The organism is Actinomadura sp. NAK00032 (assembly GCF_013364275.1).
Lineage (GTDB): Bacteria > Actinomycetota > Actinomycetes > Streptosporangiales > Streptosporangiaceae > Spirillospora.
The window spans coordinates 8,833,801-8,887,814 of the sequence record NZ_CP054932.1 but is presented as its reverse complement, the minus strand read 5'-3'; the positions used below and the strand labels follow the sequence as shown (position 1 = coordinate 8,887,814).

General features: G+C 70.6%; 60 protein-coding genes (2 of these 60 only partly in view). 21 read left to right on the top strand and 39 right to left on the bottom strand.

The features are described from left to right. Positions 1–966, bottom strand: the 5' portion of a protein-coding gene (locus HUT06_RS40925; protein ID WP_176200603.1) for a hypothetical protein. The gene continues 66 nt to the left of window position 1, outside the view; the window shows 966 of its 1,032 coding nt (coding positions 1–966); its start codon is at positions 964–966; its stop codon lies off the left edge, out of view. 188 nt (positions 967–1,154) lie between these two features. On the opposite strand from HUT06_RS40925, the gene HUT06_RS40920 reads away from it, so the two are divergent. From HUT06_RS40920 to HUT06_RS40905, 4 genes are all read left to right on the top strand, one after another. Further along, entirely contained in the window at positions 1,155–2,111 is a 957-nt protein-coding gene (locus tag HUT06_RS40920) for a hypothetical protein (protein WP_176200602.1), read from the top strand. 420 nt (positions 2,112–2,531) lie between these two features. Next, complete coding sequence (locus HUT06_RS40915; protein WP_176200601.1) at positions 2,532–3,188, top strand: hypothetical protein; 657 nt, start codon at positions 2,532–2,534, stop codon at positions 3,186–3,188. A 542-nt stretch (positions 3,189–3,730) separates the two neighbouring features. Then, a complete protein-coding gene (locus HUT06_RS40910) occupies positions 3,731–4,420 on the top strand; it encodes a class I SAM-dependent methyltransferase (RefSeq protein WP_176200600.1) in 690 nt (229 codons plus the stop codon). A gap of 59 nt (positions 4,421–4,479) precedes the next feature. After that, complete coding sequence (locus tag HUT06_RS40905) at positions 4,480–5,004, top strand: DinB family protein (RefSeq protein ID WP_176200599.1); 525 nt, start codon at positions 4,480–4,482, stop codon at positions 5,002–5,004. 57 nt (positions 5,005–5,061) lie between these two features. On the opposite strand, the gene HUT06_RS40900 is transcribed toward HUT06_RS40905, so the two are convergent. Both HUT06_RS40900 and HUT06_RS40895 read right to left on the bottom strand, forming a co-directional pair. Next, positions 5,062–5,586, bottom strand: coding sequence for a GNAT family N-acetyltransferase (locus HUT06_RS40900; RefSeq protein WP_176200598.1), 525 nt, complete (start codon positions 5,584–5,586; stop codon positions 5,062–5,064). A 25-nt stretch (positions 5,587–5,611) separates the two neighbouring features. Then, entirely contained in the window at positions 5,612–6,106 is a 495-nt protein-coding gene (locus HUT06_RS40895; RefSeq protein WP_176200597.1) for a nuclear transport factor 2 family protein, read from the bottom strand. A gap of 103 nt (positions 6,107–6,209) precedes the next feature. Here HUT06_RS40895 and HUT06_RS40890 point away from each other — a divergent pair, with 103 nt between their 5' ends. After that, the gene (locus tag HUT06_RS40890) at positions 6,210–7,193 is read left to right on the top strand and encodes an alpha/beta fold hydrolase (protein WP_176200596.1); all 984 of its coding nucleotides are present in this window, start codon (positions 6,210–6,212) and stop codon (positions 7,191–7,193) included. Positions 7,194–7,227: 34 nt separating this feature from the next. Here the strand turns inward: HUT06_RS40890 and HUT06_RS40885 are convergent, their stop codons facing one another. Further along, positions 7,228–7,758, bottom strand: a complete 531-nt coding sequence (locus HUT06_RS40885) for a hypothetical protein (RefSeq protein WP_176200595.1) — start codon at positions 7,756–7,758, stop codon at positions 7,228–7,230. A gap of 194 nt (positions 7,759–7,952) precedes the next feature. Here HUT06_RS40885 and HUT06_RS40880 point away from each other — a divergent pair, with 194 nt between their 5' ends. Continuing rightward, a complete protein-coding gene (locus HUT06_RS40880) occupies positions 7,953–8,153 on the top strand; it encodes a hypothetical protein (RefSeq protein WP_176200594.1) in 201 nt (66 codons plus the stop codon). Between the two features lie 12 nt (positions 8,154–8,165). Here HUT06_RS40880 and HUT06_RS40875 read toward each other — a convergent pair whose 3' ends face one another. The 5 genes from HUT06_RS40875 to HUT06_RS40855 all read right to left on the bottom strand — a co-directional run bounded on the left by HUT06_RS40875 (position 8,166) and on the right by HUT06_RS40855 (position 12,842). Then, positions 8,166–8,696: a TetR/AcrR family transcriptional regulator gene (locus HUT06_RS40875; protein ID WP_176200593.1), complete on the bottom strand. Its 531-nt coding sequence runs from the start codon at positions 8,694–8,696 to the stop codon at positions 8,166–8,168. A gap of 41 nt (positions 8,697–8,737) precedes the next feature. Further along, entirely contained in the window at positions 8,738–9,904 is a 1,167-nt protein-coding gene (locus HUT06_RS40870) for an acyl-CoA dehydrogenase family protein (RefSeq protein ID WP_176200592.1), read from the bottom strand. A gap of 86 nt (positions 9,905–9,990) precedes the next feature. Beyond that, entirely contained in the window at positions 9,991–10,917 is a 927-nt protein-coding gene (locus tag HUT06_RS40865) for a metal-dependent hydrolase (RefSeq protein WP_176200591.1), read from the bottom strand. Positions 10,918–11,013: 96 nt separating this feature from the next. After that, positions 11,014–11,979 carry an alpha/beta fold hydrolase gene (locus HUT06_RS40860; protein WP_176200590.1) on the bottom strand — a complete coding sequence of 322 codons (966 nt, stop codon included), beginning with the start codon at positions 11,977–11,979 and terminating at the stop codon, positions 11,014–11,016. Further along, the gene (locus tag HUT06_RS40855) at positions 11,976–12,842 is read right to left on the bottom strand and encodes a M24 family metallopeptidase (protein WP_176200589.1); all 867 of its coding nucleotides are present in this window, start codon (positions 12,840–12,842) and stop codon (positions 11,976–11,978) included. The genes HUT06_RS40860 and HUT06_RS40855 overlap by 4 nt, the downstream gene beginning before the upstream one ends. A 160-nt stretch (positions 12,843–13,002) precedes the next feature. Here HUT06_RS40855 and HUT06_RS40850 point away from each other — a divergent pair, with 160 nt between their 5' ends. Further along, positions 13,003–13,605 carry a TetR/AcrR family transcriptional regulator gene (locus HUT06_RS40850; RefSeq protein WP_176200588.1) on the top strand — a complete coding sequence of 201 codons (603 nt, stop codon included), beginning with the start codon at positions 13,003–13,005 and terminating at the stop codon, positions 13,603–13,605. A gap of 69 nt (positions 13,606–13,674) precedes the next feature. Here HUT06_RS40850 and HUT06_RS40845 read toward each other — a convergent pair whose 3' ends face one another. Then, the gene (locus tag HUT06_RS40845) at positions 13,675–14,898 is read right to left on the bottom strand and encodes a vanadium-dependent haloperoxidase (RefSeq protein WP_176200587.1); all 1,224 of its coding nucleotides are present in this window, start codon (positions 14,896–14,898) and stop codon (positions 13,675–13,677) included. Positions 14,899–15,127: 229 nt separating this feature from the next. On the opposite strand from HUT06_RS40845, the gene HUT06_RS40840 reads away from it, so the two are divergent. From HUT06_RS40840 to HUT06_RS40825, 4 genes are all read left to right on the top strand, one after another. Next, entirely contained in the window at positions 15,128–15,412 is a 285-nt protein-coding gene (locus HUT06_RS40840) for a hypothetical protein (RefSeq protein WP_176200586.1), read from the top strand. A gap of 150 nt (positions 15,413–15,562) precedes the next feature. Further along, entirely contained in the window at positions 15,563–17,164 is a 1,602-nt protein-coding gene (locus HUT06_RS44195; protein ID WP_217711642.1) for a hypothetical protein, read from the top strand. A gap of 213 nt (positions 17,165–17,377) precedes the next feature. Beyond that, positions 17,378–17,824 carry a YbaB/EbfC family nucleoid-associated protein gene (locus HUT06_RS40830; RefSeq protein WP_176200585.1) on the top strand — a complete coding sequence of 149 codons (447 nt, stop codon included), beginning with the start codon at positions 17,378–17,380 and terminating at the stop codon, positions 17,822–17,824. 48 nt (positions 17,825–17,872) lie between these two features. Further along, entirely contained in the window at positions 17,873–18,880 is a 1,008-nt protein-coding gene (locus HUT06_RS40825) for a hypothetical protein (protein WP_176200584.1), read from the top strand. Positions 18,881–18,899: 19 nt separating this feature from the next. Here the strand turns inward: HUT06_RS40825 and HUT06_RS40820 are convergent, their stop codons facing one another. Continuing rightward, positions 18,900–19,796, bottom strand: a complete 897-nt coding sequence (locus HUT06_RS40820; protein ID WP_176200583.1) for a hypothetical protein — start codon at positions 19,794–19,796, stop codon at positions 18,900–18,902. Positions 19,797–19,852: 56 nt separating this feature from the next. Continuing rightward, positions 19,853–20,152 carry a hypothetical protein gene (locus HUT06_RS40815; RefSeq protein WP_176200582.1) on the bottom strand — a complete coding sequence of 100 codons (300 nt, stop codon included), beginning with the start codon at positions 20,150–20,152 and terminating at the stop codon, positions 19,853–19,855. 226 nt (positions 20,153–20,378) lie between these two features. Between HUT06_RS40815 and HUT06_RS40810 the strand changes: the two genes are divergently transcribed. Then, on the top strand, positions 20,379–20,780 hold the full coding sequence (locus HUT06_RS40810; RefSeq protein ID WP_176200581.1) for a cupin domain-containing protein: 402 nt from the start codon (positions 20,379–20,381) through the stop codon (positions 20,778–20,780). 52 nt (positions 20,781–20,832) lie between these two features. Here the strand turns inward: HUT06_RS40810 and HUT06_RS40805 are convergent, their stop codons facing one another. After that, positions 20,833–22,311, bottom strand: coding sequence for a M1 family metallopeptidase (locus HUT06_RS40805; protein ID WP_176200580.1), 1,479 nt, complete (start codon positions 22,309–22,311; stop codon positions 20,833–20,835). 155 nt (positions 22,312–22,466) lie between these two features. Here HUT06_RS40805 and HUT06_RS40800 point away from each other — a divergent pair, with 155 nt between their 5' ends. Then, a complete protein-coding gene (locus tag HUT06_RS40800; RefSeq protein WP_176200579.1) occupies positions 22,467–23,021 on the top strand; it encodes a dihydrofolate reductase family protein in 555 nt (184 codons plus the stop codon). Here HUT06_RS40800 and HUT06_RS45750 read toward each other — a convergent pair. The 6 genes from HUT06_RS45750 to HUT06_RS40770 all read right to left on the bottom strand — a co-directional run bounded on the left by HUT06_RS45750 (position 22,986) and on the right by HUT06_RS40770 (position 26,479). Beyond that, on the bottom strand, positions 22,986–23,597 hold the full coding sequence (locus HUT06_RS45750; protein WP_217711641.1) for a transposase: 612 nt from the start codon (positions 23,595–23,597) through the stop codon (positions 22,986–22,988). The genes HUT06_RS40800 and HUT06_RS45750 overlap by 36 nt on opposite strands. Positions 23,598–23,717: 120 nt before the next feature. After that, positions 23,718–24,014, bottom strand: coding sequence for an NmrA family NAD(P)-binding protein (locus HUT06_RS40790; protein WP_176200578.1), 297 nt, complete (start codon positions 24,012–24,014; stop codon positions 23,718–23,720). Positions 24,015–24,069: 55 nt separating this feature from the next. Further along, positions 24,070–25,110 carry an IS3 family transposase gene (locus HUT06_RS40785; protein WP_176194152.1) on the bottom strand — a complete coding sequence of 347 codons (1,041 nt, stop codon included), beginning with the start codon at positions 25,108–25,110 and terminating at the stop codon, positions 24,070–24,072. After that, complete coding sequence (locus HUT06_RS44190) at positions 25,107–25,526, bottom strand: transposase (RefSeq protein ID WP_217711149.1); 420 nt, start codon at positions 25,524–25,526, stop codon at positions 25,107–25,109. The genes HUT06_RS40785 and HUT06_RS44190 overlap by 4 nt, the downstream gene beginning before the upstream one ends. A 42-nt stretch (positions 25,527–25,568) precedes the next feature. After that, on the bottom strand, positions 25,569–26,117 hold the full coding sequence (locus HUT06_RS40775) for an NmrA family NAD(P)-binding protein (RefSeq protein WP_176200577.1): 549 nt from the start codon (positions 26,115–26,117) through the stop codon (positions 25,569–25,571). After that, positions 26,114–26,479 (bottom strand): SgcJ/EcaC family oxidoreductase, encoded by a 366-nt coding sequence (locus HUT06_RS40770; RefSeq protein ID WP_176200576.1) that lies wholly within the window; start codon positions 26,477–26,479, stop codon positions 26,114–26,116. The genes HUT06_RS40775 and HUT06_RS40770 overlap by 4 nt, the downstream gene beginning before the upstream one ends. 89 nt (positions 26,480–26,568) lie before the next feature. Between HUT06_RS40770 and HUT06_RS40765 the strand changes: the two genes are divergently transcribed. Next, entirely contained in the window at positions 26,569–27,207 is a 639-nt protein-coding gene (locus HUT06_RS40765) for a TetR/AcrR family transcriptional regulator (RefSeq protein ID WP_176200575.1), read from the top strand. Positions 27,208–27,268: 61 nt separating this feature from the next. Here the strand turns inward: HUT06_RS40765 and HUT06_RS40760 are convergent, their stop codons facing one another. The 4 genes from HUT06_RS40760 to HUT06_RS40745 form a co-directional block, all read right to left on the bottom strand. Continuing rightward, positions 27,269–27,391 carry a DUF397 domain-containing protein gene (locus tag HUT06_RS40760; protein WP_254715655.1) on the bottom strand — a complete coding sequence of 41 codons (123 nt, stop codon included), beginning with the start codon at positions 27,389–27,391 and terminating at the stop codon, positions 27,269–27,271. A gap of 86 nt (positions 27,392–27,477) precedes the next feature. Further along, positions 27,478–27,669 (bottom strand): DUF397 domain-containing protein, encoded by a 192-nt coding sequence (locus HUT06_RS40755; protein WP_176201936.1) that lies wholly within the window; start codon positions 27,667–27,669, stop codon positions 27,478–27,480. Between the two features lie 9 nt (positions 27,670–27,678). Continuing rightward, positions 27,679–27,864, bottom strand: a complete 186-nt coding sequence (locus tag HUT06_RS40750) for a DUF397 domain-containing protein (protein ID WP_176200574.1) — start codon at positions 27,862–27,864, stop codon at positions 27,679–27,681. After that, positions 27,861–28,670, bottom strand: a complete 810-nt coding sequence (locus tag HUT06_RS40745; RefSeq protein WP_176200573.1) for a helix-turn-helix transcriptional regulator — start codon at positions 28,668–28,670, stop codon at positions 27,861–27,863. Before HUT06_RS40745 ends, HUT06_RS40750 begins: the two co-directional genes overlap by 4 nt. 101 nt (positions 28,671–28,771) lie before the next feature. Here HUT06_RS40745 and HUT06_RS40740 point away from each other — a divergent pair, with 101 nt between their 5' ends. Next, on the top strand, positions 28,772–29,224 hold the full coding sequence (locus HUT06_RS40740) for an ATP-binding protein (RefSeq protein WP_176200572.1): 453 nt from the start codon (positions 28,772–28,774) through the stop codon (positions 29,222–29,224). A 335-nt stretch (positions 29,225–29,559) separates the two neighbouring features. On the opposite strand, the gene fahA is transcribed toward HUT06_RS40740, so the two are convergent. The 4 genes from fahA to HUT06_RS40720 all read right to left on the bottom strand — a co-directional run bounded on the left by fahA (position 29,560) and on the right by HUT06_RS40720 (position 33,415). Next, positions 29,560–30,726 (bottom strand): fumarylacetoacetase, encoded by a 1,167-nt coding sequence (gene fahA, locus HUT06_RS40735; RefSeq protein ID WP_176200571.1) that lies wholly within the window; start codon positions 30,724–30,726, stop codon positions 29,560–29,562. After that, positions 30,723–31,580, bottom strand: coding sequence for a hypothetical protein (locus tag HUT06_RS40730; protein ID WP_254715654.1), 858 nt, complete (start codon positions 31,578–31,580; stop codon positions 30,723–30,725). Before HUT06_RS40730 ends, fahA begins: the two co-directional genes overlap by 4 nt. Beyond that, a complete protein-coding gene (locus HUT06_RS40725; protein WP_176200570.1) occupies positions 31,556–32,776 on the bottom strand; it encodes a homogentisate 1,2-dioxygenase in 1,221 nt (406 codons plus the stop codon). Before HUT06_RS40725 ends, HUT06_RS40730 begins: the two co-directional genes overlap by 25 nt. A 111-nt stretch (positions 32,777–32,887) precedes the next feature. Beyond that, positions 32,888–33,415 (bottom strand): MarR family winged helix-turn-helix transcriptional regulator, encoded by a 528-nt coding sequence (locus HUT06_RS40720; protein ID WP_176200569.1) that lies wholly within the window; start codon positions 33,413–33,415, stop codon positions 32,888–32,890. A gap of 146 nt (positions 33,416–33,561) precedes the next feature. Between HUT06_RS40720 and HUT06_RS40715 the strand changes: the two genes are divergently transcribed. Next, a complete protein-coding gene (locus HUT06_RS40715) occupies positions 33,562–35,295 on the top strand; it encodes a pyruvate dehydrogenase (RefSeq protein WP_176200568.1) in 1,734 nt (577 codons plus the stop codon). Between the two features lie 72 nt (positions 35,296–35,367). Here the strand turns inward: HUT06_RS40715 and HUT06_RS40710 are convergent, their stop codons facing one another. Further along, positions 35,368–36,048: a TetR/AcrR family transcriptional regulator gene (locus tag HUT06_RS40710; RefSeq protein ID WP_176200567.1), complete on the bottom strand. Its 681-nt coding sequence runs from the start codon at positions 36,046–36,048 to the stop codon at positions 35,368–35,370. A 149-nt stretch (positions 36,049–36,197) separates the two neighbouring features. On the opposite strand from HUT06_RS40710, the gene HUT06_RS40705 reads away from it, so the two are divergent. Further along, a complete protein-coding gene (locus tag HUT06_RS40705) occupies positions 36,198–37,466 on the top strand; it encodes a hypothetical protein (protein ID WP_176200566.1) in 1,269 nt (422 codons plus the stop codon). Here the strand turns inward: HUT06_RS40705 and HUT06_RS40700 are convergent. Continuing rightward, positions 37,463–38,131, bottom strand: coding sequence for a TetR/AcrR family transcriptional regulator (locus HUT06_RS40700; protein WP_176200565.1), 669 nt, complete (start codon positions 38,129–38,131; stop codon positions 37,463–37,465). The genes HUT06_RS40705 and HUT06_RS40700 overlap by 4 nt on opposite strands. A 152-nt stretch (positions 38,132–38,283) precedes the next feature. Between HUT06_RS40700 and HUT06_RS40695 the strand changes: the two genes are divergently transcribed. Further along, the gene (locus HUT06_RS40695) at positions 38,284–39,909 is read left to right on the top strand and encodes an MDR family MFS transporter (RefSeq protein ID WP_176200564.1); all 1,626 of its coding nucleotides are present in this window, start codon (positions 38,284–38,286) and stop codon (positions 39,907–39,909) included. Positions 39,910–40,043: 134 nt separating this feature from the next. After that, complete coding sequence (locus HUT06_RS40690; protein WP_176200563.1) at positions 40,044–41,642, top strand: AMP-binding protein; 1,599 nt, start codon at positions 40,044–40,046, stop codon at positions 41,640–41,642. Between the two features lie 53 nt (positions 41,643–41,695). Here HUT06_RS40690 and HUT06_RS40685 read toward each other — a convergent pair whose 3' ends face one another. Further along, positions 41,696–42,112 carry an ATP-binding protein gene (locus tag HUT06_RS40685; RefSeq protein WP_254715653.1) on the bottom strand — a complete coding sequence of 139 codons (417 nt, stop codon included), beginning with the start codon at positions 42,110–42,112 and terminating at the stop codon, positions 41,696–41,698. Between the two features lie 254 nt (positions 42,113–42,366). Here HUT06_RS40685 and HUT06_RS40680 point away from each other — a divergent pair, with 254 nt between their 5' ends. Then, positions 42,367–43,710, top strand: a complete 1,344-nt coding sequence (locus HUT06_RS40680) for a hypothetical protein (RefSeq protein ID WP_176200562.1) — start codon at positions 42,367–42,369, stop codon at positions 43,708–43,710. A 53-nt stretch (positions 43,711–43,763) separates the two neighbouring features. Then, a complete protein-coding gene (locus HUT06_RS40675) occupies positions 43,764–44,645 on the top strand; it encodes a hypothetical protein (RefSeq protein WP_176200561.1) in 882 nt (293 codons plus the stop codon). 25 nt (positions 44,646–44,670) lie between these two features. Here the strand turns inward: HUT06_RS40675 and HUT06_RS40670 are convergent, their stop codons facing one another. The 9 genes from HUT06_RS40670 to HUT06_RS44185 all read right to left on the bottom strand — a co-directional run. Further along, entirely contained in the window at positions 44,671–45,276 is a 606-nt protein-coding gene (locus tag HUT06_RS40670; RefSeq protein WP_176200560.1) for a DUF4232 domain-containing protein, read from the bottom strand. Further along, positions 45,273–46,595 carry a helix-turn-helix domain-containing protein gene (locus HUT06_RS40665; protein ID WP_176200559.1) on the bottom strand — a complete coding sequence of 441 codons (1,323 nt, stop codon included), beginning with the start codon at positions 46,593–46,595 and terminating at the stop codon, positions 45,273–45,275. Before HUT06_RS40665 ends, HUT06_RS40670 begins: the two co-directional genes overlap by 4 nt. 279 nt (positions 46,596–46,874) lie before the next feature. After that, the gene (locus HUT06_RS40660) at positions 46,875–48,035 is read right to left on the bottom strand and encodes a serine hydrolase (RefSeq protein ID WP_176200558.1); all 1,161 of its coding nucleotides are present in this window, start codon (positions 48,033–48,035) and stop codon (positions 46,875–46,877) included. 190 nt (positions 48,036–48,225) lie between these two features. Then, positions 48,226–48,858 carry a dihydrofolate reductase family protein gene (locus HUT06_RS40655; protein ID WP_176200557.1) on the bottom strand — a complete coding sequence of 211 codons (633 nt, stop codon included), beginning with the start codon at positions 48,856–48,858 and terminating at the stop codon, positions 48,226–48,228. A gap of 97 nt (positions 48,859–48,955) precedes the next feature. Further along, entirely contained in the window at positions 48,956–51,574 is a 2,619-nt protein-coding gene (gene rph, locus HUT06_RS40650) for a rifamycin-inactivating phosphotransferase (protein ID WP_176200556.1), read from the bottom strand. A gap of 350 nt (positions 51,575–51,924) precedes the next feature. Further along, positions 51,925–52,335, bottom strand: coding sequence for a DUF6069 family protein (locus HUT06_RS40645; RefSeq protein ID WP_176200555.1), 411 nt, complete (start codon positions 52,333–52,335; stop codon positions 51,925–51,927). Further along, positions 52,332–52,871 carry a TetR/AcrR family transcriptional regulator gene (locus tag HUT06_RS40640; protein WP_254715652.1) on the bottom strand — a complete coding sequence of 180 codons (540 nt, stop codon included), beginning with the start codon at positions 52,869–52,871 and terminating at the stop codon, positions 52,332–52,334. The genes HUT06_RS40645 and HUT06_RS40640 overlap by 4 nt, the downstream gene beginning before the upstream one ends. 238 nt (positions 52,872–53,109) lie before the next feature. Next, positions 53,110–53,568 (bottom strand): SMI1/KNR4 family protein, encoded by a 459-nt coding sequence (locus HUT06_RS40635; RefSeq protein ID WP_176200553.1) that lies wholly within the window; start codon positions 53,566–53,568, stop codon positions 53,110–53,112. A gap of 154 nt (positions 53,569–53,722) precedes the next feature. Continuing rightward, positions 53,723–54,014: the 3' portion of a transposase gene (locus HUT06_RS44185; RefSeq protein WP_217711640.1), read on the bottom strand. The gene runs 17 nt beyond the window's last position; only the last 292 of its 309 coding nucleotides appear in the window; its start codon lies beyond the right edge, outside the window; it ends in the stop codon at positions 53,723–53,725.

Sequence of the window (54,014 nt, the reverse complement as noted above, 5' to 3'; positions counted from 1 at the left end):
GCGGACGGCCCGGGCGGGTTCGAGCACCGAGACCCGCCACACCGCGGCGATGCCGTGCCCGATCGGCCGCAGCACGTGCGTCCCGACCCAGCGGGCCGGGGCGACGACCAGGACCAGCACCGGGAACACGACGAGCGTGCGCCAGAGCCAGCGCAGCACGCGGGCCGCGAGCCGCCACGCGCTCGCCGCCCCCGCGACGATCGGTGCCAGGACATACCGCCACAGAGCCCGCGCCGGGATGACGAACAGCACGCGTCCCAGCCAGCCGAGGCAGCGCCCGAGCGCCCGCCACGACCAGACCACCCCGGCCGCGAGGGCGCCGAGGACGAGGAGCGTCCCGCGTCCGAGCCAGGTGAGGCCGCCCCAGACGGCCCGGCCCAGCCAGGCGAGCACGAGCAGCGGCGGGCGCAGGACGTACCGCCACAGCAGCACCAGCGGCAGGACGATGAGCACGCTGACCAGCCATACGAGCGGACGCACCAGGACGAGTTCCAGCAACCGGCCGAGCCCGCGTCCGAGCATCGCGAAGAACCGGCCGACCGGGGCGAGCAGCACGCGGTGGAACCACCGGGCGAGCCGTCCCGTGCCGCGTCCGAACCAGCGCAGGAAGCCCAGGACCACGACGACGGCGAGCCACCGCAGCGGCCGGACGATGAGGAAGTCCAGCACGGCGGCGATGCCGCGCCCGATCGCGGCGGCCAGCCGGCCGAGCGGGGCGAGCAGCCACCGGTACAGCGCCCGCCCGATGCCGCGCAGGCCGCGGCCGAGCAGCACGAACAGGTCGTGGACGAGCCGCAGCGGCAGCACGACGATCAGCGCGACGACGCGCGCGGGCACGACGATCCACGCGGGGCCCTGCTGACGGGGGCTCTGCTGATGGGGACCCTGCGGACGGTGGCCCGGCTGTGGGGAACCCGGCCGCTTGTTCAGGTCGATCGTGCCGCCCGCAGGTTCGTCTCCGGTCACCGCTGCCTTCCCTGTCGCCTTCGCCCTGCTTTGACCCGTCCGATGGGCCCGCGGTTCCCGGCTTGAACCCCTTCCGTGCGGTTCACCGTACTCCCCGTCGATCCGGGCGAGCGGCGCGGCGGCTTGCCCCGGGTCGCGGGACGGGGCCCGGACCGGAGCCGGGCCCCGACGACCTGGAGGACAACGCCATGAGATTCCCACGCTGGGTGATCCCCCTAGCGGCCGCACTGACCGCGACGGGACTCGTCGTGAGCGCCTGCGGGCAGCAGCGGGCCGGCGGCGGGCAGAACACCGCCGCCGGCTCGCAGGCGCAGGTCGCGCCGCCCGCCCCCGCCGCCCCGCCCGCGCCCGCCGCGTCGCCGACGGCGCTGGAGGTCGCGGCCGTCGCGAAGCTCGGCAAGGTCGTCACCGACGGGAACGGCATGACGCTGTACCGCTTCGACAACGACACCGCGCGTCCGCCCGCGTCCACCTGCGCGGACGCGTGCGCCCGCGCCTGGCCGCCGGCCGTGGCCGGGCAGGGCGACATCAAGGCGGCCGGCGTCGAGCAGTCGCTCGTCGGCAAGGTGAAGCGGCCGGACGGCACATGGCAGGTCACCCTCGGCGGATGGCCGCTCTACCGGTTCGCCAAGGACCTGGGCCCGGGCGACGTGAAGGGCCAGGGCGTAGGCGGCACCTGGTACGCCGCGTCCCCGACCGGTAAGAAGGCCACTCCCGTCAAGACGGACAACCGCTGGAAGGGCTGGACGGTCGTCAAGGCCAAGAACGACCCGAAGCTCGGCCTGATCCTGACCGACGGCGACGGCCGGACGCTGTACCGCTACGACAGGGACACGAACAAGCCGCCGACCACCAACTGCTTTGGCGCCTGCAAGAAGGCGTGGCCCCCGGCCACCTTCAAGGGTTGGAAGAAGCTCAAGCTCGAAGGCGTCAGCAAGAAGGTCGTCGGTTTCATCGAGCGCAAGGACGACGGCAAGTGCCAGCTCACCATCAACGGCTGGCCCATGTACTACTACGAGAAGGACGAGCAGCCCGGCGACACGAAGGGCCAGGGCGTCGGCGGAGTCTGGTGGGCGACCACCCCCACCGGCAAGAAGGCCGCCGGCGGCGCGGCCGGCGGCGGCGCGGTCGGCGGCGGCTACTGACGCGCCCCCACAAACGAAGGCGCGGAGGGTCTCGCGGGTCGGTCGGGGTCCGCGATCCCTCCGCGCCTTCTCCCCAATTCCGAATGGCTTCCATCTCCCACCGCGAACATCCTCGCTTCCGGGCGCGAGGAGGGAGATAATAGAAATATAACCCGGCAGACAGCTTGCCGTAGATATCAGTCTGTCAGGTGGCAGATCGCCAGGCTTCTCATTGTTCTGGTGCGACTACCAGCGGCCTCCCCGAGTCATTTGCTGTAATGCACGCAGCCTGCCTGCTGGCTCTGCGAAGCGTGGCCAAATGACATATGTCAGTGTGCTCCCTGCCGTCCTCCAGGTGGCTGCAAAAAGGCCCGGCGAAGTGCGATTCTTGACCCGAGGCCAACCAGAGTCGCACCAGGGCCAGAGGGGGCGAGGGCACGTATGACGATCACTCCAGCACCGCCGGCCGAGTCGGTTTCCGCCGCACGGCTGCTCTTCCGATTCCTGCTCGCGATAGACATCCAGGGGTACAGTGCCAGGCCGCCGCGCCTCCAGTTGCAGGCACAGCAGGTCCTGCAGGAGTCGATCGAGGCCGCGGCCGCGGCGGCCGGCCTTGACAGGGGGCAGTGGCTGCAGCAGGTCAGCGGCGACGGAGAACTGGCGGTACTGCCGGGGGACGCGGACATCGTCACGGTCATCGGCGTGTTCGCCCCCGCCCTCGAACGCGCGCTCGCGGAAGCCAACCGCCGGGCGGCCCGGCATCCCCGGGTGCGTGTCCGGCTCTCCTTCCACCACGGAGCACTGATCATGGGACGGCCGGCCTCGCTCGGGCCGGCCGGGGACGCGCCGGTGGTCGTCAGCCGGCTCCTCGACGCCCGCCCGCTCCGCCGGCACCTGGACTGCCGGCCGGAACGGAACGTCGCCCTGATCGTCTCGGACCAGGTCTTCCGCGAAGTGGTCTGCAGCGGCTTCTGCGCGCTGTCGCCGCGGCATTTCCAGCCGACGCGGACGACGGTCAAGGGGGTGGTCTACACCGGGTACATCTACGACCCCGACCGGGCGGAGACCGCGGCGAGCGACGGGGAGAGGCCCCGCTGACCCGATGGGAGCCGCGGCCGCGTAACCGATCAGGTCGTAAATGCGGCGGCAGCACTTTCAGGTGGCCGCTCCACCAGGTGCGTTCAGGCGCCGCCTTGGCCAATTGTGCGAGTTCGTCGATGCGATCGCTCTCGATGGCGTAGAGAGAGGATCGCCTTGGGGGAAGTGGTCGAGAGATCGACCCGCGCCGGACTCGATGCGAATGCCTTCTGCAAGGGAACAGTCGAGGTTCTCGGCGACCTGCTCCGGGTGAGAGCGGCTTCATCCCTGGCCCTGCGAAGATCGGCACGCAGGCGCCGCCGTCGTACCGTGGGACGGTCTGCCACAGGCACCGGCCGCGGCCCGCCCCGGTGCGTGTGGCGCTTCCGAACGTGGTTTGCCTCTTGGTGAAGAGACACTCGCTCGGTGGTGAAGGGCGTGTGGCCTGAGAGGCGTTGCTCCTGCTCGAACAGAAGACGGCGCCATCGGCGCCCGTGAGGCTGACCCGCCATGGTGGGACATATTGACAGGGGCAGTCGATCTTTCTGGCACGATCGGGGGGCATGTACGAGCAATTCGCCCGCGAGTATGCGGCCCATGCCGAGAACAGTGCCTACAACGCCCTCTACGACCGTCCGGCCGTGCTGGGTCTTGCCGGTGACGTCGACGGGCTGGCGGTCTTCGACGCCGCCTGCGGCCCCGGCCTGTACGCCGCCGAGTTGCTGGAGCGCGGGGCCCAGGTCGCCGGCTGCGACGCGAGCCCCACCTTCGTCGACATGGCCCGCGCGCGCACCGGGGGCCGCGCCGACATGCGCGTCCACGACCTGTCCCAGCCGCTGACGTGGGTCGAGGACGACGCGTACGATCTCGTCGTCCTCGCCCTGGCCGTGCACTACATCGACGACCGCGTGGCGCTGCTGTCGGAACTGCGCCGGATCCTGAAGCCCAGCGGCGCCCTCGTCCTCTCCACAGAGCACCCGACCACGGCATGGACGCGCCTAGGCGGCTCCTACTTCACGGAAGAACTCGTAGAGGAATCCCTGAGCGGCGACCGGGACTGGCCCATCCGAGCCTGGCGCCGCCCCCTGACGTCGATCTGCGCCGAGTTCCGCGAGGCCGGCTTCCTCATCGAAGAGCTGCTGGAGCCGCGTCCCGTCCCCGAAATGGCCGACCGCTACCCGGACGACTACGCCCACCTGGAGGCATTCCCAGCCTTCATCGCCTTCCGCCTTGTCCCCGCACCGTCGCGGTGACGCGGCAGGGCCGATAATCGCGTGGCGGCGCGGGCGGCGGCAGAGTTAGCGTCCGCCGTATGGCCGACTCATCCCCGGTGCCCGAACCGCCGGACACGCTGACCGACACCCGCGAACTCCTGCTCGGCTACCTCGACTTCTACCGGGCCGCGCTGGTGCGGAAGCTCGACGGCATGCCCGAGGACGACCTGCGCGCGAGCAGGCTCCCGTCCGGCTGGACGCCGCTCGGGCTCCTCAAGCACCTGGTCTACGTCGAGCGGCGCTGGTTCCGCTGGGGCTTCGCGGCCGAGCGGGTGGACGACGTCGACGGCGACCGCGACCCCGGCAGCGGTCGCTGGCACGTCGGCCCGGAGGAGTCGGTGGACGGGCTCAAGCGGCTCTTCCTGGACGAATGCGCACGGTCCCGCGAGATCGTGGCGGGCGCCGACCTGCAGGACCCGGCGCGTACGGGCGGCGGGTTCGGGCCGTCCGAGCACCGGCCGGCACTGGTCTGGATCTTGTTCCACGTGCTGCAGGAGTACGCCCGGCATGTCGGGCACCTCGACATCGTCCGGGAGTTGGCCGACGGCGTGACCGGCGAGTAGCCGCGCGGCCGTCAGGCGAGTAGCCGCGCGGCCGTCGGGCGAGTGGGCGCGGCGTCGTCAGGCGAGCTTCTTCACTAGGAGCTCGAATTCCAGGTCGTCGCGCTTGGGGAGGCCGAAGCGCTCGTCGCCGTAGGGGAAGGGGCTCGTCTCGCCGGTCCGGGCGTAGCCGCGGCGGACGTACCAGGCGATCAGCTCCTCGCGGGCGCTGATCACCGTCATGTGCAGCTCGGTCGCGTCCCACTCCTCGCGCGCGACGCGCTCGGCCTCGGCGAGGACCTGCTTGCCGAGGCCGCCGCCCTGGCGGGACGGGTCGACGGCGAACATGCCGAAGTAGGCGTGGCCGCCCCGGTTCTCCAGTTGGCAGCACGCCGTGAGGGCGCCGCCGGTCTCGGCGACGAGCATGCGCGAGCCGGGTGCGGTCACGACGTCGGAGACGGCCTCGGCGTCGGTGCGCTGGCCGCCGAGGAGGTCGGCCTCGGTCGTCCATCCGGCGCGGCTGGCGTCGCCGCGGTAGGCGCTCTCGACCAGCGCGACGAGGGCCGGGACGTCGGCCGGAGTGGCCGTGCGAAATGTCGTGTCCATCGGGCGGAACTCTAGCCGGGGCGCCCTACTGGTCGACGCGGCAGTCCGGGCCGATCGGGCGGGTGATCGACCAGTAGCGGTGGAAGTGGCACTTCGACATCTTCCAGCGGCCGTCCTCGATGACGTACTCGTCGTCGTACTCGCCGGTCGCCACGGTCTCGGTGTTGTCGAACAGGTTGACCTGGCGGAACTTCAGCGTCCAGCGGCCGGACGCGCTCGTTTCGCCGTGCACGGTGATGTCCGGGTGCAGCGCGTGGTGCATGTCGAGGATCGCGTTGCGGCCGTCGATCTTCTGGAGCGCGATCCGCTCGAAGACCTGGGCGATGCCGTCCGCGTCGTCGAAGGCGCCGAGCCGGCCGTAGTCGATCGAGGCGCCGGACGCGATGAAGCACGCGCGGAACTCCGCGGGGTCCTTGGCGTCGCAGGCGCGCAGGTAGCGGTGCTTGAGGGCCTTGATGGCTTCGACGGCCTCCAGCCGCGCGACGCGCGCGGCGAGGTCGGGGCTCGGTGGCTGCGGCATGGTGGCTCGACCTTCGCCGACGGCCGGCGGTCCGTCCAGTCCCCTGTCCCGGTGAACGGGAGGGAAGCGGACCGCGGTGCGACGGGCGCCGAGGATCGTCGGCATGACCCTTGGCGAGGAGGACGTCCGGCACCGCATGCTCGACGTCGGCGACATCGCGCTTCACGTGGCCGAGTCGGGTGAGGAGCAGGGGCTCCCCGTGGTGATGTGCCACGGCTTCCCCGGCCTCTGGTACAGCTGGCGCCACCAGTTGCCGGTGCTGGCGGCGGCCGGGTATCGGGCCATCGCGGTGGACATGCGCGGTTACGGACGCAGCGGCCGTCCCGCCTCGCCGGAGCAGTACGACCGGAGCCGCACCGTCGCGGACATGGTCGGGCTCTTGGACGGCCTAGGCATCGATGAGGCCGTCTTCGTCGGACATGACTTCGGAGCCGCTCTTGTCTGGGACCTACCTCAATGGGCACCTGGACGAGTCAAGGCGCTGATGCAGCTGAGCGTGCCGCGCATGCCGGTTTCGAGCCGTCCGCACACCGAGCTTTACGCGCGGATGGCCGAACAGCACTTCGTCCACGTGCACTACTTCCAGGAGGAGGGGCCCGCCGACCGGGAACTGGGGGCCGAGCCAGAGCGCTTCCTGGCGAACGTGTTCTGGGCGCTCAGCGGCGGTTACCGGTACCTCGACATCTGGCAGCACCCCAGCGAAGGCAACGGATACCTGGACGTACTGCCCGAAGCCTCGCCCCTGCCGTGGCCGTGGCTGTCGCAGGACGAGTTCGCCTACTACGTCGACGAGTTCCGCCGGACGGGGTTCACCGGCGGCCTCAACTGGTATCGGGCCTACGACCATGTGTGGAGAGAGAAGCAGGATCGTCCGGACGAGCCCGTCACCGTCCCGACGATGTTCCTTGTGGGCGAGCGTGACCCCGTCCTGCAGATGATGGGGTCGAACGCTGTGAAGCAGATGGAGAGCCTGGTGCCGGGCTTGCGCGACGTCCACACCGTTGAAGGAGCGGGCCACTTCGTGCAGATGGAGGCCCCGGCGAAGGTCAACGAAGCGATGCTCGCCTTCCTGGCGCGCCTCAGCTGACCACCAGCGCCACCACCACCGGGTCGGTGGTGTGTCAGCAGGTGCCCTCGTCCACGGACGTGCTGATCGAATGGCTCCAGGGGTCGGACCCGCCCAGCCTCAGTTTGTTGTCGACCGTGACGGTGAGGCAGACGGGGTTCTTGCCCTTGCGGTTCGTCAGTTCGTACTTGCCGCTGCCGGCGCGCCGGACCCTCACGTTGCCGTTTCCCTCCTCCTGCACGGCATCGAAGACGTCGCTCCCCGCCCGGTAGCTGGAACCGAGCCCCGTCCTCGACCCCCGGTCCAGTTCCGAGGCCGCCGCGTACGCGACCGACCTCACCTGCGCGGTGGAGTAGTAACGCGAGTTGTCCGCCCCCTTGAGGATGAACCCCATGACCAGCAGCATCACGGCGCCGATCAGCAGCGAGGCCCGATGGACGGCGAACGCGGTGTCGGAGGGCTCGTTGGCCTCCGGGTTCCGGTACTGCCAGGCGCCGGTCTTCCAGTAGAGCTTCCGCTGGTCCACGCACGCGAGCAGCAGGCAGCAGGCCGCCAAGACGAACATGAGGGCGATCAGAGCTGTCATGGGGCCCTTCCCTGGCGCAGGCGGTTCACCATCGGACTCGCCGGAACACGATTCGGTTCATCCGAAAGCCGGCGTCATGCCCGTCGTCGTGCCCGCCGCCGCACCCCCGAGCCCCGGCTCCGGAGGGTTAGCGCAGGTCGGCGGGGTAGCAACAGCACAACGACCGGTCTATCCGGAAGCGGGGGAAGCCCGATATGAACCAGCAGGCCAGCGGCCCGGACGCCGAAGCCGACATGAGGCGGCGCATCGACAAGATCGGGACCGGGGCGAGCGACGCCCCCGGACACCTCGACGCGGACGAGGGCCCGAGCACCCACGACGCCGAACAGGACATCGAGGGCCGCATCGAGCGCCGGGGGACGGGCGCGAGCGACAAGCCGGGAAGCCCCGAGTAGCCGGGCGCCCGGTCACGCCAGCAGGATCTCCAGCGTGCGTTCGTACAGGTCGGAGCCGTCCTCACCGGGCATCAGGTAGCCGCCGACCCAGGAGCGCAGCATCAGCCGCGCGCGCAGCCGCGCCTCCCCGGCGCCGAAACCGAGATCGTCCAGGCAGGCGGCGATGTGCCCGAGCAGGGCCCGGTCGGCGTGCCGCACCGCCTCCTCGGCCGCGGGCTCGTGCTGCGCCCACAGCCGCATCGCGCGGTCGATCGGCGCGACCTCCCGGCCGAGCGCCTGGATGCGGCGCAGCCGCTCGCGCGGGTCCCCGGTGCTGCCGAGCGACAGGCCGAGCACCTCGTCCGTCCGCTCGTGCGCCCACCGGTCGAGCAGCGCCCGCATCAGCTCGGGACGGTCGGTGAAGTGCCAGTAGAAGCTGCCCTTGGTGACGCCGAGCCGGGCCGCGAGCGCGTTGATCGTCACGCCGCGCTCGCCGGCGCGGGCCAGCTCCTGGTAGGCGGCCTCGATCCAGTCCCGCCTCGCCATCCGCGCCCGCGTCGTCATGGCCGCCTCGTCCGGGTCGTCATGCCCGCGCCCGCCGCCGGTCAGACGAGGACGACCGGACCGGGGTCGAGGCCCAGCCCGATCCTGCCGTAGAGCGCGTAGGCCGCGTCCGGGTCGAACACCACATGCCCGGAGATCGTATTCACATCGCGCTGCGCCCGCTGGAACGGGGAGGTCGTGAACTGCGCGCTCGCCCCCGCGGCGGAGCACAACTCGTTCACGACCCGCCGCGCGGTCACCGCCACGTGCGCCGCGACCAGCCGGGCCCGCGCCCGCTCCGCCATGTCGAGGGGACGGCCCTCGGCGATGGCGGCGGTCACGTCGCCCAGCGCGCCGTCCAGCAGGAGCCGGGCGGCCGCCAGGTCGGCGGTCGCCGCGGCGAACCGGATCTGCCCGCTCGTCAGGTCGCGCTGCCGCTGGCCGCTGTAGGCCATCACGCGGGTCGACATCCGCTCGGTGAACCGCGCCAGGACCCCCTCGGCCGCGCCGAGCACGGGCGCGGCGCCGGTCAGCGCGAACACCGGCACCAGCGGCGTCCGGTACAGCGGCCCCGGATGGACGCGCGATCCGGGCGACCGTCCCTCGGCCAGCTCCAGCATCGGCACCGACCGGTGCGCGGGCACGAACACGTCCGCCACCTCGATGTCGTTGCTGCCCGTGCCGCGCATCCCACTGGTGTGCCAGACGTCGTGGACGGTCACGTCCCCGCGCGGGATCAGGAACAGCCGGGGCTCGATCGCGTCGTCCACGGTGACCAGCGCCATGACCATCACGTGGTCGGCGTGCATGACGCCGCTGCCCCACCCCCAGCGGCCGGTGACGGTGTGGCCGCCGTCCACGGGCTCCGCGGTGCCGGACGGCGACAGGGCGCACGGGATCAGCGCGTACGGCCGCTCCGCCCACACCTCGGCCTGCGCCTGCTCGGGGAACAGCCCGACCATCCAGTTGTGGAGCGTGTAGATCACCGAGAGCCACCCGGTGGACGCGCACGCGGCCCCCGCCTCCCGGCACGCCGCCGCCATCGCCTCGAACCCCAGCTCGGCCCCGCCGAACCGCTTCGGGACCAGCATCTCGAACAGCCCGGTCGCGGCGAAGTCCGCGATGGTCTCGTCCGGCAGCCGCCGCGCCGCCTCCGCCGCCTCGGCCCGCTCCGCCAGCACGGGCGCCAGCTCCCGCACCCGCCGCACGATCTCGTCTCCATACTCCATGGTACGGAGACCATACCCTTAAGTATGGTGCGAAGCCAGCGGCGTCCGCCGCGTTCTGTCGGGGACGGGAAGTAGCGTCGGGCTGGTCAGGTGGGTTTCGCTGCGTTGGTCGCTTGGGCTGCGTTGGTCGCTTGGGCGGCGGGGGAGGTCGCCAGGTAGTCCAGGGCCTTCTGGGTGGAGCACTCGGTGGACGGGTGGTAGTCGCGCCGCAGGTAGCGGCGGGCGGCGGCGACCATGAACCGGTTGCCGGGCAGCAGGCCGCGGCGGACGGCGCGGCGGTAGTCGCGGACGCGCGGGCGCACGCCGTGCAGGGTGGGGTCCTTCGCGCACAGGTAGGCCGCGCCTGCGTAGGCGGCGAGCGGCAGCGCGAGCACGCCGACGAAGAAGGTGACGAACCGCCGCCAGTAGGCGCCGGACACGTACTCGTAGACGTCGAAGGCGACCGAGCGGTGCTCGACCTCCTCGGCGCCGTGCCAGCGCAGCAGGTCCATCATCGTGGGGTCGGCGCCCGCCGCGTCCAGCTCCTCGGCGTCCAGGATCCACTGGCCGAGCACCGCGGTGTAGTGCTCGATCCCGGCGATGATCCCGATGCGCAGGTGGAGCCAGCGCCGGCGCGAGATGAGCGGCAGCGGCGGCCGGTCGCCGAGGATCGCGGTGAACAGCCAGTCGATCTTGCGGGTGAGCGGCCGCGGGTCCAGCCCGCGCTCGAGCATCTGGCGGTCGAGCACGCCCTGGTGGGAGTAGGCGTGCACGGCCTCCTGCCCCATGAACCCCTTGACCTCGGCGCGGAGCCGGGCGTCGCGCTCGTCGATCAGTGGCAGCCCCTGCTTGTAGACGCGGACGAACCAGCGCTCGCCGGCCGGGAGCAGCAGGTGCAGGGTGTTGATGAAGTGCGTGGCGACCGGCTCGCCCGGGATCCAGTGCAGCGGCGTGCCGTCCCACTCGAACTTCACCCGCCGCGGGGCGATCACCGGGTGCCGCTCCTTCTCGTCGGCGGCGCGGGTCTCCTTCATGGCTTCCTTCCTCGGGGGCGACCGCTGTGCAGTGCGGTCAGAGGGGCGGTCAGGGGGTCGGGCAGGGGAGTGGGTTCGGGAGTCAGGGGCAGCGCGTCAGGGGGTCAGTGTGTGTTCGGTGGTGCGGGGTGCCGGGAGGGCGGTGACCCGCGCCCGCTTCAGCGCCGCGGGCTCGTCCCGTCCCTCGATGTGGTGGACGAGTTCGGCGACGGCCACCGCCACGGCCCCCGAGTGCGCGGCGATGGAGCCCCAGTGCCCGGCGGGCAGCTCGCGCCGCCACAGCCGGCCGGTGTAGCGGGCCAGGTCCTTGGACTGCTCGGGCGAGACGAACCGGTCCTTGGTCGGCGCGATGACCTGGACGGGGACGCCGGTGCGGATCATCCGGCCCGGCCGCAGGAAGCGCAGGCCGTTGGCCTTGTACAGCTTCATCCCGTACAGGGCGTCCTTCCGGAACGTCGCGGCGGGCCTGCGCTCGATGCCTTCCATCCGTTCGACCAGCACCGGGAACAGCCGGGTGCCGCCGAGGTGCCACACCATCCAGCCGACCCCGGGGACCATGCCGCCCATCAGATACCAGGACCGGGCCAGCTGGCCCAGCAACTGCCTCACGTGGCGGGGCGTGGGCCTGCGCAGCCGATCCCTGACCCACTGGCCGAAGTGTTCTATGCACGGCCCCGAGATAGAGGTGAACGACGCGATGCGTCCGTCTGCGCGCGCGCCTGCGACGGCTGCCCAACTCTGCACCGACCCCCAGTCGTGCCCGACCAGGTGCACCGGGCGGTCGGGGGAGACCGCGTCCAGTACCGCGTGCAGGTCGCCGTTCAGCTCGTCCATTAGGTAGGACTTGGTCCGGCGCGGCCGTGTCGAAGCGCCGGCTCCGCGCACGTCGTAGGTGACCACATGGAAATCATCGGCCAAAAGGTGTGCGACCGGTTCCCACACCGCCTGGGTGTCGGGATAGCCGTGCACCAGCACGACGGTTGTCCGGCCCGGTTCGCCGTACTCGCGGACGGCCAGCTTGACCCCGTTCGCCTTGACCGCACGGCCGGCGAACCCGCTCACGCCGATTCCCCAGGCACAGGCTCCCCAGGCACGGGCTCCCCAGGCGCAGGCTCCCGTGTGGGCGATGCCGTCCAGCGCCGGACGTGCGGCAGGTCGTCGTCCAGCCAGTACGCGTCGTCCTCGGTGACCACCAGCAGTTCCTCGAACTTGGCGCCCACGTCGCCGAGACCCAGGTGCGGCTCTACCGCCCACAGGCCGGGCGTTGGTACGTGCCGCGACCGGCGGGAGCCGTTCCAGAGCGTGGACCGTCCCTGCAGACGCTCCTTCACCAACTCGCGGGCCACGGTCTGCACCGTGCGCGCCCCGAACGCTCCCACGATGACGTTGCGCGGCAGCCGGCTGCTGACCCGGCCGACCTGATGGCCGATGACCCTGCCGGGATACTTGCGGTGCCGGTTCTCGTACCCGTGCCGGATGATCTGCCGGTCGACCTCGGCGTAGATGTCGGCGAAGGGGCGCCGCTCCCGCACCAGCTCCACGATCATCTCGCGGTACACCGCCAGGTCGGCGGTCAGCTTCGCCCAGGACGGGTTGGCGCCCAGGCAGCCCGCGTAGCCGATGTCCGCGGTGTACCCGTCGGCGATCGGCGCCGCGTCCAGGATGTAGGGCATGCCCTCGGCCAGCCGCCGGCCGGTCGGGAGGAACTGGTGCGGCAGGACGATCCCGCGGAAGGCGGTCCGGTCGCCGAACCAGGCGAACGGGACATGGAACCAGTCGTCGACCCCGCGGCTCTCCAGCAGCCGGCGCATCCGCCGCGCGGCCTGCCGCTCCGTCACCCCCGGCTGCAGACTCGCCGCGACCTCCTCGGCCGCCTCGTACGCCAGCCGCTGCAGGTCGCGAAACCGCTCCGGACTCTCGTTCATGCATCACGCTCCGTGCGCCGGGTCGCCGGGTCCTCGCGGCCGTCGCGAGACGGGGCCGCACAATTAGACTCGCGATCTAATATCAGCCCGGTTTGAACGAAAGTCAAGAACTCCGGATCCTCTAGCCTTGGGGCGCTGGACGACGGCCAGGAGGCGCGCGATGGCGGACCGGAACCGTCCCGACCGGCGCGCCGCCATCATGAGGACCGCGGCGCGGCTCTTCGCCGACCGCCCGTACGACGTGCTGTCGATGGACGAGATCGCCGCCGCCGCGGGCGTCGCCAAGGGGCTGATCTACTACTACTTCGGCAGCAAGCGGGGCCTGTTCCTGGCGGTGATCGAGGACGCCGCCGGACACCTCGGCGTGCTCGCCGCGGAGTTCGGCGACCTGTCCCCGGTCGAGCGGCTGACCCGCAGCCTGGACGGCTTCCTGTGCTGGGCCGACACCCACCGCGCCGCCTTCCAGACGATCACCAGCGGCGGCGTCGGCGTGGACGCCGAGGTCGCCGCGCTCCACCACCGGGTCCGCGGCGATCTGCTCGCCGCCCTGTCCCACGGCCTCACCGGACGCACCACCCCGTCCCCCGCCCTGCGCGTCGCCCTGGAGGGCTGGCTGTCGTTCGTCGAGGGGGCCGCCACGTCCTGGCTGGCGGAACGGGACATGGAGCGCGGCGACGTCCGCGACCTCGCCGTCCGAGTCCTGGGCGGCGTCCTGAAAGCGGTCGACGCCGGCGCGCGTCCACCGGCGTCGGACGAACGCTGACCGGCCCGCCGCTGCCCTCGGGAACGGCCGGCGCGCTCGGCGGGCCGTCCCCGAGGGCGGACGGACGGGTCAGCGGAACAGCCGCCAGGTCTGCGGCAGATCCCAGCCGGCCACGCGCGCGCCCAGCCCGGCGCCGATCTCATCGGAGAACCGGAAGTGGATGCCGGACCACACCCGGCCGTCCACGTTGTCGCGGGTCATGTCGCGCCAGGAGCTGTACGTGCGCACCTCGCCGTTGCCGACGAGCCGGATCGGACGGTCCGGGCCGGAACCGGTCAGCCGGGTCAGCACGCGCTCGGCGGCCCCGGCGTAGGTGGAGTGCCCGCCGGGGTACTCGGGGTGCTGCGGTGTGGTGATCAGCGGCTTCCATCCGGGATCGTCCGCCTGCACGGCCGTGATCGGCCGCCAGCGCAGATGGACGTACTTGGCGTCGTACACCGCGATCTGGGCGTCCGCCGTCACCGCGTGGAAGGCCGCGACCAGCCCGGCGGCACGGGTCGGCGGGTAGTGCCCCTGCAGCAGGACCGCCCGCAGCGCCGCCCCGTAAAGACTGATCGACGAGGACGACCAGAACTTGGCCGTTCCCGTCTGCTCCGGACTCCGGACGGTGCTGGTGTCGCGGCCGTACGCACGAACCTCGGCGAGGTCGCGCCGGTAGCGCGGGGAGTCCAGGGCGGGACTGGGGCCCGGCCGGAACCGGTCAGGCGTTCCGAGCAGGAACGGCTTGGCGCGCCCCGCGTTGGGCTGCACCGCGGGCCGGTCGAGCGGCGGGGTCTTGCGCCACACACCAGGTGCGGGCGCGGGCGGCTCGTAGCCGTCGTTCGAGATCTCCTCCTTGGTCAGCCCGTCTCCGGCCCGCTCGTCCAGTGTGCGCTGCGCCGCCTCCTGACCGGCCCGCACCCCCGCCTTCTTGGCCCGACCGTCCGGGATGCCGTCGAGAGTGCGGGCGAGTGCGGCGTCCAGTTCCCCGACTTGCGCCGGGACGAGCGGGCGCAGCGCGTCGTGGACGGCGCTGGCCAGGGCCGCGTCCTGGAAGTTCCGCCCCTTCCCGCTCCGCAGTGCCCGCCCCGCGGAGATCCAGCCGATCGCCCACGTCCGGCTCGCGGTGACCTGCGGGAGCCCGGCGGCGCCGACCGTCTTCGCCGTCACGTCGTACCAGGTCAGCGCCGTCTCCGAGCGGCCCTCGCCGGCCCCGGCCGACGCCGATGCGCCGGTCGCCGCGCCCGTCAGCGCGCCGGCCGCCACCGTCAGCGCGACACCACAGGCCAGTGCCCGCCGTCGTCGAATCGTCATGGAGTGCTCCCCTTCATGGAAGTTGACCAACACCCCGGACAACGGCCCGGCACCACCGCCATTCACCGAACGAGAGCACCCGTAAGACCCCCGTAACAAATGGCCCGCTCGAACGACCCTTCCGGGCGCCGGTCGTGGCCGCCATTGGCCTGATGCGGCCAACGACGATTCCAATGGCCGGTGCCCGCTATGATCATGCAGCTTTGTCACGCACATTCAGAGGGAAATCATGAATATCGACTTCAGCGCCGACGCCACATTCTCGTGGTACGTCGTCTTTCTGCTGGTGTCCGGGCTCGCCATGCTTCTCATGGCGGCCATTGGGGGCGGCCAGAGCGGGGGCGAAAGGCTGCTCAACCTCGCGTTCGGCGTCGGCTTCCTCGGCTACGCCATCTACCTCGGGTTCATCTTCGACGGCGGCGAGTACTTCATGTTCTTCTACGCCTTCATTCTCCCGGTCCTGATGCTCTTCAGGTTCGTGAAGGCACTCTTCGGCGAGCGCGCGAGCGCCTGACCCGAGAGGCTCGGCACATCGGCCGCGGGACGGTTCACCGGTCCCGCGGCCGACGTCCGTCCGGAGCGATTCGGCTGTGGCGGGGCGACTATCCGTGTATCGTCGACTCCGCCATGTAGTGGTCGGCTCGTCGACGGACGGGAATGCCGAATGCAGAAGCTCCGTTTACTGGTCGCCGTCAGAGAAGGCGATTGGGCCACGTTCTACGGGCCCTTCGGTGCCCGTCTCACCCATCGCATGGAGGGCATGGCGGCCTTTTCGCCCGACGAGGCGCCTTCGCCCGACGAGGCGCCTTCGCCCGACGAGGCGCCTTCGCCCGACGAGGCGCCTTCGCCCGACGAGGCGCCTTCGCCCGACGAGGCGCCTTCGGCGGACATGGCGGCTCGGTGGCGCGAGCTGGACCGGGCCGGATTAGGCAGGACGGTGGAGGTCGCCGTCTCACCGCAGTCGCCGATCACGGAACTGACCTCCCTGGCCCTCGCGACCGCCCGCGAACACGGCCTCGCCCGCCCCGCCGACGACGCTCCGCGTCCGGAGCCCGGCGCTGCGTACTTCGCCTCAAATGAAGCGATCATCCGCGTGTGGCTTGATGGCACGGATGGTGAGAGCCACCCCGAGCACATCACGGTGGAGCAGGCCGGGCTGTGCGATGGCGACACCGTCGTCCTGAGCATCGAGCGAATGGCGAGCGCCGCCTACTCCATGGGGCCCGCGCCCGATCCGCAGGCATTGTTCCGCAGCTTGCAACTGGGGGCGCAATCACCATCGCCCCAGTCGCTGCCCCGGCTCTGGGGGGTCCTCCTCTACACCGACGCGGACGTCGAACTGGCCACCTACGTCCGCACGCACTTCGATGAACTGAACGCCCTGTCGGGCCCGATATTCAGGCTGTTCGTCCTCGAACGTCCGGCCAACTGGGCGGCGACGAAGCGCTACTGGCGCGACAACCTCGAACCCGAGCTGTACCGGGTCTTCAACACACTGCGGTGGCTCAAATGGAAACCCTACGAGCGGCATCGCGCCTACGACATCGCACGCACCCTCGGCATCGACCCGGATCTGCTGCCGTGCCTCGTCCTGCTGCGGGCCGACGCGATGGACAACCGGATCGTGTTCCCCATCAACGAGGTCTCGGCGAAGTACCTGCGCAAGCTGTTCGGCGAGATCCTGCGAGCCCTCGACGCGCCGCCCGACGCCTACCGCATCTCCAAGGCTCTCTACCCGATGGAGAGCTACCTCCCTCCGCCCGCCGCCATCAGCGCGACCTCACACGACCAGGCGGCCTTCGAGCGCGTCGCCCGCGCGGAAGAGCGCATCAGGCGGTCACTTGCCAGGCCGGCCGTCCACAAGCACGCGAACACCTACATCCTCAACGGCCACACGGCCATCGTCGAGAGCGGCGCCACCATGGTTGAGAACTTCAATTTCCACGGCCAGACCACGTTCATCAATCGTCCGGTCAACACGGTCATCCAGGATTTCCAGAACACCCATTCCGCGCTGCCCGGCCAAGAGCACCTCGCCGAGCTGCTGCGGCTCGTCCTGTCCAGTAGCGACCTGCCCGACCAGGACAAGGAGGAGGCGGCCAACGTCATCCAGGGCGTCGCCGTCGACCTGGACCGAGCCGAACCCGACGAGGCGGCCGCGAAGACGAAACTGGAAATGCTCCGCACAGGCCTCACCCACGCCGCCGACATAGCCGGCCCGGCCTCCACGATCCTGACCTCCATTCTCGGCGCGCTGGGCACTTGACTCCCGCGTGCTCCCGCCGTCCGTTCCGAGCGCGGCTTCGCCATAGAAGTGGAACCGGCCGAGTGGAGTGCCGACCGTTCCAGTGGCGCGGAATCCGGGATGGTCTAGATATGTCTCGGGTTGATCGTGCGCTTCGGCGCACTGGCACTCGGCGAGGCGAGTAGCACTAAGCTCGCCACCGAGTAATCGACCGTTTTGAGGGGTTGGCGCACCATGGCTGAGACTTACGGCTTCTCCGAGTCGGATCTCGACGCGTTCGCGGAGCAGACCGCGAAGGAGGTCCAGAAGGCGACGGAGCTCAGGCAGCGGCTGAGTGAGCTGGTCGGCCGGGCCGAATCCCGCGACGGCAGGATCCGGCTCGGGCTGTCCGCGGAGGGTGCGATCAGCGAACTGGAAATCGACCCCCGGGCCATGCGCATGGCGTCCGCCGAACTCGCCGAGACGATCATTCAGGTCTCACAGGACGCTCTCCAGGATCTGCAGCGGCAGTCCAGGGAACTGACCGACGACGCGTCGGTCGCTCCCGAGGACGTCGCCGGCATCGTGCGCGATCCGCAGGCACTCGAAGGCCAGATGCGGCAGATGCAGGAAGGTTTCCAGCGCGCTCTCAGCGACTCGATGACCCTCATGGACGATATCCGCCGCAAAATGGGCCGCTGACGCCTCTCTGCGCACCTGGTGAATGGCGACCGGACAGGAGAGGTGGAGATGTCCGTTTCGGGGCCGCGGGCGCGCCGGACGGCGGCCAAGGACTTCTTCGCGGCGGCCGCGGTGCCGGGCGCGCTCGTCCTCGCACTGCTGCTGTCGGCCTGGGTGATGCTCGTGCTCCCGGGGGTGATCGTGTACACGGTCACCTGGGGAGAGCGGGCCGAGGCCACCGTCCAGAGGTGTGAGCAGCGCGAACTGCGCTACGACGCCAGGTATCTGGACTGCCGCGGCACTTGGCGGTTCGCCGACGGATCTCGCGGCTCCGGTCATGTGTCCGGAGTCGGCGAGGCCGACATCGGGCATGCGGTCCCGGTGCGCGTCGGACCGTTCGGGCCGTACGCGGGGAGCCTGGACCGGTCCCGCCATGCGCTGCTCCCCGGAGCACTCATGTGGGCGGTGGCGCTGCTCGTGGCCGGGGTGGTCGTCTTCTTCCTCCTCAAGGGCAGGGCACGGGCCCGTAGGCTGCTCGCTCGACTCGGCGAAGGCGCCGGAACCTCGCTGCGGGGGAGGCGCCGCTGGCGGGATGCCCGCGGCCGGACGGTGCTGCGGTTCCGCGTCTCGTCCCGGCCGCCGGAAGCCTTGGCCGGGGCCGGCGACGCGGCTCGCGACGCGGACCCCGTCCGGCGCACCGGAGCCCGCCGGGCCTTCGCCGCCGCCCACGTGCCCGCCGGAGGGGTGGCGTTCTTCATCGCCCGGCGGGCCGGCGGCTTCGCGGTGCTCGACCCGGGCGGGCGGCTGACGGTGGTGGTCCGGCGCGTCGGCCACGCCGAGCCCCGGCTGCGCCTGCTGGTACCCGACGGGGCGCCGCTCGGCGAGATCGCGCCCTATCCCGGAACCGAGGACCATCCCGGCGCCGCCTTCCGCGTCACCACCGGGACCGGTGAGACCGCGGCGGTCGTCGTCGCGGAATTCCTGCGCTGGACCGTGGTGTTCCCCGGCGAACCGCCCGAGCCGCTGCGCCACGCGGTGATGGCGTTCGCCTTCGACGCCCTGCGCCTGACCAGATGAGCCCGGGCGGCCCTGCCCGTCAGAACGCGGAGATCCCGGGCTCCGGATCGATCGGGTTGCCGTAGGTGCCCCCGGACGGGACGCCCCACGTGTCCGGCCCCTGCTGCCGGAAGTTGCTGCTCGGCGAGAGCCCGAACGTGTCCGCGCCCTGGTAGCCGAAACCGCCCCAGAAGGACTTGCCCAGCAACCCCTTGGTGGTACCGGTGAAGCCCTTGGAGCCGGGACCGCCCGCGATCTTGTTCTCCAGATACGAGATCGCGATCTCGTCGATGGAATAGAGCGTGCTCTGGACCAGGTCGCCGGCGGCCGTGTCCGAACCGGTCGCGATCTGGAACGCCACGTTCCCGCCCGCCAACGCGCCGATCATCGTCGCCGCCGTCTGTGCGACGGTGCGCAGTTGGGCCGCGGTCGCGCGCAACTGCATGCCGACGGTGGTGGCGAAGGTATTGGCCCAGGTCATGAATGCCTGGCCGTACCCGGGGATCCATGATTGGACGAGATATGCGATGGCGATGGCCAGCAGCACGCTCGCCATCACGGCGAGGAAGATGCCGAAGACGAACAGGATGAACGCGTAGAGCAGCAGGGTCACGGCGATGAACGTGGCCGCGAGGGCGGCCGATCTCAGATGCCGGACGAACTCGGAGATCTTCCCCTCGAAAGCCTCCCGGTCGTCACTGCTCCAGGTGCTCTTGTCCGCCGCCTTCACCCGGTCCTGGATTCCGTCGGCGGCCTCGTTGAATTTCTTCGCGGTCTCCATCCACTGGTTCGCCCCGTCCTCGATGGCACCGGGACTGCACTGGGTCTCCAGCGCGACCACGGCGGTCAGCCTGACCGGCGGCAGCATCGCGCTGGCGACGGTCGAGGCGACCAGCGCCTCCTTGAAGAACCACTGACCGGAAGCGAGCGCCCCCATGACTTCCCTTCTGATGCAGGCCGTTTTCCGAAATGCGGCTCACGTGGTTTCCGGGGCTAGTTGAGCCCGCCGCCACTGGCCTCCTCGGCGGCCCGCTGCTTGTCCGCCACCTGGCGCAGGCCGCTTTCGATCTGCTGCAGGCTCCGGTACTTGCTGTCGGCGTCCTGGATGTAGAAGTTCCGGGCGATGGCATGCACCGACGACAACCCGAATCCCACGATTCCCCAGGCGGTGTGGCCGATGTTGATCGCGTCAGCGGCCGCCTTGGCCTGCTTGATGGTCGCGCCGTCCTGCTGGATCAGGTCCTTTCCGAGCTTCTGGACCGCCTCCGGGTCCCACTGAATCTCCTCGCCCAAGAGCCCTCCCAAAAGCGAACTCGCATTGAACATGAAATTCGCGATTATTCCCCTCCGGAGTGAACCTGGCCAGCAACACTGGCAGGGTGACCGGATGTGGTCAATGGAGTCATGGCCGGTGGGTCGTTCATCCGGTGCGTGCGGTGCTGTCACAAACGGGCGGTGCTGTCACAAACGGGCGGGGCGTCCGGTCCTACCTGTGGACAGTCACTTCGAGGAGGAACACATGAGCTCTCAGCTGCCCCCGGGCGTTGAGGTCGTCTCGAGCCTGCCGGATGCGGCGGCCAAGATCGTGGACGGTGCCGAGGCCAGGACGATCCGCGTCACGCTGCCGCCCGGCGACCCCGGTGCGCCGCCGCACCGGCACCCCGGACCGGTGTTCGGCTACGTGACCCAGGGCGAGATCCTCTTCGAGCTGGAGGGGGAGGCGCCACGGGTGATCAAGGCCGGTGACGCCGTGTTCGAGCCGGGCGGCGACGTGATCCACATCCAGGGCGCCAACAACCTCCCGGACGCGCAGTCGCAGCTGGTGGTGACCATGTTCGCGCCTCCCGGGACTCCCGTCCTGACCGTGGTCGGCGAGGAGGAGCTGGCTGAGCGCCGACACCTGCGGGTCCCGAGGTCCTGAGGGGCGCGCAGGGAGGAGCCGGGCGGGCGGGGGCTGCCGCCCGCCCGGTCCGCTACCACCAGGCAGGCGGCTTGCCCGTGCTGTGGAGCCAGGTCGTGAAGAAGGCGCCGAGGTCCTGGCCGGAGACCCGCTCGGCGAGAGCCTCGTACTCCTCGGTGGTCCCGTTGCCGTACTTGTGCTCGGCCAGCCAGGTGCGGGTCAGCTTCATGAAGAGGTCGTCGCCGATCCTGTGCCGGAGTGCCTGCAGCGCCATTCCGCCGCGGAAGTAGATGGAGCGGTGGAACATCTGGTCGCGGCCCGGGTCGGCGGTCATGACGTCCCAGAAGGCGGGCCGTCCCGGCGGCATGGGCGGCGGGTCGGCGTAGATCTGCTCGAACGCCTCCTGGGCGGACGGGCCCCCGTGCTTTTCGGCCCAGTACTTCTCAGTCCACAGCGCGTAGCCCTCGTTCAGCCAGACGTCCTTCCAACGGCCGGGGGAGACGCTGTTGCCGAACCACTGGTGGCTCATCTCGTGCACCACACCCTTTTCGATGGGGTGCTTCTGATAGGTCGGACGGGTCTGGGTCTCCAGCGCGTTCTCGATGTTGAGCGGCGGGACGGAGTTGTTCTCGATGATGGAGCCGGAACTGGTGAACGGGTAGGGGCCGAAGTAGTCGGCCAGCCCGTCGGTCGCCCGCGTCGTCCAGGTCGGGGTCTGGAGCGCGTCGGGGTCGGACGCCACCGTCGAGTCGACCGCGTCCAACTGCGGGACGCCCTTGGGGGTGGTGGTCGTCGACACGTTGAACCGTCCGATCGAGACGGTCGCGAGATAGGTCGTCATCGGCCGGTCCTCCCGCCACCGGAAGGTCTCCTTGCCGCCGGCGGTCCACCGTTTGACCAGGTGGCCGTTGGAGATCGCCTTGAGCCCCTTCGGCACGGTCGTCTCGATCGTGAAGAGCGCCTTGTCGCGCGGGTTGTCGTTGGACGGGAACCAGGTGGAGGCGGCGTTGGGCTCGGAGACCACCGTGGCGCCGTCCGGCGTGTGCAGGAACCCGTACGGCAGGTCGAACACGATCGGGCCGCCCAGCGTCTGCGGCACGCCGTCGTACCGGACGACCACGGTGAACGGCCGCGACTTGCGCAGCCCCCGGCGCGGCGTGATCTCCAACTCGCGCTCGCCGGTCCGGGCGAACGCGGCCTTGTGCCCGTTCACCCGCACCGACCGCACGTTCAGTTTGAACAGGTCCAGGTTGAACCGGGACAGGTTCTGGGTGGCGGTGGCCGTGATCGTGGTCGTCCCGGTGAGATGGTCGGTGTCGGGGTCGTAGGCGGTCTTCAGGTGGTAGCGGGCGACGTCGTACCCGCCGTTGCCGAGGTCGGGAAAGTAGGGGTCGCCGAGCCCGGGCGCCCCGGGCTCGTACCGGACATCGGCGGACGCACCGGGCACGCAGAGCCCGAACGCGACGGCGGCGGCCACACCGACCACCACCGGAACCCGCGCCGCCCCGCCGATCGCCCTGCCACCCGCGCTGTCTCCATCGGATCCGAACATGATCATTACCGTCCCCCGCCCGCCGCGGAGTTGATCATGCTCCCCTTCCATTGACCGCATCCGGCCACCCCGCCCGCCCCGCACGGCAGCCGATGAGTTCCGGCGCTCCGCCAGGTCTGCACGCAGGACGACAGCTACGACCGGTGAGGGGCTTCATGGGCAAGGTCATCTACTGGATGAACACCTCGATGGACGGCTACATCGAGGATCCCGGCGGCGGCATGGGCTTCATGGACCCGGACGAGGACTTCCGCCAGGCGGCGAACGAGCATGTCCGCCGGATCACGGCGTTCCTGTTCGGCCGGCGGCTCTACGAGGCGATGGAGAAGCCCTGGACACAGGACCTCGGCAAGGAAGGCGCCCCGCCCCTTGAGCGGGAGTTCGCCCAGCTCTACAAGGAGACGCCGCGGTACGTCTTCTCCGACACCGTCCAGACCGTCCCGGAAGGGGTCACGATCGTCCGCCGCAAGGACGCCGAGTCCACGGTGACGCGCCTCAAGCAGGAGTTCGACGGCCCCCTCCAACTCGGCGGCCCCGAACTCGCCGCCTCCCTGGTGGATCTGATCGACGAGTTCTGGGTGTACGCGTCCCCCGTGATCATCGGCGGCGGCAAGCCGTACATGCCCGTGAGCAAGGAGGTGCGGCTGCGCCTGGCCGAACACCGAGCCTTCCCCTCAGGAATCACGTTCCGCCGCTACGTACGCCCTTGACCAGCCAAGAGCGAACCCGCCGTATTGACCAGCGTGAAGGAGACCACCTCTAACCAAGAGGCCCTCGCCAGCCCGTGTTTCGAAGTAGGCGGAGCCATTCGTTGATGGCTGTGATGTGGAGGGTGGCCAGGTAGCGGACGGCGAGCTTGTCGTATCGGGTGGGCGGCCGCCGCGCCGGATCCGGTGGCCGATCTGGTCGGCGGCCTCGGGAATGGTGCAGCCGATCCCGCGCCGTCGCAGGTGGCCGTAGATCGGGCGGGGACGAATACCCCTTGTCGGCACGTACCCGCTCCGGCCGGGTCCGAGGACGTCCGCCGCCCGGGCCTGCGGGGAGGCCAGGATCCGGGCCCAGATCCCGTCGCGCCGCCAGCGCCGGAACAGAGCGTAGACCGCCTGCCAGGAGCCGTGGCATTCCGGGACGTCCCGCCAGGGCGCACCCACCCGGACCCGCCGGCGGGTACCGTCGATCAGCTGCCGCTTAGTCCACTTCGAGGGCCGGCCCGGCCGCCTGGGAGCGGGTAACAACGACTCCAGGATCGCCCACTGGGCATCGTTCAGGTCGAACCACCTCGTCACCGCTAGGTGACCACGAGGTCTCCGGTGTTCACGTTCTTCTTGGTCGATGAACCCTCTACCGGAGACCTCGCTACTTAGAGATCACGACGCACCGTCACACACCGGACCTCGAAGCAGGCCCTAGCGGACCTGCCCGCCGAGCCAGTCTCGAAAGGTGAGCAAGCCAGGGAAGTGGTCGCGCAGTTTGGCGAGGTCAGCCTGGTAGCCGCTCTCGGCGAACCACTCGAACATCCTGCCCTCGACCGGCAGGGCGACGAGGCGCGTCGGCACTCCGGTGACCTTCTCGTAGATCGCGGCCACCTCGCAGAAAGTCAGCTCGTCTCCGGCGATCTCAAGTTCCACACCCAGGTAGTCGTCCTGGTGGTCGATGACGTGCGCGGCGATGCGGCCGATGTCATCGGTGGCGATCAGCTGCATCGGCCGGTCGGGGAGCGGTAGGTGTCAAGTCAAACGGGACAGGGGCCAGTGATCGTTAGGCGGCCTGTTTCTCCTGGTCAGAGCTGCTCGGGTCGGTGGGGTCTTCGTCGGGTCGGTTGATCTGCGCGACTGTGGGGATCTTGGGCAGCGTGGGCGGCTGGGTGAACCGTCGCGGGTTGGCCGCGCGGAACGCTGCGATCGTGGCGGCTCGGTTGTGCTGGATCGCCTGTGCGGTGCCGATATGCATGGTGAACGGCGTGTGGAGCCCGATCCCGGCGTGGTAATGCCGGTGATTGTAGTAGTCGAAGAAATGGTGGCAGAACGTCTCGGCCTCGTCGAGCGAGGTGAACCTGGCAGGGAACACCGGGCAGTACTTCAAGGTTTTGAACTGCGCCTCGCTGTAGGGGTTGTCGTTGCTCACCTTCGGGTGGGAGTGGGACTTGATGATGTCCAGGTCTGCCAGTAGTGCCGTCACCGGCTTGGAGGTCATCGAGGTCCCGTTGTCGGAATGGATGGTGCCGGGCACGATCCCGCCGTTGGCGGCGAACGAGTTCTGCATGAACTGCTCGGCCAGCTCACCTGACTCGCGCAGGTGGATCTCCCAGTGCACGACGTAGCGGGAGAAGATGTCGAGCATCACATACAGGTCATAGAACTGGCGTGGCCCCGGACCTGGCAGTTTCGTGATATCCCAACTCCATATCTGGTTGGGGGCGTGCGCGGCCAGATACGGTTTGGTGCGCGCCTGGTGCCGGGCGTGGGCGCGCCGCTCCCGGACCTGGTCACGCCTGCGTAGTTCCCGGTACATCGTCGACACCGACGCCAGGTACACCCCCTCGTCCAGCAGCGCAGCCCACACCTGTCGGGGTGCCTTGTCGGCGAACCGGTCGCTGTTGAGCATCTCGACCAGTTCGGCCCGTTCGCTCTCGCTCAGCGCGTTCGGCGGCGCCGGCCGCTCCGCCGGCTCACTGTTTCCCGGCGCCGGGTTCCGCCGTCGGTAGAAACTGCTGCGCGGCACACCCGACAATGCGCACGCGAAGCGAATCGGCAGATGCTCGACCAGCAGGGAAAGGGTTTCGTGGCGGCAGCGGGTCACGAATTCTCGGTGTCCGCGCTCTCGGACATTGTTTCCAAGAGCGCGATACCTTTTCCCATGATGTCCAGGGCGGCCTCGGTCTGCTTGAGTTTTCTGGCCATGGCGGCGTTCTGCCGCTCCAGCCGCGCCTTCTCCTTGCGCAACTGCTCCAACTCGGCCTGCTCCGGCGTCTTCTCCTTCTTGGCGGCCGGGCGGCTCGTTCCCGCAGCGGTCAGTTCACCGGCGTCGCGCTGCCGGCGCCACAGTTGAACGCTGGACTCATAAAGTCCCTCACGGCGCAGCAGTGCGCCCTTGTCGCCATGCTCGGCCGCGTCGTACTCCTCGACCATCCGCAACTTGTAGGCGGCACTGAAGGTCCGCCGCTTGGGCCGGCCGGTCCGCGGCCCGTCACCGGAAGGAAGATCGTGGCTGGTCATCGTCACTCTGCTCAGTACCCGTTCTCGCCCTGTCTACATCAGCTAGGGAACTTCATCCCCTCGTGTCCCATCTGAGCCTGACACAGAGGGGAGCACCGGGAGCTCCATCTCCCTTTCGCCTGCAGTGTCGGCGTAGTGCAGCAGATTGTCCATGAAGAACACCGGCCGGAGGATGGTCGCGGGCAACCCCAGAGCGCGGATGTAGGACTCGATTGCCGCCTTGCTCTCGAAGTGCTCGATTCCGGTGTGCCGCTCGGCACCGCCGACCGAGCTGTAGACCAGGTGCCCGACTCCGGTATCCAGGGCGACGTCGGCGACGAGCATGCCCTGCCGTACCTCAGCTTTGAGAGTTTCCGGCTCGTAGGCCAGGGCTTGCATGCTGAACACGGCATCGACGCCACGCATTGCCCGCTCCAGGGACGCGGGGTCTCCCAGGTCGCCGACCGTGAGCTCGGCGCCGGTCAGGCGACGCGCAGCGGGGCTTTCCAGGTCGCGCACCAGGGCGCGAACCTGCCAGCCGCGACGTAGCAGGTGACGTGCGGTGGCGCCGCCCTGCCGGCCGGTGGCACCGATGACCAGAGCCGTACTCATGACGTCACCACCGGGGTGGTCTGCGCCAGCGCGATCCGCCAGGTGCCGGCGTCTTTGACGAGCACGAACGTCAGGGCTCCCGTGCGGTCGTCGTTGACGTGCTTGATCAGGTTGGCCAGCGCCACGTCCGGGCGCAGGAACGTGACGTCGAGCAGCTCGTTCGTGGTCAGCACGTCCTTCAGCGGGGTGCGCAGCGCCTCGGCCATGACCTTCTTGACCTGCTCGCGGCCGCGCAGTCGGATCCCGGTGAAGTTGACCAGGGACACCTCCTCTGTCAGCAGTCCGGTGAAACCGGCGACGTCGCTCTGCAGCTCTTCGGCGTCGCGAACGACCTGCTTGATCGCCTCGATCTCGGGGTCCATGTCGCATCTCCTCAACTAGCGGAGCGATCCGCTCCGCATCGAGACTATGCCGGAGCGATTCGCTCCGCAACTTGGTAGGGTCTGTGGCGATGACCACGCGTAAAGAAATCGCAGAACGCAACGACCGCGCGTTGCTTCAGGCCGCCCGTGACGTGCTCGCCGAAGACGGCGCGCACGCGTCCGTCGCCGCCATCGCTGCCCGAGCAGGGGTCGGCATCGGCAGCCTCTACCGCCGTTACAAGACGAAGGAGGAGCTGTTCCAGCAGCTCAGCCTGGTGTCCCTCGACCACTGGAACCAGGCGGCCGAGCAGGGCTTGACCGATCCCGATCCGTGGGCGGGGCTGGCGGCATTCGTGCGCGGCTGCGTCGAGTTCGGGCAGGGCTCGCTGGCTCCCATCGCCGGCGCCATCGAGGTGACCCAGGAGATGAGCGCCAAGTCCCGCCGCGGCGACGAACTGCTCGATGAGCTGGTACGGCGAGCACACGAGGCCGGCGTCCTGCGCGCCGATGTGACCGCGGTCGACATCTCGCTGCTCATCGAGCAGCTCGGCCGTTCCCCGGCGGTCGATCAGCTTCGCAAGCAAGGCCGGGACGACCTGCTTCCCGCCGCCGCCGAGGCTCGTCGGCGGCTGATCGCGATAGCGCTCGACGGATTGCGGCCGGGACATGACCCGTTGCCCGGTTCGCCGCCGGGCGTGGAACTCTTCACGGATCGCTGGCCGAGCTAGGACGAGCCGTCCATGCAAGAACTCGGATCAGCAAACGGCGCTGCTCGACTTGAAGCAGGCCCTAGCCGCGCTTGGCTTGAGTGAGAAGGGTGGCCAGGGTGTTCTGGGTGAGCAGCACGTGGCCGACGGCGGGCGCCTTGCTGTCTCTAAGGCCAATGCCGCTGGGAAGACGCGCAAGCTCCACAAACCGCCTGGAGATCCCCTCCCTTGCGCCACTCAGTGATCACGAGCATGCCTCCAGGTCGGGGCTGGCGCGGGATGCCTCGACGGTCAGTGGGGCAATTCGTCCCGCTTGGCTTGGATGATGAGGGTGGCGAATGCTTGAGGCGTGAGGGTGAGGTGGCCGCTGTTGGGAGCCTTGCTGTCGCGGAGGCCGACGACCCCGCCGAGCTGGGCCAACTCTACGCAGGCTCCTCCAGTCTCGTCACTGTGGCTGGACTTCCGCCATGCGGTTGCGTCCAGGGCTTCTCCTCAGTGAGGGAGTTGGTCGCGTTTGACCTGGTCGAGGAGGGCGGTGAAGGCTTGGGCGGTAAGGGCGAGGTGTGGCAAGTGAGGCGCCTTGCTGTCGCGGATGGCGATGGCGTGGGGTAGCGCGGCCACCTCAACGCAGTTGCCGTAGTCGTCCGACCGCGTGGATTTGCGCCACTGTGTGATCATGAAAGCGAGTCCAGTGTCTTGGCGATGAAGGCACGAGATGCCTCGACGGTCAGTGAAGACATTCCAATCAAGTCATATCTTATCGCCTGTTCCTGGATATCGGCAGGATCGAGGGACATGTGGGCCGTGGTTCCGTAGTTGGCGAATCCGAGGTCGCCGGTGGGTGTCTGTATGACTGTGAAGCCGCTGCCGAGTCCGCCGTAGCCGATGAGGCGGTCGGACGTTACGCGAAGGTAGACGTTCGGCCGTTCGGAGGCTTCGAGAAGGTAGTTGAGCTGGTCGCGCATGACCTCCACGTCTCCGAAGACGCGTAGAACGGCCGCTGTGTCGAGGATGGCCATGAGCTTGCATGGCTCTCGGCCGTTGAGGACCTCCTGGCGAGCGAGGCGTTCCGCGACCGCTTCCTCTGCGTCCGCCCTGCGGCTTGCCGTGAAGATGGCGCGCGCGTAGCCCTCGCGTTGGAGGAGGCCGGGGATGAGCGAGGGCTCGTAGGTCTTGATGAGGTTGGCGCGGCGTTCGTATTCCTTGAACGTCTCCCACCAGTCGAGATCCTGGGCGTTTTTGGCGTGTTTGACGAGGTTCTCGAAGAACCCTGGCATTCCCCACTCGCGGTCCAAGATCCGTGCGCGTGCTATGGGGAGTTGGACGTCGCCCGATTCGTACCGTGCAACAGTTGAGCGATCGCAATCGAGGATCACGGCTAGGGCGGCCCCGGAGAGTCTGTGAAGCTGACGCTGTCGGCGCAGCTCAACGGCTATGAGGTGCCAGAGGGAGAAGTCTGGGCGCAGTGCGTCGGCGCGGCTCATCGGCGCTCCTCCGTTGTTGCATCTGCTTCAGGAACCTTCCGAAATTAACTCGCGGTGGCCACGCTTGTCCTGGGAACGCGGGAGAAAGGGAGGTGGGTGAAATGGGAGCGAAAGCCTCGGGTGCGGGCGAGTTGGACATTTCTTGTCTCGCGGCCGGGACGGTGTCGGGGCTGGTGCGGACTCTGGTCGAGTTCCGGCTTGTGGAATGGGGGCTGGAAAAGCTCGCGGACGATGCCCTCTTGATCGCCGGTGAGCTTGTCGCCAATGCCGTTCAGCACACGCCGGCGGATCGGGAAATCCGGGTCAGGTTCACGCGAGAGGCTTCGGCCGTCGTCCTGGCGGTGTGGGACTCGTCCGATGCCATGCCGGTGGCGCGGCCGGTCGTGGAGCTCACTCTGGACGATGTCGTGCCGGATGCTCGGGCCCTGGAGGACGGGCACGACGCCGGTATCGGCGGGTGGGGTCTCCCGCTCGTCCAGGCCCTCTCGTCCGGCTGCGGAGTCCGCGACACCGAGCCGCACGGCAAGTGGGTGTGGGCCAAGGTCGCCACCTGATGCGCGCCGCTGTGCGTTGGCTTGATCTTCTTGCCGAGGGCGTCAGTGCGCGCGGGTATCGGTGCGTTCGGCTTTATCGGGTCGGGTGGCTGCCGATGCTGTGGGTCTACGCGCGCGGGGCCGTCCGGGATGTCGGGGTCTTGGTGGATGTGCGGGCCGTCTCCGGGGGTCTCGCCTACTACGAGACTGAGCGGGGACGGGCGGGCTACCTATCTCCGTGCGGAGAGGTCGAGGGAGCCATTGAGCAGGATGATCTGTTGCTCAAGCACCGCATGTTCCCGGCCACTTGGTGAAGCTGAGCCACCGCCCACGGAGGCTGCGGGCGGTGGCTGTGTTCAGCGGGCGGGGAGGATTCGGCCCTTGACTTCGCCGAAGCCGATGCGGGTGCCGGACGGGCCGGGGGCCGTGGCGGTGATGGCCACCTCGTCGCCGTCCTCTAGGAAGGTGCGGCTGGTGCCGTTGACCTCGATGGGCTCCTTGCCGCCCCAGGTCAGTTCTATGAAGGCGCCACGTTGGTCCTTGGCGGGGCCTGAGATGGTGCCCGAGGCGAACAAATCGCCTGTGCGGGACGAGGCGCCGTTCACTGTCATGTGCGCGAGCATCTGTGCCGGGGACCAGTACATCTCGCGGCAGGGCGGGCGGGAGACCACCTGGCCGTTCCAGGAGACTTCCAGGGAAAGGTCCAGGCCCCACGGGTTCTTCTCCTGGAGGTACGGGAGGGGCTCCGGGTCCTGGAGCGGGGTCGCTATGCGGGCCGCTTCCAAGGCGAGCAGGGGAACCACCCAATGCGAGATGGACGTCGCGAAGCTCTTCCCCAGGAAGGGCCCCAGGGGGACGTACTCCCACGCCTGAATGTCACGGGCCGACCAGTCGTTGACCAGGACGACGCCGAAGACGCGCTCGGAGAAGTCTTCGGTGGTGACCGGCGTGCCCAGAGGAGAGCCCGTTCCTACGACGAAGCCGACTTCGGCCTCGATGTCCAGGCGGCGGCTCTCGCCGAAGGTCGGGGCGTCCTCGCCCTTGCGCTGGCCGGTGGGGCGGACGATGTCCGTCCCGGACGGGACGACCGTGCCGGCGCGGCCGTGGTAGCCGACCGGGAGGTGCTTCCAGTTCGGCATCAGCGGCTCGGAGCCGGGGCGGAACAGGCGGCCCAGGTTCGACGCGTGGTGCTCGGAGGCGTAGAAGTCGACGTAGTCGGCGACTTCGAACGGCATGTGCATGGTGACCGCGTCCACCGGATGCACCGCGGAGTCGGGGATGTCGTCCGCGACCAGGTCGAGGAGCTGTTCGCGGACCTCGACCCAGCGCGCATGTCCCTGCGCCATGAACGGGTTCAGGGACGGTGCCGCGAAGACGTCGTCGTCCAGTGCCGCAGCCAGGTCTATGACCGAGTCGGCCACGCGCACGCCCACGCGCGGTGAACCGCCGGGGACAGAGAAAACGCCGTACGGGAGGTTGGCGAGCCCGAAGTGGGAGCCTTCGGGGATCGCGATGCGGGTCATCGGGTGCTCTCCTGGAGGGCGGACGCGAGCAGGCCCAGGTCCGCGAGTTCGTTCAGCGGGTCGGTGATGCTGCACGTCCCGAAGGACAGGAAGCGGCCGCGGGCGGCGATCGTGCGGGCCGCGCCCAGCGTCGAGACGTGGGACGCGATGGAGCGGGCGTTGCGGTCGGCCAGGATCGCGGCCAGTTCGGGCACCGGACGGCCGCGCAGGGCGGCGTCGGTCGCGAGCAGCAGGTTCAGGAAGCCGTGCTGGTGGAAGCCGGTCTCCGGGTCGGTGTTGCGGACGGGGTGGTGCAGCCCCGCCGTCGCCTTGAACGGGACGCGGGCGTCCACGACCTGTTTGATCCCGGTGGCCAGTTCCTCTGGGCTCGGGTAGAGGTGCGCCTTGACGCCGCCGGTGCGGAACTTGGCGCGGTGCCGGCGGGCGGCGACGGCGGCGATCATCGCGGGGCGGCGGTCGTCGCGCGGGAGTTCGACGTAGACGGGGACGTCGGTGCGGCCGAGCAGGCGGAAGAACTCCTCCGGCTGCATGGCGGGCGGGACGGCGACCTCCAGGCCGCGCACCGTGATCGGCAGGTCGGCGGCGGCGATGAGGGCCTTGGACGCCTGGCACGGGCCGCTCGGCGCGGTGATCGACACGTCGAGGGGCTCCCCGCCGAGCAGCGGGTACAGGTCGTCCAGCGCGGTGGCCGGCAGGACGAGCGGGCCGACGAGGTCGGCGTAGGGGGCGCTGCGGTGTGCGCGGTGGGCCGGGACGGCGTCGGTGAGCGGTGCGAGGCCCGGCGGGAACACGGCGGCGTCGTCGCACAGGCCGTGGGCGAACGCGGGGATCATCGCCGCCTCGCCCAGGTCCACGCGTAGGCGGAGTCTTCGCAGGCCAGCCCGCCTTCACCGAGTTCGAGCGGGTGGAAGGTGTCGACCATGACCGCCAGTTCGTCGAAGAACTCGACGCCGATGCTGCGCTCGTAGGCGCCGGGCTGCGGGCCGTGCGCGAGACCGCCGGGGTGGACGGAGACCGAGCCCTGGCCGATGCCGGAGCCCTTGCGCGCCTCGTAGTTCCCGCCGCAGTAGAACATGATCTCGTCGGAGTCGACGTTGGAGTGGTAGTACGGCACCGGGATCGACAGCGGGTGGTAGTCCACCTTGCGCGGCACGAAGTTGCACACGACGAAGTTGTGGCCCTCGAACACCTGGTGGACGGGCGGCGGCTGGTGGACGCGGCCCGTGATCGGTTCGAAGTCGTGGACGCTGAAGGTGAACGGGTACAGGCAGCCGTCCCACCCGACCACGTCGAAGGGGTGCCGCGCGTAGGTCATGCGGGTGCCGACGATGCCGCGCGAGGTGCGGTGCTTGACCAGGACCTCGACGTCGGTCTCGTCGGACAGGAGCGGCTCGGACGGGCCGTGCAGATCGCGCTCGCAGTACGGTGCGTTCTCCAGGAACTGCCCGTAGCGGGACAAGTAGCGCTTGGGCGGCGCGATGTGCCCGGTCGCCTCGATCGCGTAGGCGCGCAGGGGCTCGTCACCGATCGGCAGCCAGCGGTGCGTGGTGGACGTCGGAATGATGACGTAGTCGCCCTGCCGCGCGGACAGCGTGCCGAAGACCGTCTCGACCGTGGCCGTGCCCGACTCGATGTAGACGATCTCGTCGCCGGTCGAGTTGCGGTACAGCGGCGAGGCGGCGGACGACACGACGTAGGACAGGCGCACGTCGTTGTTGCCGAGGATCACCCGGCGGCCGGTGACGACGTCGGTGTCCGCCCAGGTCTCCTTGGGGAACAGCTCGTGCAGCTTCAGGTGGCGCGGCTTGAGCGGGTGGTTGGGGGCCGTCGTCGCGTCGGGGACGTCCCAGGTCCGGGAATCGGTGATCGCGGACGGGATCTCCCGGTGGTAGAGGAGGGACGAATCGGACGAGAACCCCTCCTCGCCCATCAGTTCCTCGAAGTAGAGCCGCCCTCCGCCGTCCCCGTGGTCGCCGTCCCCGTGGTCGCTGTGCCGGTGCTGGGTGTGGCGCTTCGGCGGCACGTGGCCGACCCGTTGGTAGTGGGCCATGTCCATCGCCTCCGATGGTTAACGCATTAACTACTTTCTGCCGACCTTACGGCTGTTCTTCCGTTCAGGGAAGGGCCTAACCCGGTCACGGCGAGGGGGTGGGCGGCGGGGTCAGCTGCGCTCGCGGGCGTCGAAGGACGTCCGGCCCGCGATGAGCTTGTCCAGCAGCATGATCAGCATCCGCTGCTCGGTCTCGGTCAGCGTCCCGGCCCACTGCCGCTCCCGCGCGTGCTGCTCGGCGAAGATCTCCAGCATCGCCGCGCGGCCCTTGTCGGTCAGCGACAGGATCACCGACCGGCCGTCGCGCTCGCCGGGCGTCCGGTCCATCATCCCGTCCGCGACCAGCGTCTTCGCCAGGTTGGAGACGGCGGCGCGGCTCATCCCGGCGAGTGTCGCGGCCCGGCCCGGCTCCAGTGGACCGGCGAGCCAGGTCACGAACAGCAGCCGGAACCCGGCCCAGGAGTGCCCGCGCGGCCGGTGCACCGTCGACTCCAGGTCGTAGGTGACGATCGCGGACGCCCGGTTCAGGGTCAGCAGCAGCCGGGTCGCGAGGCGGTCGGGGAAGCCGAACTCCTCCGCCAGCCGCCGGCCCGCGAGGTCGACGAACGTCCAGAAGCCGAGATCGTCCCGCTCATCCATCGCGCCCCACATCCCACCCGCGCCCACATCCGGTTCATGGTTTGACTATTTAACCCGGCCGGTGGCCGGGTGTCAGGGGGAGATCATCGGGCATTTCCCGGAGCGGGGAGCGGGAACACCACGGGAACACCACAGGGGAGGCACGCATGGCGACCGTCGCCGACCAGTTCATCGAGGTGCTGCGGCAGGCCGGCGTGCGGCGCGTCTACGGGGTGGTGGGCGACAGCCTCAACCCGATCGTGGACGCCATCCGCCGGACACCCGGCATCGACTGGGTGCACGTCCGCAACGAGGAGGCGGGGGCGTTCGCGGCGGCGGCCGAGGCGCAGACGACCGGGCGGCTCGCGGTGTGCGCGGGCAGTTGCGGACCCGGCAACACGCACCTGGTCCAGGGCCTCTACGACGCGCACCGGTCGGGGGCGCCGGTGCTGGCGCTGGCGTCGCAGATCCCGAGCGTCCAGATCGGCAGCGGTTACTTCCAGGAGACGCATCCCGAGCGGCTGTTCACCGAGTGCAGCCACTACTGCGAGCAGATCGTCACGCCGGAGCAGATGCCGCGCATCCTGCGGACGGCGATCCAGCACGCGATCGGGCACGGCGGCGTCGCGGTGCTGACGATGCCGGGCGACACCGCCGGCAAGGACGCGGCGGCACCGACCGGGGAGCACGACTTCCTCGTCCGGAAGGGGATCGTCCGGCCGCCGTCCGACCAGGTCGCACAGCTCGCCGCGGCGCTGAACCGGGCGCGCAGGCCGATGCTGTTCTGCGGCTCCGGCGTGAAGGACGCGCACGCCGAGGTGATGGAGCTGGCGCACAGGCTGCTGTCGCCGGTCGGGCACGCGCTGCGCGGCAAGGAGTGGATCCAGTACGACAACCCCTTCGACGTCGGCATGAGCGGGCTCTTGGGCTATGGCGCCTGCTACGAGGCGATGCAGGCCGCCGACCTCGTCCTGCTGCTGGGCACCGACTTCCCGTACGACCCGTTCCTGCCCGGCAAGAACACCATCCAGGTGGACGACGACCCGGCGAAACTGGGGCGGCGCACCCCGCTCGACCTGGCCGTCCATGGCGATGTGGGCGAGACGCTGAGGCTCGTCATGGACCAGGTAGAGCAGAAGCACGACCAGTCCTATCTGGACGACATGCTGCACCGCCACGCGCGCGCTCTGGAGAACGTCGTCTCCGCCTACACGCGCGACATCGAGAAGCACATTCCGATCCATCCCGAGTTCGTCGCCAGCGTCCTGGACGACCTCGCCGCCGACGACGCGATATTCACCGTTGACACCGGCATGTGCAACGTGTGGGCCGCCCGCTACCTCACCCCAAACGGACGCCGTCGCGTGATGGGGTCGTTCGTGCACGGCTCCATGGCCAACGCGCTGCCGCACGCCATCGGCGCCCAGTACGGCGCGCCCGGACGCCAGGTCGTGTCGCTCTCCGGCGACGGCGGCCTCGGCATGCTGCTCGGCGAGCTGCTCACCGTGAAGCTCCACCGCGTCCCCGTGAAGATCATCGTTTTCAACAACGCGTCGCTCGGCATGGTGCGCCTGGAGATGATGGTGGACGGCTTCCCCGCGTTCGAGACCGACCACGAGCCCGTCGACTACGCGGCCGTCGCGGCGGCGATGGGGATCGAGTCGGCGCGGGTGGAGCGCCCGACCGACGTCCGCACGGTGATGGAGCGGGCCCTCGCCTCGCCCGGCCCGTACCTGCTGGACGTCGTCACCGACCCGAACGCCCTGTCCATCCCGCCGCACATCACGCCGGAGCAGGTGAAGGGGTTCGCGCTGTCGGCGGGCAAGACCGTCCTCACCGGGGGCGTCGGCAAGATGCTCGACCTGGCGCGCAGCAACCTGCGCAACATCCCCCGCCCCTGACCGACCGGGAGCCGCTGCCGGGGATCAGACGGAGCGCTGCGGCCGGGATCAGGCGGGGCGCTGCGGCCGGGATCAGGCGGGGAGCCGCGCCGCGATCCCGTCCAGGACGATCGACAGGCCGAGCTCGAACCCCGCGTCGAAGTCGGTTCCCCCGGCGTCCATGTGGGCGGCGAGCGTCGGGTAGTCGGCGGCGCCCCGCCGGACCAGCTCTCCGGCCCGCTCCCGCAGCTCCGCCTCCGCGGCCGGGTCGCGGAACCGGGCGCGCCATGCCGACTCCTCGGCGACGAACCCGTGCAGGTAGCCGCTGACCGCGCTCACGGCCGCGGTGAGCTCCGGTCCCGACAGGCCCGCCCGGTGGAGCGCGGCGAACACGCGCTCGGAGCGGGCCAGGGAACCGGGGCCCAGCAGCGGTCTCGTCCCCATCAGGGCGGGCACCCACGGGTGGCGGAGCATGACCTCCCGCCCGCGAGCCATGTGCGCGGCGACGACGTCCCGCCAGCCGCCGGTCTCGTCCGGCACCGGCTCGATCTCGGCGATGGCGGCGTCCAGGGCCAGATCGAGGACGTCCTCCTTGGCGGCGACGTACTCGTACAGCGACATGGTCCCGGCGCCGAGCCGGGCGGCGAGCCGCCGCATCGAGAAGCCGTCCACGCCCTCGGCGTCCAGCAGCGCGACCGCCGCCGCGACGATCCGCTCGCGCGACAGCCGGGGCTTGCGCGGACGTTCCGCGCCGCGAAACCAGACCGAGTCCATCCGTGCCGCCTCCATCCGTGCCGTCTGCCCCGTGCCATCTGCCCCCGTGCCGTCTCCGTCCGTGCTCACCTCCGTCCGTGCAGTGTACGGAAAACCGTACGGCTAGCTTGGCCTCGACCGCGGAACCCCTCTGGCGGAAGGAAGCCGACATGGACGACGAATGGCTGCGTTCCTACGCGCTGCTGGCACTGCGGGTCGCCCGAGCCGCGGACGGGCCGAACAGCAGCGGGCTGGCGCTGGTCTACCGGGGCCCGGCCGGATGGCGGGAGGCGGTCGCGGCGGAGGAGCCGGTCCCGCCCGCCCGGCTCGCCGAGGACGCGGACGCGCTTCTGGACGACCTGCCGTCCGAACCCGCCCGCGCCGCCCACCGCGCCGCCGACCATGCCACCCGCGCCGCCGACCATGCCACCCGCGCTGCCGACCGCCGTGCCGACCGCCGTGCCGACTATCTGGCCGGGCAGGTGCGGGCGCTGCGGGCGGTGGCGCGGCGGCTCGCGGGCGCGCCGACCGCGCTGCCGGAGTACGTCCGCGAATGCCTGGGCATCGAGGCGGAGCGGGTGCCGGAGGCGGTGTTCGCCGAGGCGCACGAGATGCTCGACGCGGCGCTCCCGCCGGGCACCCCCGGCGGGTCGCTCGCCGAGCGGCGGGCGGCCTGGCGCGACACCCACCGGCTCGACGAGGTCGACCGGCTCCCCGCGCTCGTCGGCCGCGCGGTCACCGAGACCCGGGCCCGCACCTCCCGGATCGTCCCGCTGCCCGAGGACGAGACCGTCACGTGCCGGCTCGTGTCCGACGTGCCGTTCCATGCGGCGGGCGAGTACGCGGGCGGGAGGTCCTCCACCATCCACATCAACCGCGATGTCCCGTTCAACCTGGCCGACCTGCTGTACGTCGTGGCCCACGAGGGGCATCCGGGGCATATCGCCGAAGCGGTGCTCAAGGAGATCCACCTGCCCGGACGGCTCGAACGACGGGTCTGGTTCCTGCTCTCACCGCAGGGCGTCCTCAGCGAGGGGCTGGGGCTGGCGGCTGAGGAACTCGTCTTCCCCGGGGACGAGGCCCGGGAATGGCTCTCCCGGAACGTCCTCGGCCGGGACCCCGGGGAGGTCGCCGCCCTGCACCGCGCGGCGAACCTGCTGTGGGGCGTCTGGCCCAACGCCACGCTGATGGCCGCCGAGGGGCGGCCGGACCGCGAGGTCCGCGACTACCTGGTGCGCTGGGCACTGCTCGGGGAGGTCGAGGCGGCCGCCGCGATACCGCTCGTCATGGTGCCGGGAGGCAACCCCTACCTCTACGCCTACTACCACGGATGGCGGCTCGTCCGGGCCTGGCTGGACGGCCCCGACCGGTGGGCGCGGGCGCGGCGGCTGCTCACCGGGGACCTGCACCCCACCGAGCTCGCGGAGAGCGCCGGTTAGCGGTACTCGCGGGCGACCTCGGCCAGGGCCTCCTCGACCACCTCGGCGAGGGAGCGGGTGGAGGGCTCCTCGGTCCAGGTCACGGACGCGACGCGGAGCGCGGTCATGAAGGCGCCCGCCATGACGCGGTGGCGGAGGCCGGCGGACGGGAGGCCGTCCCGGGCGGCGATCAGCTCGGTGAGGGCCCGCTCGAACTCGGCGTAGTGGGCGAGCTGCCGGGCCAGCACGGACGGGTGGTTGCGGGCGAGCCGGACCTGCGCCGCCCACTGCGGGTCGAGGTCGCCGAACCGCTCGTGGACGAGCCGCCACGTCGCCCGCAGCGCCGTCCAGGACGTCTCGTCGTCCGGGCGTGTCGCGAACTCCTCCAGCAGGGCGCGCATCCGCTGCTCGCCGCCGTAGAGGAGGGCCTCCTCCTTGCCGCCGAAGTAGTTGGAGAAGGTGCGGCGGGACACGCCGGCGGCGTCGGCGATGGCCTCGACGGTGACCTCGTCCAGGCCGTGCTCGACGGAGAGGCGCATCGCGGCCTCGTGCAGGGCGCGGCGCGTCGCCTCCTTCTTGCGCTCGCGGAGGCCGCCTCGCGGCTCGGGCCACCCGCCCTGCGCCCCGGGGCGTCCGCCCTCGCGCAGTCCGCCCTTGTGTTCGCGCAGCCCACCGGTGCTCTCCATGGTGCGTCCAGCCTACCCACCTTCAAATACTGCTCTGTGAGAAAATTTGCCCACTGGGAATAAGAGTCCGGGGCGACGGGGTTGAAGCCTCGTTCCCAACTTTCTCGCGGAGGCGTCTCTTGACCGTTCCTGCCCCGACCAGACCTGCGCAGATGACGCACCGGCAGGTCCTAGAAGCGCTCAGCGGCCTGCTGCTGGTGCTGTTCGTGGCGATGCTCAGCAGCACCGTCGTGTCCACCGCGCTGCCGCAGATCATCGGTGCGCTCAAGGGCAGCCAGTCGCAGTACACGTGGGTCGTCACCGCGACCCTGCTGGTGTCCACCGCCAGTACCCCGATCTGGGGCAAGCTCGCCGACCTCTACAACAAGAAGACGCTGCTCCAGGTGGGCGTCGTCATCTTCATCGTGGCGTCGGCCGCCTCCGGGTTCGCGCAGAACACCGCGCAGCTCATCTTCTTCCGCGCCGTGCAGGGGCTCGGCGTCGGCGCGCTGCAGATCCTCGTCCAGATCATCATGGCCGCGATGATCAGCCCGCGCGACCGGGGCCGCTACTACGGCTACCTCGGCGGCGTGATGGCGGTCGCCACCGTCGGCGGGCCGCTGCTCGGCGGGCTGATCGTCGACTCGTGGCTCGGCTGGCGCTGGTGCTTCTTCATCGGCGTCCCGTTCGCCGTCGTCGCGTTCGCGCTGCTCCAGAAGACCCTCAAGCTGCCGGTCATGCGGCGCCCCGACGTGAAGATCGACTACGCGGGCGCGACGCTGATCGCCGCCGGCGTCAGCGTCCTGCTCATCTGGGTGACCTTCGTCGGCGAGAACTTCGCCTGGCTGTCCTGGCAGACGGCCGCGATGGCGGGCGGCGGCGTCGTGCTGCTGGCGATCGCCGTGTGGGTCGAGAAGCGGGCGGCCGAGCCGATCGTCCCGCTGGACATCGTCGCGCGCCGCAACACCGCCCTCGCGATCATCGCGAGCCTCGCGGTCGGCATGGCCATGTTCGGCGGTGCCGTCTTCCTCGGCCAGTACTTCCAGATCGGACGCGGCTACAGCCCGACCAAGGCGGGCCTGCTGACCTTCCCGATGATGCTCGGCGTGTTCGGCGCGTCCACCGTCGCCGGACGCCTCGCCACCAAGACCGGCAAGGTGAAGCCGTACATCGTGATCGGGACGCTCGTCCTGACCGCCGGGTTCGGGATGCTGGCGACCATCGACCACGAGACTTCGCTGGTCTACCTCGGCAGCGGGATGTTCCTGATCGGCGCCGGGGTCGGCATGACGATGCAGAACCTCGTGCTCGTCGTGCAGAACTCCGTCCACCTGAACGAGATCGGCGCCGCCAGCGGGACCGTCACCTTCTTCCGCTCCCTCGGCGGGACGGTCGGCGTGTCGGTGCTCGGCGCCGTCCTCGCCAACCAGGTCGCCGACAAGATCGCCAGCGGGCTGCGGCGGCTCGGCGTCGACCCGACGGCGGGCGGCGGCGACGCCGGCAACCTCGACATCGCGGCGCTGCCGGGACCGGTCAAGGAGGTCGTCCGGGCCGCCTACGGCGACGCCACCGGGCACATCTTCCTGGTGTCCACCGCCATCGCGGTCGTCGGGATCGTCGCGGCGGCGCTGCTCAAGCCGGTCACGCTGCGCGACAGCCTCGACCTGGCGGAGCCCGCCGACGCGGACGCGGCGGGCAAGGCGGGCGCGGGTGCGGGCGAGGCGGGCAAGGCCGTCACGATGGACAAGGCCGGCGCTCCGGTGACCGCCGCGGCGGACGGTTCGTTGTCAGGCTCCTAACAGTTGTCAGGTTCCTAACAATTGTCAGGCTCCTGACAATCGCCGCCGCGAAGAGCTGAGTTCAGTCAGGAGAGTACGAAAGCCGCCAACCGTACGGTCGGTAGTCCGGAACCCCGTACCGGAGGCGGTGGCAGATGAGCGGACGATCGGAGTTCGGGCACCGTGCGGCGTCGGTCGCGCGCGCGGGCGGCATGTTCGCCCGGAGCGGGCTGTGGCGCCCCGGACCGCCGCTGAAGGTCGTCCGCCAGCTCGGCGCCCTGCGCCGCTGGGGCACCCTGCTCGGCGGGACGGTCGCCTCCGCGGCCGCCCGCGACCCCGGCGTCGTCGCGATCATCGACGACGCCGGGGAGCTGACCTACGGCGAGCTGGACGCCCGCACCGACCGGCTCGCCGCCGCGCTCGGCCGGTTCAACGACTCGCCCCGCGTGGCGGTGCTGTGCCGCAACCACCGCGGCATGGTCGAGGCGCTGACGGCGTGCAGCAAGCGCGGCTCCGACCTCGTCCTGCTCAACACGGGGATGAGCACCGAGCAGCTCGTCACCGTCCTGCGGCAGCAGCAGGTCGAGGTCGTGATCGCGGACGAGGAGTTCGCCGGGTTCATCGCGGCGGTACCGAAGACCGTGCACGTCATCACGGCGGGCGGGCCCGGTTCGGAGCTGGAGAACGTCATCGCGACCGCGCCCGCCGCGCCGGTCGACCCGCCAGGCAAGGCGGGCCGGACGATCGTGCTCAGCTCCGGCACCACCGGCCGTCCCAAGGGCGCCGACCGGCACTCGCGTCCCGGGCTGTCGCCGCTCACCTCGATCCTGTCCCGCATCCCGTACCGGGTGCACGAGCGGATGTTCATCGAGGCGCCGCTGTTCCACACCTGGGGCTACGCGATGCTCCAGACCGCGATCTCGCTGCGCGCGACGATCGTCCTGCGGAGCCGGTTCGACCCCGAGCAGACCCTCCGCACGATCGACGTCACCGGCGCGACCGCGCTCGTCGCCGTGCCGGTCATGCTCCAGCGCGTCCTGGACGTCCCGGAGGCGGCGCGGCGCAAGCACGACACGTCCTCGCTGCGGATCGCCGCCGTCAGCGGCTCGGCCCTGCCGGCGACGCTCGCCACCGCGTTCATGGACGCGTTCGGCGACGTCCTCTACAACCTGTACGGGTCGACGGAGGCGTCGTGGGTCACCATCGCCACGCCCGCCGACCTGCGCGCCGACCCCGACACGGCCGGCACGCCCCCGCCGGGGACGAGGGTCGCGATCCTGGACGACGAGGGCCGGCCCGTCCCGCCCGGCACCACCGGCCGCATCTTCGCCGCCAACGAACTGCTGTTCGCGGGCTACACCAGCGGCGACACCAAGGAGATGCGGGACGGCCTGATGAGCCTCGGCGACGTCGGGCACCTCGACGACCAGGGCCGGCTGTTCGTGCACGGCCGCGACGACGACATGATCGTCTCGGGCGGGGAGAACGTCTTCCCGGGCGCGATCGAAGAGGTGCTGGAGAAGCTGCCGCAGGTCAGGGAGGTGGCCGTCGTCGGCGTCCCGGACGAGGAGTTCGGGCAGCGCGCCGCCGCGTTCCTCGTCCTGCGGGAGGGCGCGGAGCTGGACGCCGACGCCGTCCGCGCCCACGTCCGCGACCGGCTGGCCCGCTTCGCCGTGCCCCGCGACGTCCACTTCCTGGACGCGCTGCCCCGCAACGCCACGGGCAAGGTCGTCCGCCGCTCGCTGCCCTCTTAGCTCCCGGGAGCGCTCAGGGGCTCAGGGCCGCGAGGGCTCAGGAGGGCGGGTGCTCAGGGGCTCGGTGGCTCAGGGGCGCTGAGCGTGAACCAGAGGCGGGTGCGGTCGGGGGTCTGCTCCAGCCCCCATTCGTCGGCGAGGGCGTCGATGACGGTCAGGCCCCGGCCGTGGTCGAGGCGGCGGCGGAGGTGCGGATCGGCCGCCGCCGGAGCGGGACGGGCGGGGCCGTCGTCGGCGACCTCCACGAGCAGCGTGTCGCCGTTGGTGGCGACCGTCACCGTGACGAGCCCGGTGCCGTGCAGGACGGCGTTGGCGACGGCCTCGGCCGTCATCAGCTCGACGTCGTCGAGGAGCCCCTCGTCCGCGATGAGCTTCGCGGCGCGCTCGCGCACCGCCCGGCGGGCCCGGCGGCCGCCCTCGCCGTCGCTGAAGCCGAACGGCTCGCCCAGCCTTTCCAACCTGACCGTCACTGCATCACCACACCTGACTCGGAAGCGCACCGCAATCATTCACCTGCGGTGAGTGATCGGCAATGCGACCGAAGCATTGATCTTGGCCTTTCCGGGACAGCCGGGGCCGGCGATACTCACCGAGGCGCACAAACCGGGTGTTTTCTCCGTCTCGTGGCGAGAATCGGCGGACGCCCTCCCCGTGTCACCATCCGTTTCGACAGCGTTTTTCGCCGGGTGGGGTGAAGGACGCCAGTCCGTCCCGGAGGTGCGCCATGCACGCGGTCGTCCTCGCCTGCGCCGCGCAGGCCGTCTATATCGCCGCCTACGTCCTGTTCAAGACGGCCGCCGGGCGGATGAGCCCGATCGGGGGCCGGCACCCGCTGCACGCCGCCGCACGGCTCGCGCGCAGCCCGCGCTGGCTCGCCGGGGTCGCGGTGCTGCTGGCGGGGTTCGCCTTGTCGGCCTTCGCGCTCGTCACGCTGCCCGTGGTCGCGACCCTGCCCGCCTACGGGCTCGGCCTCGTCACGCTCCTCGCGGTGGGGATGAGCGGGTTCGGCGAGCGGCCCACGTCGCGGGAGTGGCTCGCGGTCCTCATCACCGTGGCCGCGATGATCACCGCGGCGCTGTCGGTGCTGCCCGGTGCCGGCGAGTCGCTGGCGGACGCGCTGCACCGGCCGGGCGGCGCGGGCGCCGCCGGCGCCCTCCCGCTCTGGAAGGCGGGCCTGGTGTTCGTGCCGTCGCTGGTCCTGCCGCTGTGGATGTTCTGCATGCGCGACCGCCCGGTCAGCGGCCGCCACGCACGGCCGCTGACCGGCATCGCGCACGGGCTCGGCGCGGGCGTCCTGCTCGGCGCCACCGAGGTGTTCGGCCAGGGCATGGCGATGATGCTCGCCGACGGCCGGGGCGCGGGGGTGCTGGCCTCGCCGCACCCGTACCTGTTCCTGCTCGCGGGCGTCCTCGGCCTAGGGCTGCTCTCCATCGGCCTGCAGCGCTGCCGCCTCATGATCATCGTCACGGTCGTCACGGTCACCGCCAAGACGCACCTGCTGCTGTCGGCCACGCTGCTGTACGGCGAGCCGTGGCCGCACGAGCCGGGCCCGTTCCTGCTGCGCGTCGCCGGCGTCGGCCTGGCCGTCCTGGCGCTACTGGCCTTCCCGCGCCACGAACACCGCCCGATCCGCACCGTCACGCCCCCTGGGCCGCTACCGCCGGAACACCCGCCAACCCGCCCCACCCATCACCCCCGCCCCGCCCTTCACCCCCGCCCCACCGCTCAGCCCCGCGCCCTCCCCGCCGCCGCACCCACGCCCAGAAACCCGGCAGAGCCGCACGCCCGCCCCGCACCGACGAACAGCTACCCGGCAGCGACGGGCACCCATCCTGCGGCGTCGGCGGCGTATCCGGCGGTGCCGGACGCCCATCACGGCATGCCGCACGGCCTGTCCGCGACGTCTGGCGCTTATCCGGCAGTGTCGGGCGGCTATCCAGCGGTACCCGGGGATGGTTATTTCGGGGAGGTGGGTGTCGCTCCGGCGGTGCCATCGCCGCAGGTCAGGGTGTCTTTCGGGGCGGACGGGCGGTGGGTCGAGGCGGACGCGTCCCGGTTCGGGCCGTGAAATCTTGTCACTGTCTAGATAGGCTGGTGGTGATCCCGAGTGAAGGAGCGCCGATGACGGAGAACCCCGGCCTGGCCCGGCAGATGTGGCACCAGATCGAAGCCGTGCACGCCCTGTTCTGGTACTCGCCCGACGTCTTCGCCGAGGCGGCGGGGCTCGGGTACGAGGTCGACACGCGCTGGCCGAGCTACTTCGCGTGGCGCGCCGCCCCGCTCGGCGCCGCCGGTCCGGAGCGGGTCGCGTCCGCCTTCTACAGCTTCAGCCCGCGCATGGTGGCCGAGCACGTCCCCGCCGTGTGGACGGTCGCGCCGCCCGAGCGCGTCCTGGAAGCCCGGGAGCGCGCCGTCGACCGCATGTACCGGGCACTGCTCGGCGACGCCATCGACTCCCCGGACCTCGCGGAGGCCGCCGCGCTGGCCCGCGCCGCCGCCGAGGAGGCGGGCACGGCCGGCCGGCCGATCGCCGCCGCCAACGCCGACCTGCCCTGGCCGGACGAGCCGCATCTCGCGCTCTGGCACGCGATCGGCATCCTGCGCGAGCACCGCGGGGACGGCCACGTCGCCGCGCTCCTCACCCACGGGCTCGACCCGGCCGAGTCGCTCGTCTCGTTCGCCGCGGTCGGCGCCGCGTCCGTCGAGACGTTCGCGAGCCGGGGCTGGACGGACGAGGAGTGGGCCGCCGCCCGCGACCGCCTCGCGTCCCGCGGCCTCGTGGACGATGACGGCGCCGCGACCGACCGGGGCCGGGAGTTGCGCGACTCCGTCGAGCGGATGACCGACGACCTCGCCTACGCGCCCTGGCGGGCCCTCGGCGAGGCCAAGGCCGAGCGGCTGGCGCAGCTGGCGATGCCGGTCCTGGTCAAGGTGCTGGAGACCGGCCTGATGCCCGCGGAGAACACGCTCGGCATCGGCAAGGTGCAGGCTCCGCCCCGCTGAGCCGAGTCAGGCCCGCCCCGCTGAGTCAGGTGCGGGGGAGGCTCCAGGCGGTCTCCTCCAGGCGTCCGGTGTTGCCGAGATCGAGGGGCCCGTCGGACTCGACGATGACGACCGGCCGTCCAGGCGCCGGCCGGACCTCCAGGTACGTGCCCGCCACCGCCGTCGTCGTCGGGTCGGTGACGAGGTTCCGCCAGACGATCACGAAGACGGCGGACCCGCCCGGACGGATCGTCAGCGGCTTCGGCCCCGGGTCGTCGACCTGCGTCGTGCCGCGCACGATCTTCACGTCGAACGGCTGCCGGTCCTTGTCGAGGACGCGCACGGACGGGTAGCCGTTCAACCGGTACGCGCGGTCGCCGCAGTTGCGGAGCCGGATGGTCGCGGCGCGCAGGCCCATCGCCGCCTCCGGCTCGTCCATCCCGATGCTGATGCCCTCCGGCGTGCAGACGGGCGGGGCCGGCCGGTGCCGCTCCAGCGGGATCGGCGTCGGCGTCGCCGGCTTCGACGGCAGCACGGGATAGGGCTCGGACGGGAGGGCGGCCGGCGCGGTCTCGGTGCCGCAGCCCGCCGCGCCGACCAGCGCCGCCGCGGCCGCGACCAGCAGGATCGGTGTCCGTTTTGTCGGGGTCACCTGGGGATCATGGCAGACGGATGTGGAGGCCGTGTGTCGCTACGGGCCCGCCCCCGCCCGGATGCCTGCCCGGACGCCCGCCCGGACGCCTGCCCGGACGCCCGCCCGGCACGGGCCCGCAGGTGGGCGGCGCGCAGCACGGCCTCGATGCCGAACCGGGCCTCCGGGTCGGCCAGCTCGGCGCCGAAGGTCTGCTCGATCTTGCGCATCCGGTACCGGACGGTCTGTGGGTGGATGTGCAGGATCGCGGCGATCTCGGCGGCGGTGCCGCGGGTGACGAGCCAGGTCCGCAGGGTCTCGGTCAGCCGGTCCTGCTGACCGGGCGTCATGCCGTCCAGGACGCCGAGGCGGCGCCGGGCCAGCTCGTCCACCAGCGCCGGGTCCGACAGCAGCCACAACGTCACGAGGTGCTCCTCGCACCGGACCACCGGGCCGTCGAGGACGCCGCCGAGCGCGAGCCCGAGCGCCCGCCGGGCCCAGCGCAGCGAGTCGGCCGCCTGCCCGGCGGGCATCGTCACGCCGACCGCGATCAGGCGGCCGGGCAGCGCCTCGTCCAGCATGCGGCGCCGCTCCGGCGTGAACGGGCCGGGCAGGAGCAGGTGCGGGGCGGCGCACTCCAGGTCGGCGAGGACGTCCTCGTCCAGCGCCGTCCACGCGCAGCGGGCGTCGGGCTCGACGGCGACGAGCGTGACCTCGTCCGGGACGCGCCATCCGGCGGCCTCGGCCGCCTCCGCGACCTCCGCCTCGGGGCCGTCCAGGAGCAGGCGCAGCAGGCGGCGGCGCCGCTCGTCCAAGGCCGGGATCGGACGGGCCCTGGCCTGCCGGTACCCGTCGAGCGACAGCTCGGCCAGCTCGTCCAGATAGACGAAGAGGGCGTCGGCGAGCCGCGACATGACGGCCGCGGAGATGTCGTGCCGGGGCGCGACCCGCATGACGCGGCGCCAGGCGACCTGCCCGCCGATGCGGTACGCGGCCTGGAGGGAGTCCAGGTCGCGGCCCTCGTGGGCCTCGTACTGGCCGAGCATCCGCGCCGTGGTGGCGGCGGAGCCGTCGTCGGCCGGCGCGCCGTGCGGGACGGCGATCCGGTCGACGAACGCGGCGAGGTTGTGCTCCACGCTGAGCCGCAGCACGTGCCCGTAGGGGCCGTCGAGCGGGCGGGCGTACTCCGGGATGGCGCGGCGGATCTCGGTGACGATCTCCTCGGCGAGGCTCGGCAGCTCCGGCCGCATCAGCCCGGCGAGGCGCGGCGGGAGAAGCACGGGCCGCTCCCCGTCGCCTCGCCGCTCGCCGGCACCTCCGGATGCGAGGGTTCTGGTCATCGGCACACCTCCGTTTGCCCGGCCGTGCTGCTGGACGTCCCGACGGTACGCACCGCCCACACCGTTCTTCTGTAGCGCGGAAGAACAAAACCCTGCGGCCACTGCTCACCTGCTTATAACCGGGCGCCCCTACGCACTGGCGCGGATGTTCGTTCAGGCGCAGAGGCTCGTTCAGGCGCAGAGGCTCGTTCAGGCGCGGAAGTCCGTGCGGGCGCAGAGGCTCGTTCGGACACAGAGGCTGGTTCAGACACAGAGGCTGGTTCAGGCGCAGAGGCTGGTTCAGGCGCAGAAGGCGGTGTCGGCGGCCTTGGCGAGGTCTGCTCGGAAGGTCGTGTCGTGCTCCAGCTTCGACTCGTTGTAGGTGATGATCGCCTGGCGGCCGCCGTCGGCGCTGGTGTAGGTCCAGGTGCGGTAGCCGGGGAAGCCGCCGTCGTGGCCCCACGCGTACCCGCAGGAGAACTTGATGCGGGCGACGCCGAGCCCGTAGTCCTCCACCACGCCGTCGTCGTTGACGGGACGGACCGTCCGCAGCTCGCGCATCTGCTTCGCCGGCAGCAGCCGCCCGGTGAACAGCGCCCGGTGGAAGCGCGCCACGTCGTCCACCGTGCTGACGATGCCGCCGGACGTCCGCGCACTGGACGGGCTGACCAGCGTGCTCACGTCGCCGTACTCGTAGTAGTAGCCGTGCACGTACGGGCCGCGGAACCCGGGGTCGGTCGTCGGGTAGAAGGTGTGCCGGAGCCGCAGCGGCGTGAAGATCCGCTTCCGTAGCTCCGCGCCCACCGGCCGCCCGGTCGCCTTCTCGATGATCATCCCGGCGAGGATGTAGTTGGTGTTGGAGTAGTTCCAGTCCGTGCCGGGCGCGTACAGCGGCGGCTTCTCCGTCGCGATCGCGATCAGCTCCTCGGGCGTCCAGGACCGGGCCGGGTCGGACATCACCCGCGGGTCGGGCGTGTAGTCGTTCAGCCCGCTGGTCTGCGCGAGCAGCTGCCGGACGGTGATCTTCGACCCGTCGTTGCCGTTCGCGCCGAGCAGGCCGGGGAGCCAGTCGTCCACGGTGTCGTCCAGCGACAGGCGGCGCTCGGCGGCGAGCTGCAGCACGACCGTCGAGGTGAACGACTTGGTCACGCTGGCGATGCGGAACTGGAGCCGGTGGTCCATCGGCGCCCCGGTCGCCTTGTCCGCCACCCCGGCGGTCACGTGCGACACCCGGCCGCCGCGCCGCGTCATGACGATGACACCGGGCGCCCCGTCCGCGACCAGCTTCGCCGCCTGCTCCCGCACCTTCCGGTCGAGCTGGTCGCCGTGGCCGTGGTCGTGGTCGTGGTCGTGGCCGTGGCTCTTGGTAGGCGCGGCGGCGTTCGCGGCGGGTGCGAGCGCCGTCCCGGCGACCAGGGCGGACGCCGTGGCGAGCGCGGCGAATCGGGGGATGCGCGACATGATTTCCTCCTGGAAGGCCGTCCGTTGACGTGATCAAGCCTTCCGGCAGGCGCGCATACCGGCACTGGGCCAAGGCCCCGAGCCGCTGGTGTACCTGACGACACCCCACGCGGCCGCGGTCCTCGCGTCAGACGCAGCGGTCCTCGCGTCAGACGCAGCGGCCCGCGTGTCAGACGCAGCGGCCCGCGCGTCAGACGCCGCGGTCGGGCGCGCTCATGTCGCCCGTCGCCGGGGTGCCGTCGCCGAGCCCGTAGCGCAGGTAGACGGTGCCCTTCGAGTCGGCCGCCGGCGGTTCGAGGAGCGTGAGGTTCGAGGGCACCGCGCCGCCGTCGAACACCTTCTTCCCGACGCCGAGGACGATCGGGTGCACCCACAGGTCGAGCCGGTCGAAGAGCTTGTCGCGCAGCAGCGTCTGCACCAGGTTCAGGCTGCCGACGACCTTGATGTGCTCGTGCCGGTCGCGGATCTCGCGCACGGCTTTGCCCAGGTCAGGGCCGAGTTGCGTGGATCCGGCCCACGACAGGTCGGGCTTGCCGCGAGAGGCGACGTACTTCGGGACGCTGTTGAAGAGCGCGGCGATCTCGTTGTCCTCGTCGCCCTCGTAGTTCGGCCAGTAGGCGGCGAAGATGTCGTACGTCCGCCGGCCGAGCAGGAGGGCGTCCGTGCCCTCGTAGGCGGCACCGACCTGCGCTCCGGAGATCTCGTCCAGCAGGGGCGCCTGCCAGCCGCCGAACGGGAACCCGACGGGGTCCTCGTCGGGACTGCCGGGCGACTGCGCGACGAGGTCGAGGGTCGCGAACAGTTCGATATGGATGAGGCCCATGCCGTCCTCCAATGCGTTGGTCTTCCAATGCGTTGGTCTTCTCGGTCAGGAGGTAGACCCGCGGGCACCGTCGGACTCATCGGTCCGGCGGCTGGGTTCAGCCGAGTACCTGGACGTACCCATTCGTCCCGTGGACACGGATACGCTGCCCGTCCTGGATCAGCCGGGTGGCCCGATCCACCCCCACGACGGCGGGCAGGCCGTACTCCCGTGCGATCACCGCGCCGTGCGTCATGAGGCCGCCCACCTCCGTCACCAGGCCGGCGGCCGTGACGAACAGCGGCGTCCAGCTGGGGTCGGTGTAGGCGGTGACGAGGATGTCGCCCGCTTCGAGGTCGGCCTGTGCCATGTCGAGGACGACGCGGGCACGGCCTTCGACGGTGCCCGCCGAAACTGGGAGGCCGACCAGCGCGCCGGGCGGGGCGTTGTCCGGCCGGTACCGGACGTTGACGGCCTCGCCGTCCGACGTGAGGACACGTGGCGGCGTGAGGGCCTCGTACGACCGGAACGCCCGCCGCCTTTCCGCAATCAGTTCAGCGTCGGCACGACCCGTTCGGACGACCTCCCGCAACTCCTGAAAGCGGAGGAAGAAGATGTCGTCCTTCTCGCGCAGAACCCCGGACTGGACGAGACGCTCGGCCTCCCGCAGCAGCGCCTGCTTGTAGGCGAAGTAACGGCTGACCGTGCCGAACTTGGGGTACTCGCGGTAGCCGGCGAAGGTGCGGACACGGTCGATCATCCGCTTGGTCTCCGCGGCCTTCCGCTCCCCGTCTTCGCCGAGGGCGCGCAACCGCGCCAGCAGCTCCTCTTCTTTCCGTTGCGCTTCCTCACACCCTTCGACGAAGCGCTGCTTTCCGGCGCCCGGCCCGAAGTTCTTGATGTTGCCGAGGAGGGCGGGGACGAGCATGGCGGGCTGCTCGCTCCAGCGCGTCCTGGTGATGTCGATCTCGCCCGCGCAGCGCATGCCGTACGCGTCGAGGTAGCCCTGGACGGCTTCCCGGGCCTCCCGTCCGCCGGGCAGGTCGGCCAGCTCATCCAGGAAGCGGTCGCCGTCCCGGCCTTCATCCGCGACGCGCTGGAGGAACGCCACGACGTCCGCGTGCGGCCGGATCGCGTCCGCGACATCGAGAAGCGCCAGCCCCATCTCCGACGTCACATTGTGGGGGACGGACAACGTCAGCGCGTCGGCCGCGTTCTTCTCGCCGAGCCACGCCTCCATCCGCTCATTGAGCCACCAGGCGGCCTCCATTCCCGCCATGATCGCCTGATGGCTGCGCGGGGCGAACAGGATGCGCTTCAGCTCCGTGACGTCGCCGAGGATGAAGTCGAGCAGCTCCGTCCCGGACAATTCCTCGATGTCGCGCCGCAGCGCGGCGACGGACTCCTCACTCTCCCGGATCAACTCCGTGACGACGCCCGGATCGGTCTCGATCGGGACGGGCGGACTTCCGCCAGGACGCCCCGTTTCGGTTCCCTCCTCCAAGACCGGGGGAAGAAAATCAGGACGGTCGAGGACGACCTGAAGCGCGTCCCGCATCAAGGGGTCGGCTTTCTCCGCGGTCTCCAGAAGGTTCGCGCGCGCTGCCGGCGCCGCCAGGATGGGGGCCACATCGACGAACAGCCGTCCACCCGCCTCGTGCATCGGCCGGGGCGTCGTCAATTGCCACACCGAGAGTCCCAGCGGCTTCATCGCGTCGGTCATCATCTGCTGATGGCCGACGGAGAGGTAGACGTGGTTCTCCCGATCACCGGCCTCGGGAATGGGAAACAATGTGGTGATCGGACGGCTCTGGACGATATGGAAGTCATCGCCGACCAGGCACCATTCGATGTCCTGGGGCCGCCCGAAGTGCGCCTCGATCGTGCGGCCCAGCCGCACCAGGTGAACGACCTGCGCGTCCGTCAACGCCGCCTGCCCCTGCCGCCGCGACTCGACCGGCACGTCCTCGGTACCGCCGCCCGGCGCCGCCTGGACGGACCGCGCCTTGCCGGCGACCGCCGAAGCGACCACCCGATCGTCCCGCACCGTGTAGACGTCCCCGGCAACGAGACCTGACACGAGCGCCTCACCGAGCCCGAACCCGGCCTCCACGGTGGCGACCTTCCGGTTCGAGGTCACAGGGTCGGCCGTGAACAGGACCCCGGCCGCGTCCGGAAAAACCATTCGCTGGACGACCACGGCCATCCGCACCTTCCGGTGGTCGAAGCCGTTGCGGCTCCGGTAGGCGACCGCCCGCTCGGTGAACAGCGAGGCCCAGCAGCGCCGGACGTGGTCGAGAACCGCGTCCGGGCCCATGACGTTCAGGTAGGAGTCCTGCTGCCCGGCGAAGGAGGCGGTGGGCAGGTCCTCGGCCGTGGCGCTGGAACGCACCGCATAGGCGCCCCGCTCCCCGAGCCGGTCAAGCGCCCTGCCGACCGCCGCCGCGAGATCGCCGGGCATCACGAGCTCCTCGATGGCCCGGCGCACATCGGCACTGAGGTCGCGGACCGCCGCGCCGTCGTCCGGATCCACGCGCGCCAACCGGTCGAGTCGAACGCCGACCGAAGGCGCCTCGGCCACGACCCGCTGAAAGGCGTCCACGGTGACGCAGAAGCCGCCCGGCACCCGCACCCCGTCGATCCGCGACAGCTCCCCGAGGTTCGCCCCCTTACCGCCGACGTCCCCGACATTCGTCGAGCCGACGTGCTCGAAACCCAGCACGTAAGCCAATTCCATCGCCCCCATCGTCCGTCGAGTGGCCCGCACCGACGGCAGTATGAGCCATTTTTTGATGCCTCATGAGGAACGAGTTTCTGATATAAAGTGAAACTGGGGGCAGAGCACAACGCTCCTCCGCAACCACCCCAGGCGCCCCCGCCGCCCTCGCAGAAGAGGGACGAGCTGTCCTCCTTCAGGCGCCTCGCAGCCCGCAACACGCGAGGGGGCCTGTTGAGCCTCAAACCGACCCACCAGGCACCACTCTTCAGCCCGATCTTGGTGGGCCCTGTGCCGACCAGTCGCCGTTAGCCGCCCAGCCGGTCTGCCCCCTCTGCTGCTGTTCGCGGCCTACTCGGTGCGGACGACGGTCACCCCCTAGCGGCACCGGCTCCCGCCTCGGGAGACCTGCCACCCAGCCCCAGGATCAGCACCGCCGCCACCGCCAGGTGCATCAGAGCGAGAGTGACCCGGGTGCCGCCGTCCATGCCGTCACCGGTGAGCGGCAGGAAGGACACGGCCAGTACGGCGCCGGCGACCCCGGTCCAGACGGCGCGGGCGCGCCGCGGCCCGAACCGCTCCAGGGTGGCCAGCAGTCCCCAGCCGGCAAGCGACGCGAGCAGTGCGACGGCCACCACGGGCACGGCGCTGATGTCGAGCGTCCGTTCGCCGTCGGCGATCCGGAGCCGGTGACCCAGCAGCGGGTCCGCGACCAGCCACACCAGGACGGGTGCCAGGACGGCCAGGGCCGTAACCCACAGGCGCCTTCTCCGCGCGCTCACTTGGCGCCCGCCGAGAGCGCCCCGTGCAGGAAGAACTCCGCCAGCTCCTGCGGAGTCAGGTCGGGCTCGTCCTCCGTCCGCGGCTGGGTGAAGAGCAGCCCGAAGAAGAGGGCCGCGATCTGCTCCGGCGGCCGGCGCAGGGCGGCCTTGTCGGGCTCCAGCAGCTCCGCGAGGGCCGCGCGGATACGGGCCGTCGACTCGTCGCGGCCCGCGCCGCGCACCGTGCCGGGGTGCTTGCCGCCGCGATGCCCCAGCGAGCCGAGGATCGCCCCCATCCTGGACATGTGCGCCTGCAGAGCCTCGGCCGCCTCCGCGAGCCGGTCGGGCAGCGGCTGGGCCAGGTCGATCGCGCCGAGTTCGCGGACCGCGTGCTCGGGAGAGAGCGCCTCGGCCACACAAGCCTGCAGCAGCTCTTCCTTGTCGGCGAACACCCGGAAGATCGTCCCCTCGCCGATGCCCGCGGCACGGGCGATCTTCGCGGTCGTCACCGCGGCCCCGTACTCGGTGATCAGCGGGATCGCGGTCCGGATGATCATTTCGCGCCGCTGCTCCGGTGACATGCCAGGCGCGCGACGGCGACCGCTCTGGTTCTTCTGAGGTGCTGTCATGACCGCAAGCGTACGGAGTGAGGACTCACTCCGTCAATGAGTGAGCCCTCACTCCGCACACCTTGCCGCGACCGCATGCCTGCGACAGCCCGTCACGATCCACGACCATGGCTGGAGTCTCAGGGCGTGTTCGAGAAGGATGACCGTCATCCCTTGGGGTGGTGATTCAGCCCGCTGGCTCCGACAGGTTCAGGGCCGCAACGAATGCCGGGAAGGTCGGCGCGACGACACGCCATCCTCTGGGCCACCGATTTCCCTGGTGGAGGTCGACCATCTCCTCGCCGAAGACGACCACCTGAGGGTCCTCCGCGTCTGGGCGATAGTCCAGCGCGATCGCGATGCAGTCGGAGTATCGGGCTCCGCCGATCAGGAGGGCACGGTCGATGTCGAGCCAAGGCAGCTCGACGGGTTCGGCCTGAGCGCTTCTCCGGGCCACCCAGAACATCCGTGCGAGTTCGTCGTCCTCAGTTTCGCGGGAGAGGCCTGCCGTTTCCTGCTCCATCTGGCCGATCGTCGTGAACAACTGCACCGGCTCGTCCCTCCAGGGCACGACCCTGTCGAGTGCCTGTTGGCCGGGGTGATGCCAACGTCCATCGTCCAGCATCTCCACCAGCAGGGCCGGCACCACAAATCCCCGAAGACGCATCGGCGATTGTGGTCTCGGATGGTCCACGAAGAGGAGCCTGCCATGCCGCCAGCCACCGCGGCCAGCGACGGGCTTCCACCCGTGTCAGGGCGACGAACTCACGACACTTCGATACGCGATGACGCGGCACTTGTTATTGGTGTGCAAAGGGGTGTGGGCCTTGGCGAACGGCGGGGCGTCCGCCGCGGGCCAAGCGGCGGGTCATGAGGCCGATGGCGGTCCGGCGGATCATCGCTTCGCTGGTAGCGGGATGGCGTTCGTAGTCGCGTGCCAGGCGCCGGTGTGCCGTCAGCCACGCGAGCGTTCGTTCGACCGCCCACTTGCGGGGCAGCACGGCGAAGCCCCTCGGGTCTGAGGGCTTGCGGACGATGTCGATCGTGGTGTGCAGACTCTGCGCGGCCCAGCCGACCAACCGTCCGGCGAAC

Excerpts from the sequence above, each read along its gene's own strand:
- HUT06_RS40920 (WP_176200602.1), top strand. The coding sequence starts at position 1,155 with ATGAGATTCCCACGCTGGGTGATCCCCCTAGCGGCCGCACTGACCGCG.
- HUT06_RS40915 (WP_176200601.1), top strand. The coding sequence starts at position 2,532 with ATGACGATCACTCCAGCACCGCCGGCCGAGTCGGTTTCCGCCGCACGG.
- HUT06_RS40910 (WP_176200600.1), top strand. The coding sequence starts at position 3,731 with ATGTACGAGCAATTCGCCCGCGAGTATGCGGCCCATGCCGAGAACAGT.
- HUT06_RS40905 (WP_176200599.1), top strand. The coding sequence starts at position 4,480 with ATGGCCGACTCATCCCCGGTGCCCGAACCGCCGGACACGCTGACCGAC.
- HUT06_RS40900 (WP_176200598.1), bottom strand. The coding sequence starts at position 5,586 with ATGGACACGACATTTCGCACGGCCACTCCGGCCGACGTCCCGGCCCTC.
- HUT06_RS40895 (WP_176200597.1), bottom strand. The coding sequence starts at position 6,106 with ATGCCGCAGCCACCGAGCCCCGACCTCGCCGCGCGCGTCGCGCGGCTG.
- HUT06_RS40890 (WP_176200596.1), top strand. The coding sequence starts at position 6,210 with ATGACCCTTGGCGAGGAGGACGTCCGGCACCGCATGCTCGACGTCGGC.
- HUT06_RS40885 (WP_176200595.1), bottom strand. The coding sequence starts at position 7,758 with ATGACAGCTCTGATCGCCCTCATGTTCGTCTTGGCGGCCTGCTGCCTG.
- HUT06_RS40880 (WP_176200594.1), top strand. The coding sequence starts at position 7,953 with ATGAACCAGCAGGCCAGCGGCCCGGACGCCGAAGCCGACATGAGGCGG.
- HUT06_RS40875 (WP_176200593.1), bottom strand. The coding sequence starts at position 8,696 with ATGACGACGCGGGCGCGGATGGCGAGGCGGGACTGGATCGAGGCCGCC.
- HUT06_RS40870 (WP_176200592.1), bottom strand. The coding sequence starts at position 9,904 with ATGGAGTATGGAGACGAGATCGTGCGGCGGGTGCGGGAGCTGGCGCCC.
- HUT06_RS40865 (WP_176200591.1), bottom strand. The coding sequence starts at position 10,917 with ATGAAGGAGACCCGCGCCGCCGACGAGAAGGAGCGGCACCCGGTGATC.
- HUT06_RS40855 (WP_176200589.1), bottom strand. The coding sequence starts at position 12,842 with ATGAACGAGAGTCCGGAGCGGTTTCGCGACCTGCAGCGGCTGGCGTAC.
- HUT06_RS40850 (WP_176200588.1), top strand. The coding sequence starts at position 13,003 with ATGGCGGACCGGAACCGTCCCGACCGGCGCGCCGCCATCATGAGGACC.
- HUT06_RS40845 (WP_176200587.1), bottom strand. The coding sequence starts at position 14,898 with ATGACGATTCGACGACGGCGGGCACTGGCCTGTGGTGTCGCGCTGACG.
- HUT06_RS40840 (WP_176200586.1), top strand. The coding sequence starts at position 15,128 with ATGAATATCGACTTCAGCGCCGACGCCACATTCTCGTGGTACGTCGTC.
- HUT06_RS44195 (WP_217711642.1), top strand. The coding sequence starts at position 15,563 with ATGCAGAAGCTCCGTTTACTGGTCGCCGTCAGAGAAGGCGATTGGGCC.
- HUT06_RS40830 (WP_176200585.1), top strand. The coding sequence starts at position 17,378 with ATGGCTGAGACTTACGGCTTCTCCGAGTCGGATCTCGACGCGTTCGCG.
- HUT06_RS40825 (WP_176200584.1), top strand. The coding sequence starts at position 17,873 with ATGTCCGTTTCGGGGCCGCGGGCGCGCCGGACGGCGGCCAAGGACTTC.
- HUT06_RS40820 (WP_176200583.1), bottom strand. The coding sequence starts at position 19,796 with ATGGGGGCGCTCGCTTCCGGTCAGTGGTTCTTCAAGGAGGCGCTGGTC.
- HUT06_RS40810 (WP_176200581.1), top strand. The coding sequence starts at position 20,379 with ATGAGCTCTCAGCTGCCCCCGGGCGTTGAGGTCGTCTCGAGCCTGCCG.
- HUT06_RS40805 (WP_176200580.1), bottom strand. The coding sequence starts at position 22,311 with ATGTTCGGATCCGATGGAGACAGCGCGGGTGGCAGGGCGATCGGCGGG.
- HUT06_RS40800 (WP_176200579.1), top strand. The coding sequence starts at position 22,467 with ATGGGCAAGGTCATCTACTGGATGAACACCTCGATGGACGGCTACATC.
- HUT06_RS40790 (WP_176200578.1), bottom strand. The coding sequence starts at position 24,014 with ATGCAGCTGATCGCCACCGATGACATCGGCCGCATCGCCGCGCACGTC.
- HUT06_RS44190 (WP_217711149.1), bottom strand. The coding sequence starts at position 25,526 with ATGACCAGCCACGATCTTCCTTCCGGTGACGGGCCGCGGACCGGCCGG.
- HUT06_RS40775 (WP_176200577.1), bottom strand. The coding sequence starts at position 26,117 with ATGAGTACGGCTCTGGTCATCGGTGCCACCGGCCGGCAGGGCGGCGCC.
- HUT06_RS40770 (WP_176200576.1), bottom strand. The coding sequence starts at position 26,479 with ATGGACCCCGAGATCGAGGCGATCAAGCAGGTCGTTCGCGACGCCGAA.
- HUT06_RS40765 (WP_176200575.1), top strand. The coding sequence starts at position 26,569 with ATGACCACGCGTAAAGAAATCGCAGAACGCAACGACCGCGCGTTGCTT.
- HUT06_RS40750 (WP_176200574.1), bottom strand. The coding sequence starts at position 27,864 with ATGATCACACAGTGGCGCAAATCCACGCGGTCGGACGACTACGGCAAC.
- HUT06_RS40745 (WP_176200573.1), bottom strand. The coding sequence starts at position 28,670 with ATGAGCCGCGCCGACGCACTGCGCCCAGACTTCTCCCTCTGGCACCTC.
- HUT06_RS40740 (WP_176200572.1), top strand. The coding sequence starts at position 28,772 with ATGGGAGCGAAAGCCTCGGGTGCGGGCGAGTTGGACATTTCTTGTCTC.
- fahA (WP_176200571.1), bottom strand. The coding sequence starts at position 30,726 with ATGACCCGCATCGCGATCCCCGAAGGCTCCCACTTCGGGCTCGCCAAC.
- HUT06_RS40725 (WP_176200570.1), bottom strand. The coding sequence starts at position 32,776 with ATGGCCCACTACCAACGGGTCGGCCACGTGCCGCCGAAGCGCCACACC.
- HUT06_RS40720 (WP_176200569.1), bottom strand. The coding sequence starts at position 33,415 with ATGGATGAGCGGGACGATCTCGGCTTCTGGACGTTCGTCGACCTCGCG.
- HUT06_RS40715 (WP_176200568.1), top strand. The coding sequence starts at position 33,562 with ATGGCGACCGTCGCCGACCAGTTCATCGAGGTGCTGCGGCAGGCCGGC.
- HUT06_RS40710 (WP_176200567.1), bottom strand. The coding sequence starts at position 36,048 with ATGGACTCGGTCTGGTTTCGCGGCGCGGAACGTCCGCGCAAGCCCCGG.
- HUT06_RS40705 (WP_176200566.1), top strand. The coding sequence starts at position 36,198 with ATGGACGACGAATGGCTGCGTTCCTACGCGCTGCTGGCACTGCGGGTC.
- HUT06_RS40700 (WP_176200565.1), bottom strand. The coding sequence starts at position 38,131 with ATGGAGAGCACCGGTGGGCTGCGCGAACACAAGGGCGGACTGCGCGAG.
- HUT06_RS40695 (WP_176200564.1), top strand. The coding sequence starts at position 38,284 with ATGACGCACCGGCAGGTCCTAGAAGCGCTCAGCGGCCTGCTGCTGGTG.
- HUT06_RS40690 (WP_176200563.1), top strand. The coding sequence starts at position 40,044 with ATGAGCGGACGATCGGAGTTCGGGCACCGTGCGGCGTCGGTCGCGCGC.
- HUT06_RS40680 (WP_176200562.1), top strand. The coding sequence starts at position 42,367 with ATGCACGCGGTCGTCCTCGCCTGCGCCGCGCAGGCCGTCTATATCGCC.
- HUT06_RS40675 (WP_176200561.1), top strand. The coding sequence starts at position 43,764 with ATGACGGAGAACCCCGGCCTGGCCCGGCAGATGTGGCACCAGATCGAA.
- HUT06_RS40665 (WP_176200559.1), bottom strand. The coding sequence starts at position 46,595 with ATGACCAGAACCCTCGCATCCGGAGGTGCCGGCGAGCGGCGAGGCGAC.
- HUT06_RS40660 (WP_176200558.1), bottom strand. The coding sequence starts at position 48,035 with ATGTCGCGCATCCCCCGATTCGCCGCGCTCGCCACGGCGTCCGCCCTG.
- HUT06_RS40655 (WP_176200557.1), bottom strand. The coding sequence starts at position 48,858 with ATGGGCCTCATCCATATCGAACTGTTCGCGACCCTCGACCTCGTCGCG.
- rph (WP_176200556.1), bottom strand. The coding sequence starts at position 51,574 with ATGGAATTGGCTTACGTGCTGGGTTTCGAGCACGTCGGCTCGACGAAT.
- HUT06_RS40640 (WP_254715652.1), bottom strand. The coding sequence starts at position 52,871 with ATGATCATCCGGACCGCGATCCCGCTGATCACCGAGTACGGGGCCGCG.